The sequence below is a fragment of the Streptomyces sp. NPDC051561 genome (genome assembly GCF_044454195.1).
Classification (GTDB): domain Bacteria; phylum Actinomycetota; class Actinomycetes; order Streptomycetales; family Streptomycetaceae; genus Streptomyces.
On record NZ_JBITDM010000012.1, the window covers coordinates 207,465 to 264,952 of the forward strand.

Consider the following 57,488-nt stretch of genomic DNA (forward strand, 5'->3'; position numbering starts at 1 on the left):
GCGCTCGCCTCGCGCCGCCCGCCCGGGCGCGCGGGGGGCGGGCGGCCCCGGGGGGCGCCCCCCCCCCCCCCCCCCCCCCCCCCCCCCCCTCCCCCGTCAGTGCCCTTACTCCCCCGCCTGCGGCTCCACGAACTGCGCGTCGATCTGGATCTTCACCGCATCGCCGAGCATCGCGTCCGCCGCCCCGAAGTTCAGCCCGAAGTCGCTGCGCCGGATCTGCCCCTGCGCCTCGAACCCGGCGTGCCTGCTCCCGAACGGAGTCTCCACCAGGCCACCGAACTCCACCTCGAACGACACCTCCCGGGTGACGTCCCCGATGGTCAGTTCGCCCTCCAGGGTCCACTCCTCGCCCTCGCCGTGCGCACCGGTCGAACGGAAGGTCATGGTCGGACGCTTCTCGACGTCCAGCAGGTCGGAGGCCCGCACGTGGGCGTCGCGGGTCTCGTTGCCGGTGTCGATGGAGGCGAGGGCCACGGTTGCGTGCACGGCGCTCTCCTTCAGCGTCGTACCGACGACGAGCGCCGATTCCACCTCGGCGAAGCGGCCCCGCACCTTGGAGATGCCCAGGTGGCGGATGGTGAAGGAGACGGAGGAGTGAGCGGTGTCGAGCTCCCAGCGGCCGGTGGTCAGCGGGAGGAGCGGGGCGAGGGGCGTGGTCTGTGCATCAGTGGTCATGTCTCCAACCTGAGGGATGCGCCGCGGCGGAGGAAGACCGGCCCGAGGGTAGTAGTGGGAGGGCCACCCTCCGGTCCGGGCCTGGGGATACGATCCGGGGGTGAGCGACAACGAACTGGGCGCCTTCCTGCGCGCCCGTCGGGAAGCGGTGACCCCCTCCGAGGTCGGGCTGCCCGAGGGCCCACGGCGCCGCACGCCAGGCCTGCGCCGGTCCGAGCTGGCCACCCTCTCGGGCATCAGCATCGAGTACCTCACCCGCCTCGAACAGGGCCGGGACCGCAACCCGTCCCCGCAGGTCCTGGCCGCACTCGCCGACGCGTTGCGGCTCTCCGGCGAGACCCGCCTCCATCTGGGCCGACTGCTCAAGCACACCAACGACCACAAGCTCCTGTGCCCGGCCGCGGAGACCCCCGTGCGTCATGTCCGGCCCACCGTGCAGGCGCTCCTGGACCAGCTGGACCCCGCGCCGGCCGTCCTGGTCAACCGGCTGAGCGAGGTCATCGCCTGCACTTTTGGCTACGAGCGTCTGGCGGGCCCGGTGGGCCTGCTCGACGGGGAGCGGCCGAGCCTCCTGCGGTACGTGTTCACCGACCCCCGCGCCCGTGAGACCTACCCCGACTGGAGCCGGGTCGCCGACACGCAGTTCGCCATGGCCGGCTTCGACCTGGCGCGCGACGACCCCCATGTCTCGCACCTGGCCGACGAGTTGACGGTGACCGCCGGAACGGAGTTCACGGACCGGCTGGCCGCGTCGCCCCGACTCCCCGTCCGCAGCGGGGTCGAGCGCTTCGTCCACCCGGACTCGGGCGAGCTGCGCCTGGCGTACGAGACCCTGGACCTGCCCGACGCCGACGGTCAGCGGCTGCTGGTCCACCTGCCGGGCGACGAGACCACGGCGGCGTCCCTGGACCGGCTCACCGGGCGCAGGCCGGGTGCGCTGCGCGCGGTGAACGGCTGACTCTGCCCATCAGGGCCAATAGGCCTGCCTGAGTGCCGACTTGGCCAGTTTCCCGGTCGGAGTGCGCGGCAGTGCCTCCGTGAAGTCGACGGTGCGCGGCGCTTTGTAGCGCGCGATCCGCGCCCGTACGAACTCCAGTATCTCGGCGGCGAGTTCGGGGCCCGACCGCACCCCCTCCTCCACCTGGACGATCGCCTTGACCGCCTCGCCCATCTCGGCGTCAGGCACCCCGATCACGGCCGCGTCCGCGACCTTCGGGTGGAGGACGAGGCAGTCCTCGGCCTCCTGCGGGTAGACGTTCACCCCACCCGAGATGATCATGAATGCCCTGCGGTCGGTGAGGAAGAGGTAGCCGTCCTCGTCGACGTGCCCGATGTCCCCCGTGGTGGTCCAGTTCGGGTGATCGGGGTGCTGGGCCTCGCGGGTGCGGCCGTCGTCGTTGTGGTAGCGGAAGGGGAGTTCCTCGCGCTCGAAGTAGATCGTCCCGGTCTCGCCGGCGGGCAGCAGCCCGCCGTCCGGGCCGCAGACGCGCAGTTCACCGAGGAGTCCGGCGCGGCCGACGGAGCCGGGTTTGGCGAGCCATTCCTCGGGGCCGATGAAGGTGATGCCGTTGCCTTCGGTCGAGCTGTAGTACTCGTACAGGACAGGCCCCCACCACTCCATCATCCGCCGCTTGACCTCGACGGGACACGGTGCGGCGGCGTGCACGGCGACCTTCAGGGACGACAGGTCGTAGCGCTCCCGCACCTCGGGCGGGAGCTTCAGCAGCCGTACGAACATGGTCGGCACCCACTGTGCGTGCGTCACCCGGTGCTTCTCGATCGCGGCGAGCGCGCCCTCGGCGTCAAAGGCGTCCATCAGCACGACGGTGCCGCCGGTGGCGGTGACCACGCCGCAGAAGCGGAGCGGGGCCGCATGGTAGAGGGGCGCGGGGCAGAGGTAGACGGAATCGGCGGCGAAGCCGTACATGGCGGTGAACAGCGGGACGTAGAGGGCGGGCGACCGGCGTACGTCGCCGTCGGAGAGATCGCCCTGGATGCCCTTGGGGCGGCCGGTGGTTCCGGAGGAGTAGAGCATGTCGGCGCCGATGGGCTGGTGGGCCGGAGGCTCGGGCGACGCCCCGGCGAGGGCCTTCTCGTAGGAGCCGAGTTCCTGCCCGTACTCCAGCCGAAGCGTGGCACGTGTCACCAGTCTGTTGACGTCGACGGCGAGCTGCCCGAGCTCCGTCGAGGTGATGAGAGCGGTCGCCCCGCAGTCCTCGACGATGTACGCGGCTTCCTCGGCGGTGAGGTGGTGGTTGACGGCGGTGAGGTAGAGCCCCGAGCGCATGGCCGCCCAGTAGACCTCCAGCATGCGCGGGTCGTTGCCGGAGAGGAGGGCGAGGTGGTCGCCCCGGCGCAGCCCGGCGGCGTGCAGGTGGTTCGCCAGCCGCAGTGAGCGCTCTTCGAGTTGTCCGTACGTGAGGGTCCGGCCGCCGTCTGCCGTGACGACGGCCGGATGCGCTGGGTCGTACGCTCCCGGATACATGAAGGGGAAAATACCCGGGTTTTGACGGTACGTCAGGAGGCTTGCGCGGACTCCCTGTTCAGCGCCCGGACTTCCGGCTGGCCCGCAGCCATTCCTTGTTCATGGCCGCGATGGACGGCAGCGGGATCCCCTTCGGGCAGGCGGTGGCGCACTCCCCCGCCAGGGTGCAGCCGCCGAAGCCCTCGTCGTCCATCTGCGCGACCATGTCCAGGACGCGGGTCTCGCGTTCGGGAGCCCCCTGCGGCAGGACGTTGAGATGGTTGATCTTCGCCGAGGTGAACAGCATCGCCGAGCCGTTGGGGCAGGCGGCGACGCAGGCCCCGCAGCCGATGCACTCGGCGTGCTCGAAGGCGAAGTCGGCGTCGGCCTTGGGCACGGGCGTGGCGTGGGCCTCGGGTGCGGCGCCGGTCGGCACGCTGACGTATCCGCCGGCCTGGATGATCCGGTCGAACGCGGACCGATCCACCACGAGGTCCTTGACGACGGGGAAGGCGGAGGCCCGCCACGGCTCGACGTCGATGGTGTCGCCGTCGGAGAAGGACCGCATGTGGAGCTGACAGGTGGTGGTGCGTTCGGGGCCGTGGGCGTCGCCGTTGATGACCAGGGAGCAGGCTCCGCAGATGCCTTCGCGGCAGTCGTGGTCGAAGGCGACGGGGTCGTCGCCCTTCAGGATCAGCTCCTCGTTGAGGGTGTCGAGCATTTCGAGGAACGACATGTCCTCGGAGATGCCGTCGACGTCGTAACGCGCCATCTCCCCGGGGGTGTCGGGGTTCTTCTGGCGCCAGACGCGCAGGGTGAGCCTCATGCGTAGCTCCGCTGGGTGGGGTGGACGTACTCGAAGACGAGGTCTTCCTTGTGCAGGACCGGAGCGCTTCCGGTGGCGGTGTGCTCCCAGGCGGCGGCGTACGAGAAGCGTTCGTCGTCGCGGGCGGCCTCGCCGTCCGGGGTCTGGGACTCCTCGCGGAAGTGGCCGCCGCAGGACTCCTCGCGGTGCAGGGCGTCGAGGCACATCAGCTCGGCGAGTTCCAGGTAGTCGACGATGCGGTTCGCCTTCTCCAGGGACTGGTTGAACTCCTCCCCCGCACCGGGGACCTTGATCCGCCGCCAGAACTCCTCGCGGATCTCCGGAATCCGGTCGAGGGCCTTGCGCAGACCCTCCTCGGTGCGGGCCATGCCGCAGAACTCCCACATCAGCTCACCGAGTTCGCGGTGGAAGGAGTCGGGAGTGCGGTCGCCGTCGACGGCCAGCAGCCGCTCGATGCGCTGCTCCGTCTCCCGTACGACCTCGATCGCCGCCGGGTGGGAGGCGTCGACCGGGTCCTGTGCGGCGTGCCGGGCCAGGTAGTCGTTGATGGTGGCCGGGAGGACGAAGTACCCGTCGGCCAGACCCTGCATCAGCGCGGAGGCGCCGAGTCGGTTCGCCCCGTGGTCGGAGAAGTTGGCCTCGCCGACGGCGAACAGGCCCGGGACCGTGGTCTGGAGGTCGTAGTCGACCCACAGTCCGCCCATCGTGTAGTGCACGGCGGGGTAGATCCGCATGGGCGTCTCGTACGGGTCCTCGGCGGTGATCCGCGCGTACATGTCGAAGAGGTTGCCGTACTTCTCCTCGACGGCGCCCCGGCCCATCCGGGCGATGGCGTCCGCGAAGTCCAGGTAGACCCCCTGCCCGCCGGGGCCCACTCCCCTGCCCTCGTCGCAGACGTTCTTGGCGGCGCGCGAGGCGATGTCACGGGGGACGAGGTTGCCGAAGGAGGGGTAGATGCGCTCCAGGTAGTAGTCGCGCTCCGCCTCGGGGATCTCGCGGGCGGGCCGGGTGTCGCCCTGGGCCCTGGGTACCCAGATGCGGCCGTCGTTGCGCAGCGACTCGCTCATCAGGGTCAGCTTGGACTGGTGGTCGCCGGTGCGCGGGATGCAGGTGGGGTGGATCTGGGTGAAGCAGGGGTTGGCGAAGTACGCGCCGCGCCGGTGGGCGCGCCAGATCGCGGTGGCGTTGGAGTTCATGGCGTTCGTCGACAGGTAGAAGACGTTGCCGTACCCGCCCGAGGCGAGGACGACGGCGTCCGCGAAGTACGTGTCGATCTTCCCGGTGATCAGGTCGCGGGCCACGATGCCGCGCGCCTTCCCGTCCACCACGACGAGATCCAGCATCTCGGTGCGCGGATGCATCTCCACGTTCCCGGCGGCGATCTGCCGCGACAGCGCCTGGTAGGCCCCGAGCAGGAGCTGCTGCCCGGTCTGGCCGCGTGCGTAGAAGGTCCGCGACACCTGTACGCCGCCGAAGGAGCGGGTGTCGAGCAGGCCGCCGTACTCCCGCGCGAAGGGCACTCCCTGCGCCACGCACTGGTCGATGATCTCCACCGAGATCTGCGCGAGCCGGTGCACGTTCGACTCCCGTGCCCGGAAGTCGCCGCCCTTGACCGTGTCGTAGAAGAGGCGGTGGATGGAGTCGCCGTCGTTGCGGTAGTTCTTGGCGGCGTTGATGCCGCCCTGGGCGGCGATGGAATGCGCACGGCGCGGCGAGTCCTGGTAGCAGAACTGGACGACGTGATAGCCCTGTTCGGCGAGCGTGGCACCCGCAGCGCCGCCCGCCAGGCCGGTGCCGACGACGATGACGGTGTGCTTGCGGCGGTTGGCCGGGTTGACGAGTTTGGCCTCGAAGCGGCGGGTGTCCCAGCGTTCGGCGACCGGGCCCGACGGGGCCTTGGTGTCGGCGAGCGGGTCGCCGACCGCGTAATCCACGTACGAACTCATCACTCAGCCCACCAATCCGGTCATGACCGCGACCGGTACGGAGAGGAAGCCCACGGTCAGCGCCAGGGCGAGGAGGTTGGCCAGCGCCTTCAGCAGGCGCTCGCGGGTGGCGTTGCCGACGCCGAGGGTCTGTGCGGCGCTCCAGAAGCCGTGCCGTACGTGCAGGCCGACGGCGAGCATCGCCACGATGTAGATGGTGTTGCCGTACCAGTTGGAGAAGGTCGCGACGACGTTCTCGTACGGCTTCCCGGTCTGCGCGTTGTCGTTGACCGTGAGCAGGGTCAGGTCCAGCAGGTGCCAGACGATGAACAGCAGCAGGATGACGCCGCCCCAGCGCATGGTGCGCGTCGCATAGCCGGCGCGCTTGCGCTTGTGGACGTACGCCGTCGGCCTGGCCCGGATGTCGCGGCGGCTGAGCTGGTACGCGGAGACCGCGTGCAGTACGACGGCGGCGACCAGCACCACGCGCACGATCCACAGCGCCCACTCGTAGTGCAGCACCGGTTCGCCCATGGTGCGCAGCCAGTGCGCGTAGCCGTTGAACTCGTCCGTCCCGAAGAAGATCTTCAGGTTCCCGATCATGTGGGCCACCAGGTAGCCGAGCATGATCAGCCCGCTGACGGCCATCACCGTCTTCTTGCCGACGGTCGATCCCCAGAAGCTGTGCCGGGGCCGCCGTGCACGCCCCACGGGCGGTTTTCGATCGCTGTCCTGCCGCGTTGCCAGAGCCATGAATCAAGACGCTAGGGCCGAAAGACCCCAGAGGTCCAAGACATGGTGCGGCTCAAGTCCATAGGTGTTTCCTATCGACCCCGCTTATCCTGGGATCATGCAGTTCCAACAGCTCCGCTATTTCGTCGCCGTCGCCGAGTCCCGGCACTTCACCCGCGCCGCCGAGGAGCTGCATGTGGCGCAGCCCTCGCTCTCCCAGCAGATTCGCGCGCTCGAACGGGAACTGGGTGCCGACCTCTTCACCCGCGCCCGCGGCAACATCGCCCTGACCGACGCCGGCGAGGCCCTCCTTCCCCTCGCCCGCCGCATCCTCGCCGACACCGACACCGCCCGCCACGAGGTCCAGGAGCTCGCCCAGCTCCGCCGCGGCCGGGTCCGGCTGGGCGCCACCCCCAGCCTCTGCACCGGCCTGCTGCCCGAGGTGCTGCGCACCTTCCACGACGCCCATCCCGGCATCCATCTCCTGATCGAGGAGAGCGGTTCCCACGACCTGGTACGCGAGCTGGCCCGCGGCGCACTCGACCTCGCCCTGGTGGTCCTCCCGCTCCCCACCCCCTCCCCGGCCCTCACCACCGTCGAACTCCTCCACGAGGACCTGGTCGTGGTCTCCTCCCCGGCCGCCCGCGCCCCGCGCCACCCGGTCCGCGTCACCGACCTGCGCGACACCCCGATGGTGATGTTCCGCCACGGCTACGACCTGCGCGAACTGACCGTCGCCGCCTGCCGCAACGAGGGCTTCGAGCCGACCTTCACGGTGGAGGGCGGCGAAATGGACGCGGTCCTGGGATTCGTCCGGGCCGGGCTCGGGGTGGCGGTGGTGCCGCGCATGGTGGCCGAGCGCACCGGGACGGGACTGCGGGTGACCCCGCTGGCCAGGCCGGGGCTGCGCCGGACCATCGCACTGGCCCACCGGAGCGATGTGGCGCCGCCCCGGGCCGCGCGGGAGCTGCAGCGGGTGCTGGTGGAGGCGCACGCCTGAGAGTGCCCGGCCGACAGGACCGGACAGGCTCGGAGGGACCGGGACCGTGTGGCCCCGGCCCCTCCGTGGCCGTACCTCTCAGATCGCGTCCGTCAGCGCCAGCGCGTGGATCCGGTCCGGGGCGCCCGGCCTGGCGTAGTACCAGCCCTGTGCGGTGTCGCAGCCCAGCTCGCGGAGCTGGTCGGCCTGGGCGGCGGTTTCGACGCCCTCGACGGTGACCGCGAGTTCCAGGCTGTGGGCGAGGGAGACGATCCCTTCGACGATCTTGACGTCGACCGGGTCGGCGGGCAGTCGCTGCATGCCGAGGGTGAAGGACCGGTCGAGCTTGAGGACGCTCACCGGGAGGCGGCGCAGGTTGGCGAGGTTGGAGTAGCCGGTGCCGAAGTCGTCGAGGGCGATGTCGACGCCCATCTCGGCGAGCTGGCGCAGTGGCTTGAGGAGGTCCTCGTCGGCTCCTATCAGAGCGGACTCGGTGACTTCGAGGCACAGCGCGCCGGGTGCGAGGCCGGCTCGTTCCAGGACCTCCACCGTGTCGGCGACGAGGCCGGGGTGGTGGAGCTGGGTGGGCGAGAGGTTGACGTTGATGCGCAGCGGGCCGCCGTCGGCGTGCTTCTGCTGCCAGAAGCGGGCCTGGCGTACGGACTCCTCAAGGACCCACTTGCCGAGCGGCACGATCAGGCCGGTGTGCTCGGCGAGCGGGATGAAGCGGTCCGGGCCCAGGACACCGTGCTGGGGGTGGCTCCAGCGGACCAGGGCCTCGGCGCCGTGGACGCTGCCGTCGCCGAGGTGGACCAGTGGCTGGTACTCGATGAAGAACTCGCCGCGCTCCAGGGCGGCGGGCAGGGCGTGGGTGAGGCCGTGGCGGGTGATGGCCCGCTGATCGGCCTCGGCGTCGGCGAACTCGAAACGGTTGCCGCCCGCGGACTTGGCCCGGTACATGGTGATGTCGGCGCTGCGCAGCACGTCGGCGGGGCCGCGGTCGGCGGCGGGTCCCTCGACGATGCCGATGGAGCCGCGCACGGTGATCTCGCGGCCCTCCAGGTGGATGGGGGTGGACAGCGCGGACATTATCCGGGCGGCCAGATCGTCGACCTCGGCGCGGGTGTCGGGTCCGGTGGTGAGGGCGACGAACTCGTCGCCGCCGAGCCGGGCGACCATCTCGCCGGGGGCGGTGGCGCAGGACTGGAGGCGGTCGGCGACCTCGACCAGGAGGCGGTCGCCCGCGGAGTGGCCGAGGCTGTCGTTGACCGCCTTGAAGCCGTCCAGGTCGAGGTAGCAGAGGCCGAAGCGAGTGGCCCCGCCGGCCGAGAGTGCCTTCTCCAGGCGCTCGAAGAACAGGGTGCGGTTGGGCAAGCCGGTGAGTGCGTCGTGGGTGGCCTCGTACCGCAGCCGCAGATTGAGCAGGCGGCGCTCGGTGGTGTCCTCCATGAGCGCGAGCTGGTACTCGGGGCGGCCCTCGGCGTCGCGCAGCAGCGAAACGGTGAGGTTGGTCCACAGGACGGTGCCGTCGCCCCGGTAGAAGGCCTTCTCGCAGCGGTAGTGGTCGCGCTCGCCGCGCACCAACTCCTCGTACATCCGCCAGAGTTGGGCGGTGTCCTCGGGGTGGTCCCAGTCGCTGACCTTGCGTCCGCGGACCTGCGGGTCGAGCCCGCCGAACATCCGGGTCAGGGTCTCGTTGACCTCAAGGATGGTGCCGTCGAGGGCGGCGATACCGATGCCGACGGCGGCTCCCTCGAAGACCGCGCGGAAGCGTTCCTCGGTGGCGTGCAGGGCCTGCTGGGCGGAGCTGCGGGCGCTCAGTGCGGAGTTGGCGATGGCCTCCTGCTCGCGCAGGGTGCGCTCGCGCAGCTGCCGGGCGAACCCGGCGGAGAGCTGGTGCTGGAGGCGGGCGCAGCGGGCCCGGTACTCCTCGGCGTCGTACGCCGTCGGGTCGTCGGGCGTGCAGTAGAGCACCAGGTACGACTCGACGACGCCGAGCGTACGGATCAGCGCGTCGGGGTCGGTGCAGTGCGCGTCGACCAGGGTGGCCCCCACCCCGTGCGCGGGCGCCGGATCGAAGGGCCGCGCGTTCAGGGCCGTACCCAGCCGCCGGGCCAGCGGCAGCAGGAGCTCCTCGAACTCGGGGCGGGTGAGGGAGGTGGCGGTGGCCGGGAAGATCGCCCGGCTCCAGATCCGGGCGAACCGCCGGATCCGGTCCTCGGGGCCGTCCGGCGGGCCCTCGGCCGGTTGCCGTTGCGGCGGAGTGCCGGCGGCATCGGCCTCAGGCCCGGGGCCCTTGCCCTGCTGAAGGCCCTTGCCCTGCTGGGGCCCCTTGCTCTGCTGGGGGACCGCTCCGGAGCCGAGGCCCCGTGCCGTACCCGTCAGGCCGGCCGGTCCGCTCTCGCGTTCCCCGTCCGGTGCCTGCGCCTGAGCACTCACGCCTTGCGCCCCACCCCTGCGAAGCCCGAGAACGCGTACGGGTCCTCCTGCGCCACCGGGGTCTCGGGCCGCCACTCGGCCATCGGCACCAGGCCGGGGGCGACCATCTCGTACCCCTCGAAGAACCGGGCGACCTCGGCGTGCGAGCGCATGATCAGCGGGTTCTTGATCTGTTCGTACACCTCGACGGCGCCGCCCGCCCGGTCGGCGGTGACCGGCACTCCCTCGTACGAGGCGTGAGTGACGATCAGCATGCTGCCGGGAGCAAGGGCGTCGCGCAGGGCGGCGACGGCGGCGTACGGGTCTTCGGCGTCCTCGATGAAGTGCAGCACGGCGACCAGCAGCAGCGCCACCGGCCTTTCCAGGTCGAGGAGTTGACCGACCTCGGGGCTTTCGACGATGTCCTGGGGCTTGCGCAGGTCGGCGGCGACGACGGCGCTCAGTTCGTCGCCCTCCAGCACGGCCCGGCTGTGCGCGACGGCCACCGGGTCGTGGTCGACGTACACCACTCGGGCGCCGGGTTCGCCGGTCCTGGCGATCTCGTGGACGCTGCCGAAGGTGGGGATGCCGGAGCCGATGTCGAGGAACTGCGTGATGCCCTCGGACAGGGCGTGACGCACGGCGCGGCGCATCACCGCCCGGTTGGCCTGCATGATCTTGGGAAGCCCCGGCATGAACTCCATGGCCCGGCGGGCCGCTTCCCGGTCGACCTCGAAGTTGTGCGAACCGCCCAGGTAATAGTCGTAGATGCGGGACACACTGGGCATCGAGATGTCGATGCCCGGTGGTGCCCAGGCGGGACGCTCCATCAATGTCTCCCACAACTCGCCGCGCCGAATGCGGGCACGGTCCATGACCGTGCCCGGTGTTTGTTCGAGCCGAGGCTACTGATCCGCCGCCAGCGGGGCGAGCGAAAACGGAAATTGGGCGTCCGTTCTCCGTCACACCCCGGTGGCAAGTGCGTCCACACATGCGCCCGGCCCGTCATTCCCGAAGAGGTACGGGAACGACGGGCCGAACTTTATGAGCAACTTACCCCGGGCTCCTACTCGGGGGCCGCTGCGGGGCCGCCGGCGGGCGGGCGCGGGGCCCGGGGGCGGGCCGCTGTGGGTCCGGGCCGCTACTTCGGGGCGCCCACCAGCTTTCCCTGCGGGGAGACGGCGTACCAAGTGCCTCCCACTCCCTGCCCGTTGGTGTCCCCGGCCTTGCTGTCACCGGCGAAGGTGTACACCGGCCAGCAGTCGATGGTCTGCTGCTTGATCCCGTCGGGGCGGTTGAAGACGACGAAGCCCTTCTTGAGGATGCCCCGGGTGTCGTTCTTCGCCACCGGTGCGACGGCCGGCCACTTCTTCAGGCAGGCGCCGGTGCACGCGGACCTCATGGGCCAGGCGGAGTCCTTCTTGAAGCGGTAGACGGTACGTCCCTGGGAGTCGACGACGATCTGGCCGAGCTCGGGGTCCTCGCGCACGGACATCCCTGGCAGACCGGCCGGGGCATCGGGGGCATCGGGGGCGCCGGCCTCGGGCGCCGCCGCACCGGGTGCGGCCTTCTTGCCGTACGGCGCCGAGGCGAACCAAGTGCCGCCCACTCCCTGCCCGTTGAGGTCTCCGGCCTTGGTGTCCTTGGCGAAGCGGTACATCGGCCAGCCGCCGAGGGTGAGCTGCTTGGTGCCGTCGCCGCGGGTGACCGACCCAAGGGCGGAGGCATCCGTTCCGGAGGGGGCGGTGGTCCCGTCGGCGGGTACCACCGGCCAGGCCTTCGCACAGTCGCCGTCGCAATTCGACTGCGGCGGTTTCGCGGTGTCCTTGTCGAACCGGTAGAGGGTCCTGCCCGCGCCGTCGGTGACGATCCTGCCGAGCTTCTCGGTGTCCCGTACGGCGAGTCGTCCGCCGGCCTTGGGTGCGGCGGCGTTCGGGTCGCCGTACCCGTCGCCACTGCCGTACCCACCGTCCGCGGGTTGCCCGGCGGGGGCCGCGTCGCCGACGGACCGGGAGCCGGGGGTGCCGGATCCGTTGTCCTGCCCGCATGCCGTGGTCAGTGCCAGCACTGCTGCCGCCGTCACCACGAGCGAGGCGTTCCGCCAGCTGTTCATGTCGACTCCCGTTTCCCGAAGTTCCCGAAGGACCGTGTACGACGCGGTGCGCGTCGCTCATGGCCCTAGGTACGTGCGGGGGACACCGCCGTGTTCAACACGTGCGGAAAATTCTTTCGCCGGCCCCTCCCCCTCCGGCTCCCCTCTCCGGGCCCATCAGCGAGGACATTCGATCCCATCCCGAACGCAAATTCGGGAAAGTCTCACCCATCAGGGGAATCCCATACTTCTCCCGCGTGCCGCTCGTTGAGCAGACTCATGATGCCCCTCGTGTACGGATCACGCCGGAAACCCGGTCCGCTCCTCGTGCGGCTGCTGTTCTCGGCCGCCCTGTGCTGGCTGCTGGCCGGCTCGGTGCCCGCCTCGGCCGACAGCTGTGCCTACGCCAACCTCGGCGAGGACGGCGGGACGGCGGCGGTCGCGGTGGCGGGCGGCGACAACGCCCTCTGCCGGCCCGACCCCACCCCGCCTCCCCCGCCTCCCCCTTCCCCTCCGCCCCCCTCGGACCCGAAGCCACCGGACCCCGAACCGAAACCGAAGCCCCCGCCGCCGAAACCGGCCCCGCCCGCCCCCGACCCCGTACAAGCACATCCCGCACCCCCAGCACCACCGGCGCCACAACCCCCAGCAGCTCCCTTGCCGCCCTCACCCCCGCCCCCGTCCCCGCCCCCGACTCCACCACCACCTCCGCCCCCCTCCCCCTCAACGCACTCCACTCCCCCTCCCCCGAGAGCAATCGCCCTCCCCACCTACCGCAAGCCCGCCCGCAAACCCCCCAAGGGCCGCACCTCGATGCTCACCCTCACTCTCCTGATCACAGCACCCGCGGTCTTCGCCGTCGCGGTACTGCGTCCCCGTTCCTCCCGCTGATGCGGTCCCACCGACGGAGGTTCCCATGTCGGAATGGCTAGTTCTGAGCATCGCGATGGCCGCTGCCTGCGCGATCGTCCTCACCATCGTCGTCATCAACAACCGCAGAGTCGGAGAGGACGACGACCCCACCGAAACGCCTGACGTCCTCGAATACATGACGATGATGATCGGCGTGATCTACGCCATCGTCCTCGGCCTCGCCATCGCGGGCGTCTGGGAAGGACGCGGCGCCGCCCAGGAATCCGTACGCCAGGAAGCCCAGGCGCTCCACGAGGTCAGCGCCCGCGCCGAGGTCTACCCGGCCGACGTCCGCACGCGCATCCGCTCCGACATCGACGCCTACGTCACCTATGTCGTCGACACCGAGTGGCAGTACATGGCCGACCACGGCGCCGTCTCCGACCGCGGCGACGAACTCCTCGACCGCGTCCGCCACGACGTCACCCTCTACGCCCCCAGGACCGACCTCGAAGGCCAGGCGTACCAGCCACTCGTCGACCAGGTGGCCGCCGCCGACGACGCCCGCAACACCCGCGCCGAGAACACCGAAGCCACCATGCCGCTGATCGTCTGGTTCGGTCTCATCACCGGCGCCCTCATCACCATCGGCCTGATCTTCACCCTCCAAATCCGCCGCACCCCGAGAGAGTTGCTCCTCGCCGGGCTCTTCAGCGTCATGATCGCCTTCCTCCTCTTCCTCATCTGGGACCTCGACGCCCCCTTCGGACACGGCATCGCCGCCACCCCGGACCCCCTGGCCGACCTCCTCCCGGACACCGGCGACTGAGCCACCGGCACCTGAGACACCGGCCGAGGAGCGCTGCCGATTCCCCGCACCATCCGCCGGGAATCGGCAGCGCTCCTCCGCGACGTGCCTCTGATTCCAGCTTTTGCCGAACGGTCGACCACGGGCTGTTTCCGGCCGGGTAGCTTTCGGGGCATCCATTGATCTGTGTGCGGGGCCCGTTCAGGCAAGACCGACCGGGTCCCGGAGGAGGGGTGTGCCATGACTGCGGTCAACTTGACGGAAACGGCGGCCAATCTGCCGGCGGCATGGAGTTCCCGGGGGCTGGGCACGGTGGGGGCGGCCTGCGTGAAGGTACTGCGCATGGACGAGCTGCCGGTGGCGGAAGAGAGACACGGGGCTGCCGAAGCTCTCCTGGTCCTCGAAGGACGACTGGAGCTGGAGGTGGACGGCATGCCGGTGTCGGTTCGGGCGGGCGAGCTGTTCATGGTGGCGGCGGGAACTCCGCACGCGGTTCGCCCCGGAAGCCGGGGCGCGCTGGTGATCGTGGAACTGCCGGAGGAGTGACCGCCGTAGTGGTGAACGACCTGCTCGGCGGTGAACTGCTCCGGGAGAGGTTCATGCCGGCGGCACGCGGGTGGGCCACCACTGGTGGAACCGTCTGGTGCCTGCGTGCCGAGATCGACCTCGCCCGTGAGCAGTTCGGGCCGGAGGAGATCGTCACCGGAGGCACGGTCGTTCCCGGCCCGCCGGTGGCCGAGTGGCGCCGGCTCCGCGACGCGTAGGAGCTGCTCCGCGAGCTGGTCCTGGCGACGCTCCACCGGCCGGCTTTCGTGGAGGGCCAACCGAGGGACATCGGTACCCCGTTCGCGCGACTGTGATCGCGGGGCTCACCCGGCGCTCCTAGCGTTTCGGGTATCGAGGTGCATTTTTCCGATATGTGGGGAAATTCGTTCCGCCGCTGTGCTCCTCGGGGACCCGAAGGAGCATCATGAGCGCGATACGGCTGGCGGCCACCGCCGCGACAGTGGCCACTCTGGGATTCACCACCCTCACCGGCACATCGGCCTGGGCTGCGGACGGTGACAGCGGCCGCGCGGGGGCGGGGGCGGGCACCTCGTACGGATTCACCGTGACGCCCTCCACCACTGCCGCCGGTGGTCAGGTCACCCTTGCGGCCACCGGATGTCCGGGAGCCGCCACGGTCTCCTCGGCCGCCTTCGGCACCATGGTCGTGCAGCCGGGGCAGTCCGCCAGGGCGACGGTTAACCGGCAGGCCAGTCCGGGTGCGCTGTACGACGTGGCGTTCAGCTGCAACGGCACCAAGGGGTCGGTCGCGCTGACGGTCGCGGGCGGCAGCCTCCCGACGACCAGTTCGACCTCGCTTCCCTCCCGGACGACATCCGCCTCCCCCGTCACATCCGCCTCTCCCGTCACTTCCGCCTCACCGGTGCGAGGGGTGCGGGGTGGCCTCGGCGGGAGCATCGGCGAGGCGGACGGCACCCGGGTGGCCGGTGGAGCGGCGCTGGTGGCGATCGCCGCGGGCGGTGCGTTCTATGCGGTACGCCGCAGGGCGGCGAGCAGCCGCCGCCACTGAGAACCGTGTCCGAGCGGACACCACGCACGCCGGTGGGCCCGAGTCCTGTGGAGGGACTCGGGCCCACCGGCGTTGCACCCCGCGGTGTGTGAGGGGGGACGGGTCAGCTACGGCCGCTCGCCGCGTGGCGGCGGCGGGCGACGAAGAGGGCGCCGCCGAGTGCCGCTGAGGCGACCAGGCCGGCGCCGACCGCCACGTCCGTGTCACTGGGGCCGAGCGAGCCGCCGAGGCCGCCGTGCGCGCCGCGCCCGGCGAGCACGGTGAACTGGTGGGTGGCCACCATGGCGTTGTCGTTGCACTTCACGGCCAGGTTGTAGTGGCCGGGGGTGGCGTGGTTGTTGATCCGGGCCGACGCATACCCCTTTGAGCCCGCCGACAGGCTGGCCTGGGGGAAGGCGTTGGACGTCACCGTTCCGCCGTGGCCGCAGCCGGTCGCCGCGATCGAGATCGTGCTGCCCTGGTGAACCGAGTACGGGTTGACCGTGACATTGCCGGGGCCGTTGGTGGCGAAGGCGGTGGGGGCGGTGAGTCCGACCGCGGCGCAGGCGACCGCGGTCGCCGCGTAGGCGCGTGAAGCACGCATCGTAGAACCTCCATGGGAAGACGCTCCGGGGCGGTGCTCCGGCGAAATCGACGAGTACGCCTCCCATGACGAACCCTCACTTGGCCCTGCAAATACCGCATTTCGCACTGGGCCGGACCGGTGACGCCACACACCGTTCCGGTGGCCTCGAATCTGACGGACCCGCAGGTCACGGGGCGTCAGATGGCGTGCCGAAGATTTTGCGGGGCCTTGGCGCGGATGGGTCACGGAGGGTCTCGGGCGGCCCCCGGTACGGCTTTTGAGGGGGCGTCAGAAATCGCGGACGCCACCCGTTCGCCCTCCGTGCCTCGCCGCCGCATCGTCGCGCGCTTAGCGTCCGTAACAGACGGGCCCCTCCGTGCACGACCAGCGGGCCAGGCGCGATGAAGGGATCGGCAGAATGCGGCAGGAATGGCGCGGCGCGCACCCGAGGAAACGCTCGCCCTGGGGAGCGCTGGCGCTGGCGATGCTCACCGGGCTCGCCCTCATGCGCAACGGCAGTGACGTCGGCTTCGGCCCCCCGCAGCCCGCGTCCGCGGCCGCCAGGGACACCGGTTCCGACGGCCCGGCCGCCCCCCGGCAAACCGCCCAGGTGGCCGCACTCCCCTACGCCCCCGCCGCCCGGGTGCGTATCCCCTCGGTGAAGATCGACGCCCCCATGGTGGACGTCGGTCTCGACCAGGAGGGCTGGATCGAGGCTCCTCCCCCGCAGGACGCCAACCTGGCCGGCTGGTACCAGAACGGCATCGCCCCCGGTCAGCGCGGCACCTCCGTGGTCGTCGGCCATGTCGACAACTCCACGGGCCCGGCCGTCTTCTTCGGGCTGGGCTCGGTGAAGAAGGGCCAGCGGGTGGAGGTGGAACGCTTCGACGGACGTACCGCGGTCTTCGAGGTGTACGGGGTGGAGGTGTACGCCAAGGAGGACTTCCCCGGCGCCCGGGTCTACGGCGACACCGGACGCCCCGAGCTGCGGGTGATCACCTGCGGCGGCGGCTACTCCAAGGACAGCGGGTACGAGGGGAACGTGGTGGTCTTCGGCAGGCTGGTGGCCACCCGCTGAGAGCACGTGCCCCGGCACGGGTCGCGGGCGGCCACCCGCCGTGTGCACGGGCCGGGCGGGTGGCCGGCGCGGCTCAGGCGTTCGGAACGGTGATCCGGTAGCCCTGGTCGAGGAGTTCGGGGAGGTACGTGCGCAGGGCGCGGACACTCTGGGAGCGGTTGCCGCCCGCGTCGTGCGAGAGGACGACCACCCCGGGTCCCGCGCCCGCCCGGACCCGCCTGACGATGGTGGAGGTGCCCGGTTCGGTCCAGTCGAGGGTGTCGACGGTCCAGCCGAGCGGTTCCATCCCGAGGTCGGCGCCGATCTCGAAGGAGGCCCGGTTCCAGGCTCCGTAGGGGGCCCGGTACCAGCAGGGCGGCTCGCCCACCGTCTTCTCGACGATCTCGCTGGTGGAGCCCAGCTGGGAGCGGATCCGGGAGCGGGAGAGCTTGGGGATCAGGGGGTGCGACCAGGAGTGGTTGCCGATGACATGACCGTCGTCGGCCATTTCGCGCAGCAGGTCGGGGTTGTCGACGGCCATCTCGCCGCAGACGAAGAACATGGCGCGCACCCCGTGCCGGCGCAGGGTCTTCAGGATGTCCGGGGTGTAGTTCGGGTCGGGGCCGTCGTCGAAGGTGAGGACCATGGTGCGGCCGGGGGCGGCCATGGTGAGGAACGGTTTGCGCCGCACCGGTGGCCTGGCGGGTACGGACTTCGGCGGTGCGTGGGCGGTCATCGGGCGCAGCCGGTAGGCGGACGGCTTGAGCGGCGCCGACGCCTGCGGCGGGCCGGCCGCGGGCCGGGGTTTCGCGGGGGTGGGACCGACCGGTGACTCCGCGGGGTCGGCGGTCACCAGGTGCACGGTGGCAGCTGCTCCGAGGCAGGCGGCGAGCCGCAGCATCGCCCGGCGACCCGGAATCGACTGCTTGTCTTCTTTCATGACTAATGCCTCGCACGCGGAGGCGCGCGAGGCATTGATCAACACTTGGCAGGGGCCCTATTGCACCCGATGGAACTACCGGGCCCACCCCCGTGCGCGGGGGCGGGCCCGTCCGTCAGCGGCGCACCAGCGGGAACGGCAGCGTCTCGCGGATGGTGCGGCCGGTCAGGAACATGACCGTGCGGTCCACGCCGATGCCGAGGCCTCCGGTGGGCGGCATCGCGTACTCCAGCGCGTCCAGGAAGTCCTCGTCGACCTCCATGGCCTCCGGGTCGCCCCCGGCCGCGAGCAGCGACTGGGCCATCAGCCGGCGGCGCTGCTCGACCGGGTCGGTCAACTCCGAGTAGGCGGTGCCCAGTTCGGTCCCGAACGCGACCAGGTCCCAGCGCTCGGCGAGGCGCGGGTCCTTGCGGTGCTGGCGGGTGAGGGGCGAGACGTCGGTGGGGAAGTCCTTGTAGAAGGTGGGCAGCTTGGTCTGCTCCTCGACGAGTCGTTCGTACATTTCCAGGACGAGGTCGCCGCGGGTCTTCTCCGGGGTGTGCGGGACGCCGGAGCGGTCGCAGAGCCGGCGCAGCTCGGGTTCCTCGGTGTCGGCGTCGATCTCCTCGCCGAGGGCTTCGGAGAGGGCGCCGTAGACGGTCTTGACAGGCCAGGGGCCGGAGATGTCGTGCTCGACGATCTTGCCGTCGGTGTCCTGCTTGCGGGCGATCGGCGAGCCGAAGGCGGCGGTCGCGGCGCCCTGGATCAGCTCGCGGGTGAGGTCGAGCATCACGTCGTAGTCGGCGTAGGCCTGGTAGGCCTCCAGCATGGTGAATTCGGGGTTGTGCTTGTAGGAGACGCCTTCGTTGCGGAAGGTGCGGCCCATTTCGAAGACCTTCTCCATGCCGCCGACGCAGAGCCGCTTGAGGTACAGCTCGGGGGCGATGCGCAGGTAGAGGTCGAGGTCGTAGGCATTGATGTGGGTGGTGAAGGGGCGGGCGTTGGCGCCGCCGTGGATCTGCTGGAGCATCGGGGTCTCGACCTCCAGGTAGTCCCGGCCCAGCAGGCCCTGGCGCAGCCCCTGGACGACGGCCGAGCGGGCCCGCAGCACGTCGCGGGCGTCCGGGCTGGCCACCAGGTCGACGTAACGGCGCCGCACCTTCGCCTCGGGGTCGGTGAGGCCAAGGCGCTTGTCGGGCAGCGGGCGCAGGCACTTGCCGGTGAGCTGCCAGTCGGTGACGAAGAGGGTCAGCTCGCCGAGGTCGGTGGTGCCGACCTCGCCGGTGACCGAGACCAGGTCGCCGAAGTCGACGTGGGCGGTGAACCGGCCCAGCAGGTCGCTGCCGGAGCCGTCGCGGGTGAAGGCGATCTGGAGGTCGCCCGACCAGTCGCGCAGATCGGCGAAGACGACGCCGCCGAAGTCCCGGACGACCATGACGCGGCCGTTGACGGTGGCCCGTTCGCCGCTGCGGGTGCCGGGGGCGGCCGCCGGGTGGGCGGTGCGGATCGCGGCCAGCGTGTGGGTGGCGGCCGGGACACCGACGGGGTACGGGTCGGTGCCCTCGGCGCGCAGCTTGGTGAGCTTGCGGTGGCGGATGCGGATCTGCTCGGGCAGGTGCGCGGTGGGGTCGGCGTCGGCGTCGGTCGTGGTGCCGAGCAGGCCGAGTGCTTCGAGGGAGGGGAGGCCGGCGGTGCTGGCCGGGTTGGTGAAGGTACGTCGTGGGGCGTGCCCGCGGCCCCAGAGCTTGCGCAGGCTGGGGACGGCGACGAAGCCCTCCGCGATGCCGGAGGCGAGCGAGACCCGGGCGAGCGAACCGGCGTCGCCGTAGCAGAGGAAGCGGGGGTACCAGGCGGGCTGGTACTTGACGTTGGAGCGGTAGAGCGCCTCCAGCTGCCACCACTTGGAGAAGAACAGCAGCAGCCTGCGCCACAGCCGCAGCACAGGTCCGGCGCCGATCCGCGCACCCTCCTCGAAGGCGGAGCGGAACACCGCGAAGTTGAGGGAGATCCGGCGGATGCCCAGCTTGGGGACCTGGGCGCAGATCTCGGCGACCATGAACTCCATGACGCCGTTGGGCGCACTGCGGTCGCGGCGCATCAGGTCGAGCGAGATGCCGTCCTTGCCCCAGGGGACGAAGGACAGCAGCGCGATCAGCTTGCCGTCGGCGTCGAAGGCCTCGGCGAGCAGGCAGTCGCCGTCCTCGGGGTCGCCGAGCCGGTCCAGCGCCATGGAGAAGCCGCGCTCGGTCTCGGTGCCGCGCCAGGCGTCCGCACGGTCGATGATCTGCTCCATCTCCGCGTCGGAGAGTGCGGAGTGGCGGCGGATGCGGGTGGTGGCTCCGGTACGGCGGACCCGGTTGACGGCCTGGCGGGTGACGCGCATGTCCCGGCCGTCGAGGTCAAAGGCGGCGACGTCGAGGATGGCTTCGTCACCGAGCTGGATGGCACTGAGTCCGGCGCGGGCGAACGCGGTCGCGGCCTCTTCGGAGGCGCCCATCACGGCGGGGGCCCAGGCGTACCGCTTGGCCATCTCCAGCCAGGCTTCGATGGCCTGCGGCCAGGCCTCCTTGTCGCCGACCGGGTCGCCGGAGGCGAGCGAGACACCGGCCTCGACGCGGTAGGTGACGGCTGCCTTGCCGCTGGGAGCGAAGACGACGGCCTTGTCGCGGCGGGTGGCGAAGTAGCCGAGCGAGTCCTGCGCCCCGTACGCGGCGAGCAGCGCCCGGATGCGGGGCTCCTCGTCACCGTGCAGGGAGGCTTCCATGCGCTGCGAGCGGAACAGGGTGGCGGCGGCGGCCAGCAGGGCGAGCGCGCCGAAGAGGCCGAAGAGGAAGTACAGGAAGCGGGGGCCGTGGCCGTCGAACTCGCCGTACAGCACACCGCCGAAGACCCGGACGATCACCCAGGGCAGCCGGTCGCCCGCCACCAGGGTGCCGGGGAACAGTGAGATCAGCCCCCAGCCGACGAGCACCGCGGCCGCGAGCGAGGCGACCAGCACCCCGAGCGCCTTGCGGACCGCACCGTGCCGGGAGGCCGCGTAGAACTCCTTGCGGGCGAGGACGAGCACCGCCAGCGCCGCCAGGCACACGACCGTGGAGGCCAGCGCCTCCCAGTCCTCCAGCACGATGTAGAGGACATCGCCAACCAGCAGCAGGATCAGATAGCCGACGACCAGCCACCAGGCGACCTTCTTGCGCGCGCCGACCGCAGCGGCGAGCAGGAAGAAGAACACGGCGTACGCCAGGTTCGCGCTCACCGGGACGGTGAGGAACTCCAGCACATTGGTGACGGGACGCAGCAGTCTGCGCAGCGGCATGCTGATCGCGAGCAGGGCACAGTACAGACCGAGCAGACCGAAGAAGGTCGCGAAGCCGTCGGGCACCCTTGCGAGGAAACGGTTGCGGGTGGTGGGAGTCTCCTCCACGCTGACACTCATGAAGGGAACTCTAGGGAGCACCGGGCGCGGATGCTTCCCGGGGTAACGCCTTTCACCTGCGCGAGACCGCATTCCTGGCGGGTTCCGGGCCCTCCGGGGCGCTCGTTTCGGCCTGCGCGTCGCTCGGGATAACCTCCGCTTTGTGACCGAACAGCCCGAACAGCAGCGCCCCACCTTCGAGCGAGGTACCGACGGCCCCAAGGTGATCGTCGCCGGACTGGATGGTTCCGCTTCGTCCCTGCGCGCGGCGGCGTACGCGGGAGGGCTGGCCAGGCGGCAGAACGCGCTGCTCGCCCTGGTCTACGTACAGCCGCTGATCCCGTCGGGCGCGGCGCTCGGCGCGCCGGTCACCGGGTCCTCGGAGGAGATCGCCGAGGACCTGATCGAGGAGATAAGGCGTGCGGCGGAGCGGGTCAAGGGGATCTTCGATGTGCGGTGGGAGTTCCACACCTTCCGGGGCGACCCGTACAACGGTCTGGTGACCGCGGCCGACCAGCTGACGGCGGACGCGGTCGTGGTGGGTGCTTCGGAGTCGGCCGGGCACCGGTTCGTGGGGTCGGTGGCGGTACGTCTGGTGAAGGCGGGGCGGTGGCCGGTCACGGTCGTGCCGTAACCGGCCGCCTCGGAGCCTGTCCGTGCCCGTGCCGCTCAACGCGCCATGGACTCAACGCGCCATGGTGAGGCCCGACCTGGCGGCGCCGCGGCTGAGGACCACGCGCCGGATCTGGTCGCGAATCTCCTCGTGGCCTCCGCCCTTCGCACCGAGGTTGCGCACCCGGTTGGCCCCGAGGTCGAAGAACTGCGGGATGAATTCCGCCTTGCTCACCTCCCACCGCTTGCCGGGCGCGGCGGGCGGGGCGAAGGTGAAGCGGCCGATGCTGCTCATGTTGCCGCGTTCGTCCTGGGCGCCGGAGTGGTTGAACATGGTGCCGGCGATCTGGTCGCCCATCCCGTAGACGATGTAGGTGCCGTTGACCTTCTCGTAGGGCTGGGGGACGTGGGCATGGGTGCCCAGAATGAGGTCGATATCCGGGCGCCCGGCGGTGGTCGAGCCGGTCAGCGCGCGCCCGAGGGAGAGCTGCTGGGCATCCGGCGCTTCCTCCCATTCGGTACCCCAGTGGAGGCTGACCACCACGACGTCCGCGCCTGCCTTCCTGGCGGCACGCGCGTCGGCGACGATCTTCTCGCGGTCGATGAGGTTGACCGCCCAGGGCTGTCCGTCCGGGAGCGGATAGCCGTTGGTGCCGTAGGTGTAGGCGAGTTGGGCGACCTTGGCGGTGCCCGCCTTGAGGAGGGGCGGGCGGGCGGCTTCCGCCGCGCTGCGGGCCGAGCCCGCGTGGGCGAGGCCCGCCTTGTCGAAGGCCGCGAGGGTACGCCGGATTCCGGCGCGGCCCGCGTCGAGGGTGTGGTTGGAAGCGGTGGAGCAGGAGTCGTATCCGGTGGCCTTGAGTCCGGCGGCGACCTGCGGCGGTGAGACGAAGGCCGGGTAGCCGCTGAAGGGTCCGCCCGCGGGGCCGTAGACCGTCTCCATGTGGCAGATCGCCAGGTCGGCCTTGGAGATCACCGACTTGACGCCCGCGAGCATCGGCGCGAAGTCGTACCCTTCGCCGCCCGCGTCGGCGCTGCCCTGCCGGATGATCGAGTCGTGCGGGAGTACGTCACCGGTGGCGACCAGCGTGAAACCGCGCTGCGGGGCCGCCGGGGCACCGGCCTTCGGCACGGCGGCCTTCGGCACGGCGACGGGGCCGGCAGTACGGGTGGTGGGGCCGTCCGGCCCGGCGGAGCAGGCGGAGGCGGCGGCGATCAGCAGTGCGGCGACAGCCGAAACTCCGTACCTCCGACCGTGCCCCTGGCCGGGCCTCCGCCCGTACGCCTGCCCGAACCTCTGCGGATTCACCGTGCGCTTCGTCGTCGAAGTCATCGAACCGGCTTCCCTCGTGGTGGATATGTCTCGAACATGCGCTGGATATACGCAAAGAGAATCCATCCGGGAGAGACCGTGAAGTCAAGGACCTTTACCGCCAACTCGGGACAAGCCCGCCCCAACGGCCCCGTCCGGTTCCGCGCACGCCGGACCGTCGGCCGCCGACCGTTCGTCGTGCCGCTCGTCGCACGGCTCGACCGTTCGTCGCACGCACCGCCCGCCCGCGGCTGCGTGGCGTGCCGCCTGTCAGCAGATCCCGGTACGGACGGTTATCTTCGCCCCTGAACTCGACCGGCTGTGACCGCCGTCACCCGTCCGGAGCTGCACCCTCCCGCCCGAAGGAGCGTCACCGGTGACCACCTCCCTCCCCCTCGCCCCCCGCACCGACGAACGCGCCCTGGCCGCACTCCAGCAGGAGCACGGCACGGCACTCCTCGGCTTTCTGCTCGGCCTGACCCACGGCGACCGGCAGCGCGCCGAGGACCTGGTCCAGGAGACCCTGGTGCGGGCGTGGCAGCACCCGGAGGCGCTGGACAGCGACCACGACTCGATGCGGCCCTGGCTGTTCACGGTCGGCAGGCGGCTCGCGATCGACGCGCGGCGGGCGCGCAAGGCCCGGCCCAGCGAGGTCGGCGCCGAGGTGCTGGCACAGTCAGCCACGCCGGAGGACCTCGCGGAGCGCTCGGCCACCGAGCTCGATGTGCGCCAAGCGCTGCGAGCACTGCGCAGCGAGCACCGGGAGGTGCTGGTGCAGGTGTACTTCCGGGGGCGTTCGGTCGCGGAGGCCTCGACCGCGCTGGGCATTCCGGAAGGAACCGTCAAGTCCCGCACGTATTACGCGCTTCGGGCATTGCGCGGGGTGCTCCCGGGATACGAAGAGGGCGTCGGACGCGGCGCCGCCTGAGTGATTTTCCTCTCGGCCGGAAACCGCCTGAGTCACACACGTACCGCCGGTAGCCCCTTTTCTCCCCCGGCACGGGTCTGACGCGACGATTTCGAAACCAGGGCGGCCAGTTCAGTAAAGATGGCCCGATAAACCCCTCGTAGCGTGAAAGCTCTTCGCCTGGGACCTCCGGACCGGAGTCCCGCTTACCGCATGCACGACCGGAGAAGGTGGAATGCTGTGCTGCCCGAGAGCGCCAATGGCACCGGTGGAAGCAGTCTGGCCGTACCGATGGCATGGCTGTACGCCGAGTACATCGCCGACGAGTTGCTGCGCACGGGGCAGTTGATTCCGCCCGGCACGCTGGAGTTCCGCGCCGGACGGGAGGCCCTCGCACTGACCGTGTACCTGTCGGACTCGACGGACGAGCTGTCCGGGGTCGGGGTGATCTCCCAGCTCGACGAGTGGCTGTCGCTGACCGCGTACGGACATCCGTGGGAGCAGTGGGTACGGGAGCGGTTCGCGGCCCGCGGTGACGCCGGTGGCCCGGATCTGGTTCTCGCCCGGGCGTCCTGGCAGTGGCTGGAGTCCACGGAGCTGCTGGCGACGGACCTGGGCGGGACAGGGGTGGAGGGCGACGAGGACGAGGACGAGTCCCCGGTGGCCCCCGAGGCGATGGACCGGGTGGACGAGAGCGCCCAGGTGTGGCTCCCGGCGTGGCAGCTGGGGCTGCCGCTGGGGCATCTCTCCGTGCACCTCTTCTGAGAGTGCCCCTGCCCTCAGCTGCGCCATTCCCCTCAGGTGCGCCCCGAACTGTGCACGCCCGCCCGGTACTTGGGGAGCCGCACGGTGATCTTCATACCCGCGCCGACTCCCGTCTCGATGACCAGGCCGTAGTCGTCGCCGTACACCTGGCGCAGCCGCTCGTCGACGTTGGAGAGGCCGATGCCCGTAGAGGCGGGTTCCTGTCCGGCGAGGATGCGGCGGAGCCGGTCGGGGTCCATGCCGACGCCGTCGTCCTCGATGGTGACGATCGCCTCGGCACCCGCGTCCTGGGCGGCGAGGGTGATCCGGCAGTCCTCCCTGGAGTCCTCCAGACCGTGCTTGACGGCGTTCTCGACCAGGGGTTGCAGGCAGAGGAAGGGGAGTGCGACGGGCAGCACCTCGGGGGCGATCTGGAGTGTGACCTTGAGGCGGTCACCGAACCGGGCGCCGGCGAGGGCCAAGTACTGCTCGATGCACCTCAGTTCGTCGGCCAGCTGGGTGAAGTCACCGTGCCTGCGGAAGGAGTAGCGGGTGAAGTCGGCGAATTCCAGGAGGAGTTCACGGGCTCGCTCCGGGTCGGTGCGGACGAATGAGGCGATGGCGGCGAGCGAGTTGAAGATGAAGTGCGGGGAGATCTGGGCGCGCAGGGCGCGGATCTCGGCCTCGACGATCCGGGTGCGGGAGCGGTCGAGTTCGGCGAGTTCCAGCTGTACGGAGACCCAGCGGGCGACCTCGGTGGCGGCCCGTACCAGCACCGCCGACTCGCGGGAGCCGTAGGCGACCAGCGCGCCGAGCACGCCGTCCTCGTCGGTGAGCGGCGCGATCACCGCCCAGCGCAAGGGACATGACGGATCGTCACACTCGGTGTGGACGCTCAGGCTGCGGCCCGATTCGAGTATCTCGGCGACCTTGAGCATCACCTTCTTCTGGTGATGGCCGGCGCCGGGCCCGTCCCAGGCGAGGACGGTGGTGCGGTCGGTGAGGCAGAGCGTCTCGGTACCGAGGAGGGAGCGCAGGCGGCGGGCGGCCTTGCGGGCGGTGTCCTCGGTGAGTCCGGCCCGCAGTGGGGGTGCGGCGAGTGAGGCGGTGTGCAGGGTGAGGAAGGTGGCCCGCTCCACCGGCGTACCGAGGTCGAGGTTCTTGCCGTCGCGGCGTGCGGTGAGGCGGCCGAGCGCGGTGCCCGCGGCGAGGAGCAGGGCTCCGGTGGCCGCGAGGACGGCGATCTCCAAGGTGGTCACTGGGCTCCGTCCGGGGTGGTCGTCATTCCGGGGGTGGTCGTCATTCCGGCGGTGGTCATCGCTGCTCGGCTCCGCTGGTTCCGCCGGTGGCATGGGTACCGCCGGTGGTACCGGCTCCGCCGGTCCGCTCGGTCAGTTCCTCAGGCAGGTGGAGTCGGGCGAGCAGGGCCGCCGTTCCCGCCGGTATCCGGTCCCTGGTGCCGAGCGAGACCAGCACCATCGTCAGGAAGCCGAGCGGTACGGACCACACGGCGGGCCACGCCAGCAAGGTGTGCGCCCATCCGGAGACCGGCAGTCCGGCCCGGGTCGCCATCACCGCCGTCAGCGCCGCCCCTCCCCCGACGACCAGCCCTGCCACCGCCCCCGGCGGAGTCAGCCCCCGCCACCAGATCCCCAGCACCAGCAGCGGGCAGAACGACGACGCGGACACCGCGAACGCGAGCCCGACCGCATCCGCCACCGGCACCGTCGAGACCAGTGCGCTGAAGGCGAGCGGCACCGCTATCGCGAGCAGCGTCGCCAGTCTGAAGTGCCGTACCCCGCGCGCCGGAAGCACGTCCTGGGTGAGCACCCCGGCGACCGCCATGGTCACCCCGGACGCGGTCGACAGGAACGCGGCGAACGCCCCGCCCGCGAGCAGCGCGCCCAGCAGATCGCCGCCGACCCCGCCGATCAGCCGCTCCGGCAGGACGAGTACGGCGGCGTCCGCGTGCCCGGTGAGGGCCAACTCGGGGGCGTAGATCCGGCCGAGTACCCCGTACACGGGCGGCAGCAGATAGAACGCTCCGATGAGGCCCAGCACCACCAGCGTGGTGCGGCGGGCGGCCGTGCCGTTGGGGCTGGTGTAGAAGCGGACGGCGACATGGGGCAGGCCCATGGTGCCGAGGAAGGTGGCGAGGATCAGGCCGTAGGTGGCGTAGAGCGGGTGCTCCTCGCGGCTGTCGGCGAGCGGCTCGGACCAGGTCGAGGCGCCGTTCGGGGCACCCGCCGTACCGGAACCCGGCTGCTCGGTGCCGTTCTTCTCCGGGACCGCGGCGCCGGCCGGGAAGCGGAGGGTGGTACCGCCCGTGACGCGGTGCGGGCCCTCGGTCAGGGCGAGTTCGCGGTTCTGGTACGCGCGGCCGTCGACGGTGCCGGTGACGGCCAGGGTGAGGGGCTGCTCCAGGTCGATCCGTACGCTGTCCTGGAACCGCACCGCGGTGTGCTCGCGGAAGGTCGCCGGGGCGTCGAACCGGGCGCGCGGGGCGTCGTCGGCGAACCAGGCGCCGAGCAGGAAGAGCACGGGCACCAGCAGCGCGGTCAGCTTCAGCCAGTACTGGAAGGCCTGCACGAACGTAATGCTGCGCATGCCCCCCGCGGCGACCGCCCCGGTGACCACCACCGCCACCACCAGCGCCCCCACCCACTCGGGCGCCCCGGTCAGGATCTCCAGCGTCAGCCCCGCGCCCTGCAGCTGGGGCAGCAGGTACAGCCACCCGATCCCGACCACGAAGAGGCTCGCTAGCCGCCGCACCGGTATGGATTCGAGCCGGGCCTCGGCGAAGTCGGAGAGGGTGTACGCCCCGGAACGGCGCAGCGGGGCGGCGACCAGGAGCAGCAGGACCAGATATCCGGCGGTGTACCCGACCGGGTACCAGAGCATCTCCGGGCCCTGCACCAGGACCAGCCCCGCGACGCCGAGGAAGGAGGCCGCTGAGAGGTACTCGCCGCTGATCGCGGCGGCGTTCAGGCGCGGCCCGACCGTGCGGGAGGCGACGTAGAAGTCGGAGGTGGTGCGGGATATGCGCAGCCCGAGAGCGCCAATGAGGAGGGTGACGAGGACGACGACGGTGACGGCCGCGACGGCGTACAGCTGGTTCATGGACGTGTGGTCAGCGGCCTTCCACGAGCCCGCGGAAGTCGCGCTCGTTGCGCTCGGCCCGGCACACGTACCACCGGGCGATCAGCCACATCACCGGGTACACGACCACACCGAGTGCCGCCCACACGAACGGACCGGGTGCGGGCAGCGCACCGGTGAGCACCCGCGGCAGCAGGAACAGCAGCGGAAGCGTCCCCACCAGCAGTGCGAGCGCCCCGAGTCCGAGCAGCGCGGTACGCAGCTGGCTGCGCATCAGGGACCGCACATAGGTGGCGCCGAGCGAGGTCTGCTCGCTGATCTCGGAGCGCGCGGGCGCGTACTGGGGAGCCCTCGACCCGCGCACCCCACTGCCAATGGCCCGGCGGGGCACTCCGGTCACGGTCTCGCGACGGGGGCGCGGGGCTGCGGACATCGAGGTGCGCTCCGGGGGTCGTTCGCCTGGGGGTGGTGCTCGGGCAGATCGCGTACGTCGGGGTGGAACCCGTACGCCTGACTGATCTCGTACGGAGGCTGGAGTCTACGCAGCGGCGCCGGTCGGAGGGTAGGGCCTGCCCCGCCCGGGCCTCGGCCTGATCAGCCGCGGACGGTGTCGTTGAGCGCGATCTCCAGTTCCACGTACGACTCCTCGGCCCGCCGGAAGGCCACCTCCAGGGCGGCCGCGGCGCGGGGGCTCGCGTAGGGCTGCGCGGATTCCTGGACCTCGTAGAGGACATCGGCCCAGCGGGCGGCGGCGCTCTTGAGGCGGTGCAGGAGATCGTCGAGATCGCCCGGGGCGGTGGGGCGGATCGTGGGCAGCGCACGGAGTTCCGCAAGCAGTGCTTCCACTTCGCTCATCCGGCCCGCCCTCCTCTCCCGTGGCCCTCCGGCTCCTCCGGCCCTTGCGGCCACTCCGGTTCAGGGCCAGGGTAGGGCCGGGGAGTTGCCGGTACGGCGCGGGCCGGTGACCGGTCGCCCTGCGGCGGGGTTACGTCGCCGAACGGTGGGCGGGGCGCGCCGGGCGGTCACCGTTCCCGGGCTGTCCCGGCTCCTCCGGCTCCCCCGGCGTTCGGCGCGGTCAGCTTCCCGAGGCCTGGCGCATCAGCAGGTCACGCAGTTCGCGTGCGTGGCGGCGGCTCACCACGAGTTGGGCGTCGGCGACCCGGACCGTGGTGGTACCCGCGTCGAGGCGGAGTTCCTCGATCCGGTTGAGCGCGACGAGGTGGCGGCGGTGTATCCGGACGAAACCGTGGGACGCCCAGCGCTCCTCCAGGGTGGAGAGGGGTATCCGGACGAGGTGTCCGGTGCCACCGGAGGGGCCGGGGGCGGCGGTGTGCAGACGGGCGTAGTCGCCATGGGCCTCGACGTAGGCGATGTCGGCGATGGACACGAAGCGGGTGATGCCGCCGAGCTCGACGGGGATCTGCTCCGGCGCGGGGGCCGGTACGGGGAGGGCGGTTGCGGGTCCGGTCCGGGTCTCGGAGGTGGTTTCCCGTGCCCCGGCGACGCCCTCGGCCACGCGACGGACCGCTTCGGCGAGGCGTTCGCGGCGGACCGGCTTGAGGACATAGTCGACGGCCTTGAGGTCGAACGCCTGGACAGCGAAGCCCTCGTGCGCGGTAACGAAGACGATCAACGGCGGCCGGGCGAACCCGGCGAGCAGGCGCGCGACGTCCAGACCGGTCAGACCCGCCATGTGGATGTCGAGGAAGACCACATCGATGGCCTCGTCCCCGTCGGGCCCCGCGTCGAGCGCCCGGTTGATACGGAGCAGCGCTTCGGTGGCGTCGGTGGCGCCTTCCGCGGTGCGGACACGGGAATCGGCGCGCAGGAGGTAGAGAAGTTCCTCCAGAGCGGGCTTCTCATCGTCGACGGCAAGTACACGAAGCATGGGGAGAGGTTACGGGGCGGGCAGGGGGACAGCCCCGCGCGGCGGCCCCTCAGCCCCGCGCCCCCCGGACCTCACGCACCAACTCCCCCACTTCCTCCCCCACCGCCTCCGCCAGCCCCTCCACGTCCGGCACCGCCTTCCCGTCGGCGACCAGGCCCACATTGACCTGCCCCCCGTACGTCGACAGCGCGACCGCCAGCGACTGCCCCCGTGCCAACGGAGCCATCGGATAGACCGCCCGCAACGGCCGCCCACCCAACGACAACGCCGTACGCGGCAACGGCACACTCGTCACCAGCACATCGAACAGCACCCGCGCCGCCCCACCGGCCAACGGCGCCCCCCACTTACTGGCGAACGCCGGCAACTGGTCCGCGAGCAGCGCCACCGCCCCGGCCCCCCGCGACGGCCCCGCCGCCTTGTTCCGTGCCATCGCGTCGCGCACCGCGGCCAACCGCACCAGCGGATCCTCCTCGGACACGGGCAGGTCCAGCAGATACGCCGACAGCTTGTTGCCCGGTGAGGCCCCGCCCGGCCGCCGCCGCGACACCGGCACCAGTGCCCGCGGATCCCCGTTCACCGGGTCCCCGCGCCCCTCCGTCCAGCGGCGCAGCGCCCCCGCCACCACCGCGAGCAGCACATCGTTGGCGGTACCGCCGGTCGCCCGGCGCACCAGTTGAACCTCGTCGAGCGCCAGCACCGCCGTGGCGAGCCGCCGGGTCCCGCTGGAGTCGGCACGGAGCGCGTCGGGGGTGCCGGGCAGCGGCAGCAGGGTGCGCAGCCTGCCGGCCCGTACGACCGAGGCACCGATCCCCAGGACCTGACCGACCTCCCCGAGTCGCTCCCTGGCGATCCCCACCGCACGCCCCGGCCCGGGGAACTTCGACCGGTCGGCTTCAACACGCTTGTTCCGTACGCCCGTTGGACGCGCCCCCGCGATCTGGTCGAAGATCCCGGCGCCGATCGCCACGGCGCGCATCCCGTCGGCCAGCGCATGGTGCAGTTTGACGAGCACGGCGCACTCGCCGCCGCCGTCCGCGCTCAGGACGTACATCTCCCAGGGCGGCAGCCCCCGTGCCAGCGGACGCTCCATCAGCTCCCCTGCCAACAGGGTGGCTTCGGCCGCGAAACCGTCGGCCGGGAGCAGGATGCGGCGCACATGCCGGCGTACGTCGAAGTCCTCCGCCGCGGCCCACACGCAACCGCCCACGGGAAGCCAGACGTCCCGTACCACCAGATGGAGCCGGGGTATCGCGGCGGCGCGCTCGGCGAGCAGGCCGAGGAGGTCCTCCCCGTCCGGGGAGCCCTCTCCACCGCCGAAGAAGGCCAGCGCCCCCAGATGCATGGGATGCGCGGTGGATTCGAGGTGCCAGAACGCCAGGTCAAGAGGTGCCAGAAGCTCGGTGCTCAAGGAGCCCTCACGTCGTCGGTGGCCAGCGGAGCTCGCAGTCAATCGCGCTCGGTCGGTTACGGTCAAGTACGTCCAGTGTGCGGACAGTTACCGACTTCTCACTTCAACTGCCCTGCGCTTCACGGATTTTCGGGCTCCCTGGCCGCCTTGCTCGACAACGGGACGCCGAATTCGCACCACAGCGCCTTGCCCGCCCCTCGCGGCTCCACGCCCCACACGTCCGCCAGCCTGTCCACCAGCAGCAGCCCCCGTCCGGACACCGCCGCGTCCCCCGCCTCCCGGCGGCGCGGCAGCGCACTGGAGGAGTCCGCCACCTCCACGCGCAGTCGGCGCTCGGGGGCGGTCAGCATCCGCAGGGTGAGGACCGCACCGCCGTCGGTGTGCATCAGCGCGTTCACCATCATTTCGTCGGCGACGAGTTCGATCTCGTCCGCGCGGCCCCCGGCACCCCAGGCCCGTACCGCGGCACGGATCGTCCGGCGGGCCTCGGAGAGTGCCTCGGGATCGTTCGGGGCGACGTGCTGCTGGAGGCGCCCGCCCGCGCGGGGCGCGTCGGCGGCGGCGCGGCGGCACAGGAGCAGCAGTGCCACATCGTCCGCGCCGCCCCGTTCGTCGGCCGACGCGCAGAGCCGGTCGGCCAGTTGCTGAATGTCGCGGGGCGCGTCGGTGATCAGGCCGATCAGGGTGTCGAGCCCCTCGTCGAGGTCGCAGCCCGGCTGCTCGACGAGTCCATCCGAGTAGAGCAGCAGGGTCTGGCCGGGGTCCAACTCCCCGCTGGTGACCGGGTATTCGAGCTTGGCGAACTCGGCGGACAGGCCGAGCGGCAGCCCGCCTTCGACCGGCATCCGCCGACAGCTGCCGTCCGCGAGCCGTACCAGCGGCTCCATGTGCCCGGCCCGCACCAACTGCACTGCCCCGGTGGTCAGTTCGACCTCCGCGTAGGTGCAGGTGGCGAAGCGTTCGGTGTCGAGATCGTGGAGGAAGGCGGAGGCGCGCGCCATCACCGTCGCGGGCGCGTGCCCTTCGGCGGCGTACGCGCGCAGCGCGATCCGCAGCTGGCCCATCACGGCCGCGGCATGGGTGTCGTGCCCCTGGACGTCGCCGACGACGGCGCCCACCCGGCCGCCTGGCAGCGGGATCACGTCGTACCAGTCGCCGCCGACGCTCTGCCCGTCGCGCGCCGAGCTGTAGCGGACCGCGACGTGTGCGCCGGGGATCACGGGGACCCGGCGCGGCAGCATCGCCTGCTGGAGCCCCTCGGCGAGGTCCTTCTCCTGTTCGTAGAGCATGGCCCGCTGGACACTCTGCGCGATGCTGCTGCCGAGCGCGATCAGGAGGTTGCGCTCGTCCGAACTGAAGCCGGTGCGGCCGCTGTAGAGCAGACCGAGCGCGCCGATCGCCCTGCCCTGGGCGATCAGCGGCAGATACGCGGCCGAGGTGCTGCCGAACTTGCGGACGTGGTCCCACAGCCGGGGGTACGAGGCGGCGAACTCCTGAGCCGATTCGATGAAGCGGGGCCTCAGGCTCCGCACCACATCGCTCATCGGGAACTCGGGGTCGTCGACCCGGGTGTACCGCGAGCCCGGCATGAACTCGGGTCCCTCCGCGACCAGACGGATCCGCCCGGCCTCCACCAGGCCCATCACCAGCGACGACGACTCGAAGCTGCCGAGGTCATGGGTGTCGCGGAGGACGTCGATGACATCGCGGACACTGCGGGCGTGCGCGAGCGCGGCCGTGGTCTGGGCCACCACCCCGGTTCCGCCCCGGTTGCCGGTGTCGTACCGGCTGCGGGCGGTGAAGTCCTCGATCTCCTGGGCGGCGTCGCGGACCACCCCGATGATCCGGTACGGGCGTCCGGTGGCGTCGCGCCGGATGGAGCCCTGGGTGTGGGTCCAGCGCAGTTCGCCGTCGCGCCTGCGGACCCGGAAGTAGATGCCGTACGACGACTCGCCGCTCTTCAGCGCCCGCGAGACGACGCCGTCCATCCGCGCACCCTCCGCCGGGGCGACGTTGGCGGACAGGTTGCGAGGGCTGCCGTCGTACTCGTCGGGCAGCACGTCGAACAGGTCCAGGGCGGACGCGTCGAGGTAGAGGTGCGCCTGGTCGAGGTCCCAGTCGAAGATGCCCATCCGGTTGAGCGCGAGGCCACGTTCGGGCCGGACCGGCCAGCCCTCGCCCGTCCGGTCCTCGGCGGCCCGGTGCCCGGTCGGGTGGTCGTCGGCCGGCCGGCCAGGACCGCCGTCGATCGGGTCAGCCACCGTCCGGTCCGGGTCCCGTCTCCCCGTCCGGCACCGTGTCCGGGCCGGAGGGGAGCTGGGGGTCGGGGGGACCGGGCCGGCTCGGGGTGGGCGTCGGGCAGCCGGGCGGTACGGGGCTGTTCGGGGTCAGGGTGGTGACGGGGACGCCGGGGGTGAGGGTGGGGCAGGGGGAGGTGGCCGGGGGGACGATGCCGCTGCTGTTCTCGGGGGTGGTTCCGGAGGGATTGCTGGAGGTGTCGTCGGGGCTGGTGGAGGGGGCGGTGTCCGTGTCGTCGGGTTCCGTCGCGGTGGGGTCCGTGGTGCCGGGGTCGGCCGTGTCGGGATCGGCCGTGCCGGAGTCCGTGCTGCCGGGCGTGGTGCCGTCGTCCGACGGAGTGCCTGGGGTCTCGCTGGTGCCCGTGTCGCTGCCGGGCGAGGTCTGCTCCTCGTCCCCGGGTTCCCGCTCCTGTCCGTCCCCCGGCTCCACGACCGTCGCGCGTTCGTGGAGTGCGTCGGGGGAGGGCGGGGGCGGCAGCTCGGTGCCGGGCGACGGGGTCTTGTCGCGTTCGCCCTCGGTACCGGTTTCGCGCTCGATCCAGGTGTTGTTGACGATGTTGACGATGGTCAGGTTGTTGACGACGACCGGCGCGGGGGTGACGACGATGACGTTGGCCGGGCGGTAGCCCGTCCAGGGCTGCCCCTGGTGCGTGACCGTGCCGCGGACGACGGACGGCGGCAGCAGCGGGTTGCCGCAGGCACAGCGCACCCGGGGCATTCCGTTGGAGTCGACCAGCACGGCGGTGCCCGCCTGGAGCACGGACTGGAAGGAGGTAAGCGAGCCGCCGCCGAAGCCGTGGTTGGTGACCCGGGTGTCCACCCGCAGCACCACCGGGGTGAGGCCGCGCAGGAAGCCCGGGATCGCCGCCCGGTCGATACGGCTGGCCTGCGCGAAGGCATCCGCCTTCGCGCCGTCGGCAGCACTGCCCGTGAGATAGCGGACCTGCTGCTCGACGTCACAGCTGGAGAGGGACCGCGTTCCGCCGTACAGGCCGGGAGTGCCGCCGGAGATCCGGTGGGTGGTGCGCGCCGACGCGGAGGGCGTGGAGGACGTGGAGGCCGCGGTCCGGCTCGGGGCGGGCGAGGACGTCGAAGGCAGCGGGTTGCCCGACTTCGCGGTCGACTCGGTGAACGGATCGGGCCCCTGTGCCGCGACCGGCTGCAGGAGTACGTCCTGGCTCCCGGCCGCCCCGGTCTCCTGCCCGCTCCCGCCGCTCCCGCACCCGGCGGCCAGCAGCCCCAGGGAGACGACGGAGACGGCTGCCGCCACGGTGCGGCGACGCGTGCGGGAGAACCCGTGCCGGGGTCCCGGCGGGATCGGCGAAGGTCGCACGGTGCGTGCCGGGCGGCGCTCGCCCGGCCGGGGATCAGACACAGGCTCTGGGTGCACGCGGCTCTCCCGTCCTCGTTCTCGTTCTCGCCCGGCTCGCCGATTCGTGCGGTTCTTCGCTTTTGTTCTTCATGTCTGACGCACATCCGGGCATCCCGCAACCGGAGCAGCGAAGAGCCGGGACGGCTCGGGAGAGCGTGCGGGGGTCCCCTCCGACAGGGGTCGCGAACCCGGCCCCGCCCCCTCCGCGATCGAGTGCGGGTGCCGCAACCAGGAGAGACCCCTCGACTATGCCGCCCCCGCCCGGCACAGTGGCCCGCATGACCGACACCTCCGCCATCGCCGCCGCCCCCGCGACGACCCTCGCCGCTGCCGTGCGGGGCAAGCGGCTCACGCCGCGCGAGGCGGTGGCCGCCTCACTCGCCCGTATCGACGCCCTCGATTCCCGGGTCGGCGCCTTCCGCGTCATACGGACGCAGCAGGCCCTGGCCGAGGCCGACGCCCTCGCGGAGCGGCCGGATCTCGATCAACTCCCGCTCGCAGGTGTGCCGTTGGCAGTCAAGGACAATCTTTCGGTGCGCGGCGAGTCCACCCGTATCGGTTCCGCCGCCACTTCCACCGCCCCTGCGGCGGCCGATCACGAGACGGTGGCCCGGCTGCGTGCCGCAGGGGCGATCGTCGTCGGGCTGACCCAGGTCCCCGAGCTGTGCGTCTTCGGTACGTCGGACTCGGTGCACGGCATCGCCCGCAACCCGTGGGACCTCTCCCGTACGGCGGGCGGCTCGTCCGGCGGCAGCGCGGCGGCCGTCGCCTCCGGCATGGTGCCGATCGCCCTCGGCAACGACGGCATGGGCTCGCTGCGGATACCCGCCGCGAACTGCGGCGTGCTCGGCCTGAAGCCGGGTTACGGCCGGGTGCCCGCCGGTATCGGCGACGGCGACTGGTACGGCATGTCGGAGAACGGCCCGCTCGCCACCACGGCCGACGACGCCCGCCTGATGTTCGCGATCCTCGCCGGGGAGGAGCCCCCGAGCGAATCGCCCGGCACCCACACCCTGCGCATCGCCGCCTCCAGCCGCTCCCCGCTGGCCGGCACCCCCCTCAGCCGCCCCTACGCCGACGCCGTCCGCGCGGCCGCCCGCCTTCTCGTCGACGACGGCCACACGGTCACCCACGACGACCCTCCCTATCCCCTCTCCCTCGCCACCACCTCCCTCGCCCGCTGGACCGCCGGCACCGCCAAGGACGCGGCCCCGCTGGACCCGAAGCTGCTCGCCCCGCGCACCCGCCGCCACGCCGCCGCCGGCCGCCTCTTCGCCCGTACGCCGCTGCTGCGCACCGACCACCGGGAGCTGCTGCGCCGGCGTCTCACCCCGTTCTTCGAGCGGTACGACGTCCTGCTGATGCCCGCCCTGGCCCGGCGAGGTCCGGCCGCCGCGCCCTGGCACGAGCGCGGCTGGTTGCGCAACGTGCTGGTCAACACCGCCTACGCGCCCACCACTCCACCCTGGAACCTGGCCGGCTGGCCCGCCCTCACGCTCCCCCTCGGCACCCTGCCCGGCACCTCCGCGCCCTGCGCCGTACAGCTGGTGACCCGGCCCGGCGGCGAGTACCGGTTGCTCGCCCTGGCGGCGCGCATCGAGGCACTGAAGCCGTGGGAACGAACTGCCGCCCAGCACCTGGCCAAGTAACTCTGCTTATTGTAGTTTCCGGTTCGTGAACCATGTCGCGAACCTCCGGGGGGACCCTGTCGGGGACCTCAAGCTCTCCGTCTCACTGGGGTATTGGCAGGACCGCCCGCCGCAGGAGGCCCTGACCACGGCCGTGGCCGCCGAGCGGTTGGGCTATGCGGGACTGTGGCTGGGCGAGATGGCGACGTACGACGTCTTCTCGCTCGCCACCACCGTCGCGGCCCGCACCGAACGCATCCCGCTGACGCTCGGCCCGCTCGCGGTCGGCGTGCGGGACCCGATGACGATCGCGCGCGGAGTCGCCTCGGTCGCGGACCTGAGCGGCCGTCCTATCGCGGTCGCCCTGGGAAGTTCGAGCCCGGTGGTGGTCCGCGACTGGCACGGCAGGGAGCACCGCCGGGCGGGCACGGCGCTGCGCGAGTCGGCGACCGCACTGCGCGCGCTCCTGGACGGCGAGCGGACGACCATGCAAGGGACCGTCGTACGCACCCGTGGCTACCGCCTGCGCCTGCCGGCCCCGAAGTCGGAACTGACGGTGGCGGCGTTCGGGCCGACGGCGGTCCGGACGGCGGCGGCGCACGCGGACCGGATGGTGCTCAATCTGCTGACACCGGATTCGGCGGCCTCTCTCGTACGTCAAGTGCGGTCAGCGGCAGCGGAGTTGGGACGGCCGACGCCGAAGGTGGCGGCCTGGATCACAGCGGCGGTCGATCCGTCGCCGCAGGCCGTGGAGCAGTTGCGGCGCGGCCTGGTGGGGTATCTGGCGGCGCCGGGGTACGACGCCATGTTCGAGGCGGCGGGCTTCGGTGAGGTGGTGGCGTACGCACGGACCGGGCCTCACCCGAAGGAACTCCTGGCGGCCGTACCGCCGGAGATCACCTCGGCGGTGGGCCTGGTCGGCGACCTGGCGACGGCAAGGTCCCGGCTCGCCGAGTACGCGGCGGCGGGTATCGACGAGGTGGCCCTGGTCGCGTCGAGCACGGACGCCGACCCGGGCGGGGAGCGGACCCTGTCCGCACTGCGCGAGCAGTAGCACCCCACCCACCGCGTGCGGGGGGGGCACTTCACCACTTCGCGTCACCGAAGCAGTGTTTGCGGTAACTCTTTCCAACAGCGCAAAGGGAGACGGCACATGGGGGCTGGGTCAGGCACGGGGGCGCGGCGGCTGCATCCGCCGGAGCGGGTCGCCGAGTACACGGAGGCCGGCTGGTGGGACGGTGAGACGACGGACTCACTGCTGCGGGCGCGGGTCCGGGAGCATCCTGACCGCCTCGCGCTGGTGGACCCGCTGAACAAAACGGACCTCGTCGACTCCCCGCCTCTCAGGCTGAGCTGGGCCGGGGTCGACGCGGAGGCGGACCGGCTGGCCGCCGTACTGCTGCGGCACGGGCTCGGGCAGGGCGACGTACTCGGTGTGCAGTTGCCGAACACGGCGGAGCAGGTGTGCGTCTATCTGGCGTGCTGGCGCATCGGGGTGATCGTCTCACCGCTGCCGGTGCAGTACCGGGAGCACGAAACCGTTCAGCTGGGCCAACTTGCCTCCTTCGATGCCTTTCTGACGGCCAGTAGGATCGGCACCCGGCGGGTCGCCGCCGAGGTGCTGTCCCTGCGCGACCGCATCCCCTCGCTGCGCCTGCTGTTCGCGTACGGGGAGGGCGTCCCGGAAGGCGCGGTGTCGCTCGCCGCCGAGGCGGCCCTGCCGTACGACCCGGCCGAGGTCTCCTCGTACATCGAGAAGCATTCCGCCGACCCGAACGACTGCATCACCATCTGCTGGACGTCCGGCACCGAGGCGACCCCCAAGGGCGTGCCGCGCTGTCACAACGACTGGCTGGCCATCGCCCGCACCTGCGCGGAAGCGCCCCGGATGACGGCCGACGACGTCCTCCTCAATCCCTTCCCGATGGTCAACATGGCAGGATTCGCAGGCCTGTTCCTTCCCTGGCTGCGGGTCGGCTGCGTCCTCGTCCAGCACCATCCCTTCGACCTGCCGGTCTTTCTCCGCCAGATCGCCGAGGAGCGCGCCACGTACACGGTGGCACCGCCCGCCCTGCTGACCATGCTGCTGGCCCGCGAGGACCTGCTGGCCGTCACCGACCTCTCCTCGCTCACCCGGATCGGCTCGGGTTCCGCCCCGCTGTCGGTGGCGATGGTGACCGGCTGGCAGGAGCGGCACGGCATCGGCGTCATCAACTTCTTCGGCTCCAACGAGGGCACGGGGATGCTCACCGACCCGTACGACGTCCCCGATCCGGCGGACCGTGCCCGCTTCTTCCCGCGCTACGGGGATTCCTCGGGCGTGCGGTGGTCGACGCTCGCGGCGACCTGGACGTCGCTGCGGATCGTCGATCCGTCGACGGGGGCGGACATCGAGGAGCCGGGGGTGGCGGGCGAGTTGCGCATCAAGAGTCCGCAGGTGTTCGCGGGCTATCTGAAGGGTGAGGAACTCCCCAGCCCCTTCGACGAGTTGGGGTACCTCAAAACCGGTGACCTCTTCGAGATCGCGGGTGAGCAGGGGCAGTTTCTGCGCTATGTCGACCGTGCGAAGGACCTGATCATCCGGGGCGGCATGAACATCGCTCCGGCGGAGCTGGAGCACTTGCTGTCCGGCCATCCGGCGGTGGCGGAGGTGGCTGTGGTCGGGTACCCGGACGCGGTGCTGGGCGAGCGGGTGTGTGCGGTGGTGGTGCCCCGGCCCGGAACGGAGGTGTCGCTCGGGGAGGTGGTCGCGCATCTGCAGTCGCTGCACATCGCTTCGTACAAGCTGCCGGAGCGGCTGGAGGTGCGGGGAGAGCTGCCACGGAACCCGGTGGGAAAAGTGCTGAAGCGGGAGCTGCGGGGGGAGTTGAGCTGACGCGCGGAGCGAGCAGGGCGGGGAGGCCACCGCATCGCGGCGGCCTCCCCGACCGCCCTGTCCGTCAGAGCATCTCCGGCCGCACCCACTCCTCGCCCCGCACATGCTGGTCGAAGAAGTTCAGCACCGCCGAGTACCAGACCTTCGCGTGGTTCGGCTTCAGGATCCAGTGGTTCTCGTCCGGGAAGTACAGATACTTCGCCGGTGTCTCGAACTTCTGCAGGTCCTGGAAGAGCGACATCCCCTGCCCCACCGGGACCCGGTAGTCCTTCGCCCCGTGGATGATCAGCATGGGCGTACGCACCCGGTCCACCCCCAGCGACGGCGAGTTCTCGGTGTACCGCTCCGGCTGGGTCAGCGGGTCTCCGAAGATCCGCTGGAAGAACCACGGCGCGTCGGTGTCCCGGGCGAAGGACCCCAGGTCCCACAGCCCCGCATGCGACACGATCGCCCTGAAGCGGTCGGTGCTGGTAGCCACCCGGTTGGCCATGTAGCCGCCGTAGGAGCCGCCCGCGAGGCCGGTGCGGGTCTCGTCGATGTCCGGGCGCGCCACGGTGACGTCGGTGAGGTCCATCAGGTCGCGGTACGGCTGCCCGCCCCACTGACCCCAGCCCCGCTCGTGCATCTGCTGCCCGTAGCCGGTCGACAGCGCCGGGTCCGGCAGCAGCACGGCGTATCCCCGGGCCACGAACGGCCACGGGTTCCAGCGCCAGGTCCACCCGTTCCACGAGCCCTGCGGCCCGCCGTGCACGAAGACCAGCAGCGGCGCGGGGTTGTCGGCCGACGCCCCCTCCGGCACCGCCAGCCAGGACCGAAGCTCGAACCCGTCGTCGCCGGTGGTCCGCACCTCGCTCAGCACGCCGGGCAGTGCGCCCAGGTCGTCGCCGGGCGCCCGCAGCGGCGTCGGCGTCCCGTCGGCGCCACCGGCCGCGTCGATCCGTACCGGCCGGGGCGCGGCGTCGATGGGTCCCGCGACGGCGTACAGGGTGCGCGCGTCGGGCGAGAGCACGAGGGAGCCGTACGTCCCGGTGGCCGTCAGCCGCGTCACGGTCCCGTCGGCGTCGCGGCGGAAGACCGGGCAGTGGCCCTGCTCGTCGCCGGAGAACCACAGGGTGTCGTCGCCCACGACGGGCGAGAGCACGAAGTCACCGGGCCAGTTGTCGAACTCCGGGAGCAGGTCGCTCTCCTCACCGGTGGCCGCGTCGATCCGGACGAGCGTCATGTCGTACGGGGCCTCGTAGGACTCCGTGAGCATCCGGTTGCAGACCAGGGCCGTGCCGTCGGCGGTGAAACGCGGGCTCAGGTACTGGAAGCCCGGCCGGTCGACGACCACCACTTCCTCACCGGTCGCCGCGTCCGCGATCACCACGGTGTCGCGGTTCTCGGCGGGCACCCGGCCCGCCACGGCACGGTCGAAGGCGACCCTGGAGCCGTCGGGGGACAGCGCGACGCCGCCTTCGCCGCCGAAACCCAGGCCACCGGCGACCACGCTCGCGGCGTCCTTTCCCCGGGCGCGCACGAAGATGTGCTCCTCCTCCGGCCCGAGGTCGTGGTCCCAGAAGCGGGTCGGCCCCGCCTCGTACAGGATCGCCGTGACCTTCGCCTTCTCCCGCTCCTTGCGGAGCTTCTCGTGCGCCTCCGCGTCCTGGGCCCCCGGCAGCAGTCCGCCGCTGTAGGCGAGTACGCCGGCCTCGCGGGCGATCGAGTAGCCGCCGATGCCGCCCCCGTGCCAGGCGACCTGCTCGGCCTCGCCACGCTCGGGCAGCGCCCAGAGGGTGGCGCCCCTGCCCTCGCTCTTCTCGGCGGCCGGGTCGGTGTCCTCACGGCCGGAGAGGAAGAACAGCGTGCCGTCGGGAGCGAACGCGGGCGCGGACTCGCCCTTGCCCGACCGGGTCAGACGGTGCGGTTCGGCCTCGCCCGCCGGGTCGAGCTCCCAGAGCCCGGAGACATATCCGGTGCCTTCGGCGTTGAGCTGCTGCACTGCGGCGACGAGGCGGCTTCCGTCGGGCGAGAGAGCGAGAGAGCCCAGCCGCGGCGAGGCGAAGAAGGCCGACAAGTCATGAAAAGTGGTGGATTCGCGAGGGGTTTCAACCATGCGGATCATCCTGCCCGCTGGGTGGAGGCACCAACAAGGGATTACCGATTATCGGACGTACGCCCCGGGCGAACTCCCGCCCCCACGAGCGCCTACGCCCCCCGCGCCAGGCCATCGGCCCTACTCGACCCGCTCCACCAGCACCGCGACACCCAGACCGGCCGCCCCGCTCACCGCCGCCACCCCGTACCGCCCGCCCGTGCGTTCCAGCTCCTCCACACAGTCGCCCACCATGATCGCCCCGGTGGCCCCGAAGGCGTGTCCGGTGGCGATCGTCCCGCCGCTCGGATTGAGCCGTTCCGGCCCCACGCCGAGGTCGCGCCGCAGCCGGAGGCACAGTGCGGCGAAGGCCTCCGCGAACTGGTAGACGTCGATGTCGTCAGGGGTCAGTCCGGCCTTCGACACCACGCGCTCGATCGCGATCTGACCGGCCGTCAGCATGATCACCGGGTCGGTGCTCGCGGTCGCGGACGCGACGATGCGGGCCCGGGGCCGGCGCCCCGCAAGGTCGCCCGCGCCGAGCACGAGCAGCGCCGCCCCGTCCGCCAACGCCGGTGAAGTCCCCACCGTGTGCAGGTGGTTGACCTTTCCGGCCTCGGGGTGCCCCGCGAGAGCGAGGGCATCCTGGCCCTCCGCGCCGAGGCCCGCGAAGGCAGGTTCCAGTGCGGCGAGGGATGCGGGGGTGGTGCCGGGGCGCACCAGTTCATCGTGGTCGAGCCCTGCCACGGGCACCAGACTGCCGGCGGACCGGCCCTCGGCGCGGGCGGTGACCGCCTTCTGCTGGGTCTCCAGCCCGTACGCGTCCAACTCGGCCCGGCCGAAACCCTCCAGCGTGGCATTCAGGTCGGCGGCGATCCCCATGTGTACCGAGCCCACCGCCCGTACCGTCGCCGGATCGCAGAACAGCGGCCCCCGGTCGCTGAACATCGGCACTCGCGAGGTCGACTCCACTCCCCCGGCCACCGCGAGCCGCCCGAGGTCCCCCGATCTGAGCCGGGCGGCCGTCTGCGCGACGGCGTCGATGCCGGAGGCACAGAAGCGGTTGAGGGTGCCACCGGGGACCTCGTACCCCCAGCCCGCCAGGAGGTTCGCGGTACGGGCCACATTGGCGCCCTGCTCGTCGACCTGGGAGGCGGTGCCGAGCATCACGTCCTCCACATGCGAAGGGTCCAAACCCCTCTCCACCAGAGCCCGTTGAAGAGCAACGACCAAGTTCACCGGGGAAGTGCCGTGCAGCGCGCCCCGCCGGGAGCCCCTCCCCCGGGGGGTCCGCACGTAGTCGAGCACAAGGACGTCGGCGCCTGCGTTCGTCACGGTCGCATTCCCCACGGTCGCTTCCCTTCACCGAGTAACTCTGTTAGTTGTAGCATCCAGATGGAGGTGCTTCATGAATACGTGGGTACTGGGCGGCTTCCAGACCGACTTCGCGCGCAACTTCCGCCGAGAGGGACTGGAGTTCGCGGATCTCGTACGGGAAACGGTGCACGGCACCCTGGCGGCGTCCGGAGTCGGTCCGCAGGACATCGGCGTGATCCACGTCGGCAACGCCTTCGGTCAGCTCTTCACCGGGCAGGGCCAGTTGGGCGGCATGCCCGCGACGGTCGAGGAGGGGCTGTGGGGCGTCCCCGCCTCACGGCACGAGGCGGCGTGCGCGTCGGGCTCCATCGCGGTGCTCGCCGCGATGGCCGACCTCGAATCGGGGCGCTACGACTGCGCACTGGTCCTCGGCGCCGAGCTGGAGAAGACCGTGCCGGGCGACGAGGCCGCCCGCCATCTGGGTGCGGCCGCCTGGACGGGCCACGAGGGGCAGGACGCCCGCTTCATGTGGCCGTACATGTTCTCCGCGCTGGCCGACGAGTACGACGCACGGTACGGACTCGACGACTCCCACCTGCGCGCGATCGCGGAGCTGAACTACCGCAACGCCCGTGCCAACCCCCTCGCCCAGACCCGCGACTGGAAGCTCACCGAGGCGAGCTTCACCGCCGACGACGAGGCGAATCCCCTCGTCGAGGGCCGGGTCCGCCGCCAGGAGTGCAGTCAGATGACGGACGGCGCCAGCGGCGTGGTCCTGGTCTCCGACCGCTGGCTGGAGCGACGTAGCACCACACCGGCCCGTCTCGCAAGGATCGCCGGCTGGGGCCACCGCACCGCCGGCCTTCCCCTCGCCCGCAAGACGGAGCGCAGCAAGAACGACCCGTACGTACTCCCCCATGTCCGCGAGGCCGTCCAGGACGCCTTCGGCCGTGCCGGTATCGGCGGTATCGCCGACGTCGACGGTCTTGAGACCCACGACTGCTTCGCCATGTCCGAGTACCTGGCGATCGACCACGTCGGCCTCACCGCGCCCGGCGAGAGCTGGCGGGCGGTGGAGGCCGGGGACCTCGAAATCGGCGGACGGCTGCCGGTGAATCCGTCCGGCGGTCTGATCGGCGGCGGCCATCCGGTCGGGGCGACCGGGGTACGTATGCTGCTCGACGCGAGTCGCCAGGTCACCGGCACCGCCGGGGACTTCCAGGTGGAGGGCGCCCGCAGGTTCGCCACGCTGAACATCGGCGGCAGCACGACCACCACGGTCGGCTTCGTCGTGGAGAGGGAGGACACCCATGGACGTTGAGATCGTCGGACGCGCCCTGTCCACACTCCCGGAGGACGACGACCACCCGTACCGCACCGGCCCCTGGCGCCCGCAGACCACCGAGTGGAACGCGGACGACCTGGAGGTGACCGGCGAGATCCCGGCCGACCTGGACGGCGTGTATCTCCGCAACACCGAGAACCCGGTCCACCCGGCGACCAGGCTCTACCACCCCTTCGACGGCGACGGCATGGTCCATGTCGTCGGTTTCCGCGACGGGAAGGCCTTCTACCGCAACCGCTTCGTGCGCACCGACGGTTTCCTCGCCGAGCAGGAGGCGGGCGAGTCACTGTGGGCGGGCATCGCGGAGCGCCCGACCGTCGCCAAGCGAGAGGACGGCTGGGGCGCGCGCACCCGGATGAAGGACGCCTCCAGCACCGACATCGTCGTCCACGCGGGCCGGGCCCTGTCCAGCTTCTGGCAGTGCGGCGACCTCTACCGCCTGGACCCGCTCACCCTGGACACCCTCGGCAAGTCCGCCTGGGCCCCCGACTGGGGAGTCTCCGCGCACACCAAGGTGGACGAGCGGACGGGCGAACTCCTCTTCTTCTCCTACGCCACCGAGGCCCCCTACCTCCGTTACGGCGTCGTCGGCCCCGACAACCGGCTCAAGCACCTCACCGACATCCCGCTGCCAGGACCGCGCCTGCCGCACGACATGGCGTTCACCGAGAACTACGCGATCCTCAACGACTTCCCGCTCTTCTGGGACCAGGAGCTGATCGCCCAGGGCAAGTACGCCTCCCGCTTCCACCCGGACATCCCGTCCCGCTTCGCGGTCGTCCCGCGCCTGGGCTCGGAGATCCGCTGGTTCGAGGCCGATCCGACGTACGTCCTGCACTTCACCAACGCGTACGAGGAGGGCGACGAGATCGTTCTCGACGGCTTCCGGCAGGGCTGCCCGGAACCGCCCGACCCGCGCGGCGAGGGCGTCTACCAGCGGATGTTCCGCTTTCTGGCGCTGGAACGGATGCAGACCACGCTGTGGCGGTGGCGGCTCAACCTGGTCACCGGAAAGGTGCGGGAGGAGCAGCTCAGCGGCCGTTACACGGAGTTCGGGGTGATCAGCCCGGAGGCCGCGGCCCGCCCGTACCGCTACACCTACGCGGCGACCCAGCAGCCGGGCTGGTTCCTGATGGACGGCATCGTCAAGCACGATCTGCGTACCGGCTCCGAGGAGCGCTACGCGTACGGCGACGGCGTGTTCGGCAGCGAGGCCACCTTCGCGCCGCGCGCGGGCGGGCAGGCGGAGGACGACGGCTACCTTGTTACGCTGACGTCCGACATCAACGCCGACCGCTCCGAGTGCCTGGTCTTCGACGCGGCGCGCCTGTCCGACGGACCTCTCGCCCGCATCCGGCTCCCCGAGCGGATCTCCAGCGGCACCCACGCGACCTGGGCCCCGGGCTCGGCGCTCCGGAACTGGCACGACGGGCCGCCGAACCTGTAGGAGACCGGTGCCTGCTGAACCCGTGGGACCGGTGAGCGCCGGTGAGCGGCCCGCCACCGCACTGCCCGCCGGGGGCCCCAACGCCATCGCCGCCGCCTTCGGCCTCCTCGGCGACGAGTGGGCACTGCTGATCCTGCGGTACGCCCTCCAGGGTGTGCGCCGGTACGGCGACTGGCGGGCCGCTCTGCCGATCTCGGACGCGGTCCTCACCGCCCGGCTGGCCAGGCTCGCCGATCACGGGCTGCTGGAGCGGGTCGCGTACCAGGAACGCCCGGTGCGCTACGAGTACCGGCTGACCGGTCGGGGGCGCACGGTTTGGCCGGTACTGGTCGCCATCTGGGGCTGGGAGTACCGGTGGGTGGACACCCACCGCGAGGAACTGCCGTGGATGCGTCACGCGGAGTGCGGGCGGCACATGGAGCCGCTGCTGGTGTGCGGCGGGTGCGGGGAAGCGGTCCAACCCCGCGACGTACGAAGCGAGTTGGGGCCCAGCGGTGACGCCGGCCGGTCGATTCCGTCGTCGGCGACACGCAGGCGCAGCACGGCGGGCGGGGACGGCGACGGGGGTGCGGCCGCCGGGCTGTTTCCGGAGACGATGTCGCTGCTCGGCAACCGCTGGTCGGTGGCGCTGCTGGGTGCGGCGTTCCTGGGGACGCACCGGTTCGGGGAGTTCCAGCAGCGGCTCGGTGCGCCGCCGTCGATGATCGCGGACCGGCTGCGGACGTTCACCACGCTGGGGGTGCTGGCCGCCGACTCGGGGACGTACCGCCTCACTCGCAAGGGACGTGCGTTCTTCCCCGTCGTGATGACGCTGATCGACTGGGGTCAGCGGTGGTACGAGTCCCCGGAGGGCCCGGCACTGGTCTCCGAACACCGTGACTGCGGGCGGGAGTTCACCGCCCGGCTGGTGTGCGGGGAGTGCGGCGGGGAGCTGTCGGAGCGGGGCGTGCTGGTCGCTGTCGGGAGCGGCTCGCACGAGGGAAGCACCTCGGGCGACGCGAGCGGCTCGGGCGCGGCGGGCGCCGGAGAGGCGACGAGCCGTACCCCCTAGGCGAGGGGGGCACGGCTCCCTGCGTCACGTACCAGTACCGCGAACGGCTCAGTCGATGCCGGGCAGGATGTGCGGCTCCGCCAGGTCGTCCTCGTACCCGGCGAGCCGGATCGGCGCAGACCTGGCCCACACTTCGAGATTGCCGATCTTCTTGGGCTTGCCCGCCCGGCCGTCGGTGCCGGCCTTGTAGCTCGAAGACCGCTCCGACCGTCGCTGGTCCTGGTGGGTCACCTTTGGTGTCACCGCGCACTCCTTTGTGTCGCGTAACCCGATCGGACGATGCCGAGCGACCCTCTGGCCGGGCCGCCGGACCGTCCTGACGGGCAGGAAGGAAAGGACTATTCGGTCGCGGTGGCGCCGGTGCAACTCGTTGGGGAGCGGCCGTGGTGGTGGGCCGCTTCCCGTTACGGGCCGAGGGTGTCGCTCTGTCCGTGACGAACAGAGTACCCATATGAGCGCCCCTGCGCTCGATGGATTTCGTCGACTTTCGGCCTGCCCCTGAGCAGCACTCCCGCCACCCAGGGGCCACGGTCGGCCCCACGGACCTCAACAAGCCCTGCCTGTCTACCAGTTGGCAGGCGCGTAGTCCTTGAGGAAGACTCCATAGAGGTCTTCGCCCGCTTCGCCCCTTACGACCGGGTCGTACACACGTGCGGCACCGTCCACCAGGTCGAGGGGGGCGTGGAAACCCTCCTCGGCGAGGCGCAGCTTGTCGAAGTGCGGGCGTTCGTCGGTGATCCACCCGGTGTCGACGGAGGTCATCAGGATGCCGTCGGTCTGGAACATCTCCTGGGCGCTGGTCCGGGTCACCATGTTCATCGCGGCCTTGGCGGCATTGGTGTTGGGGTGTCCGGCACCCTTGTAGCCACGGCCGAAGACGCCCTCCATGGCGGAGACGTTGACGATGTGGGCGCGCCCGCTGGCCGCCTTGCGGGCGGCGTCCGCCATCGCCGGGCGCAGCTGGCTGATCAGGATGAACGGCGAGGTGTAGTTGCACAGCTGGGTTTCGAGCAGTTCCACCGGGGAGATCTGCTCGATGGTCTGCACCCAGGTGTTGGTGTCGACGACATCGGGGACGAGCCCGCCGGCGTCGATGGCGCTGCCGTCGCGGTGCCGCTCGACGCTGGCGTTGCCCGCGACCAGTGCCAGGTCGGCGACCTGCTGGGCGTCCAGACCGCTGACGCCGAGCGGCAGTGCGGTGAGGCCGTCGACCGCTCCGGAGTTGAACGCGCCGATCACCTGGTGGGCGGGCAGCTCACCGGGGGGCAGCGGGGCGTTCTCACCGTCGACCAGGGCGGCGTAGGCGGAGGGCAGTCGGCGCACGGTCTGGGTGGCGTTGTTGATCAGGATGTCCAGCGGGCCGGCCTCGGTCATCCGCCCGGCCAGCTCCACCGCCTGCGCGGGGTCGCGCAGGTCGATGCCGACGACCTCCAGCCGGTGCATCCAGTCAGCGGAGTCCTCCATCGCCTTGAAGCGGCGGATGGCGTCCTTGGGGAAGCGGGTGGTGATGGTGGTGTGCGCGCCGTCGCGCAGCAGCCTGAGCGCGATGTACATGCCGATCTTGGCGCGGCCGCCGGTGAGCAGGGCGCGCTTGCCGGTGAGGTCGGCGCGAGCGTCGCGCTTGGACCGGTTCTGCGCGGCACAGGGCTGGCAGAGCTGGTGGTAGAAGTAGTCGACCTCGACGTACCTGGTCTTGCAGATGTAGCAGGAGCGGGGCCGCTGGAGTATCCCGGCGATCCGGCCCTCCGCCGTCTCCGAGGTAGGCAGCAGGCCTTCGGTCTCGTCGTCGATGCGCACGGCGGAACCAGTGGCGGTGGCCTCGGTGACGGCCTTGTCGTTGGCGGTCTTGGCGGCCCGGCGCTCCTGGCGACGGCGCTGCTTCACCGTGCGGTAGATGCCCGCGGTCGCCCGGCGGACCGTGATGGCGTCGGGGTGGTCGACATCGAGTTCGTCCAGCTCGGCGAGGACGTCGAGCACCAGCTTCATGCGCTCGGGGTCGATGCCCGGGCCGAACTCCACGGGGGTGTCCTGCGTCGGGGCGTCCTGCCCGGTGGGCCCGTCGCCGCCGTGCACCGGGCTGTCCTCTGATGTCGCCGTCATCGCCGCTGCCGTCTCTCGTTCACACCCCGCCGACCGGAAGAGCCCGCGGGTGCCTGCTGGAAGTCCTCAAAAGCGGAATCGTACGGAGGCAGGGGCGAGTGCGACAAACCGCGAGGTGGACGACCACGGAGCGTGACGGACCGGTGCGGGCGCCCGGCCGGGGTTGAGACCCAGGCTCTCAGGTCACCTGCTGCCCCTTGCCCAGGGCGATCACCCCGTTCTTCGACATCGTGTACAGCTCGGCGTCACGCTCCGGATTGACGCCGATGGTCGCTCCGGGAGGTACGTCCACGTTCTTGTCGAGAATCGCGCCGCGCACCACCGCCCCGCGCCCTATCCGCACGTTGTCGTGCAGCACGGAGCCCTGGACCACGGCGCCCGGCTCGACGACCACACCGGGCGAGAGCACCGACCCGGTGACCTGCCCACTGATCACGCAGCCGGGCCCGACGATGGATTCGCTGGCGATGCCCGCCGAGCAGAAGCGGGCGGGCGGCAGCTGCCCGAAGTGGGTGTAGATCGGCCAGCGCCGGTTGAAGAGGTTGAACTCGGGCTGCTCGGCGACCAGGTCCATGTGGGACTCGTAGTACGTGTCGAGGGTGCCGACGTCCCGCCAGTAGCCGTGGTCACGGGCGGTCTCGCCGGGCACGTGGTTGTCGTCGAAGTCGTAGACCTGGGCGGTGCCGCGCTCGGTGAGCTGGGGGACGATGCTGCCGCCCATGTCGTGCACCGAGTCCTCGTCCTCGGCGTCCCTGATCAGGGCGTCGATGAGCACTTTGGTGGTGAAGATGTAGTTGCCCATGGAGGCGAAGACGCGCTGCGGGTCGCCGGGCAGCCCCGGCGGGTTCTTCGGCTTCTCCAGGAACGCCTCGATGCGGGTGCCGTCGGACGACGGGGTGATCACCCCGAACTGCGGTGCCTCACGCTTGGGCACCCTAATCCCCGCCACCGTGACGCCCGCCCCGCTGTCGATGTGCTGCTGGAGCATCTGCCGCGGGTCCATCCGGTACACGTGGTCGGCGCCGAACACCGCGATGAAGTCCGGCTGCTCGTCGTGCACCAGGTTGAGCGACTGGAAGATGGCGTCGGCACTGCCCTGGTACCAGCGCGGCCCGAGCCGCTGCTGGGCGGGTACCGGGGTGACGTAGTTCCCGAGCAGGCTGGACATCCGCCAGGTGGTGGTGATGTGCCGGTCGAGGGAGTGCGACTTGTACTGGGTGAGCACGCAGTTGCGCAGGATGTCACCGTTGACGAGGTTCGACAGAACGAAGTCCACCAAGCGGTAGGTGCCTCCGAACACCACCGCCGGTTTGGCCCGGTCGGCGGTCAGCGGCATCAGCCGCTTGCCCTCCCCGCCTGCCAGCACGATCCCGAGCACCGAAGGTCCACCGCGCATCGCCGCCCCCAAGGGTCAACCAGCAAAGGTCACTTGACCAACTCCGCGTACACCTCGGCGGTCCGCCGTGCCACGGCGTCCCACCCGAACTCATCGACTACCCGCTGACGCCCGGCCACACCCATCCGCCGTGCTTCTTCCGGTTCGTCGAGCACCCGGTTCAGCGCTTCGGTGAGGCCGTCCTCGAATTCCTCCGGGTGCCGCTGCGCGCGCTTCTTCTCGTACGGTACGAGCAGTCCGGTGCGTCCGTCGTCGACGACCTCCGGGATTCCGCCGACCGAGGAGGCGACCACGGCGGTGCCGCACGCCATGGCCTCCAGATTGACGATGCCCAGCGGCTCGTACACCGAAGGGCACGCGAACACCGTCGCATGGGTGAGGAGTTGCACCACGTCAGGGCGCGGCAGCATCTCCGGAATCCAGAACACCCCGTCCCGCGCTCGCTCCAACTCCTGGAACAGCTCCCGGAATTCACGCCCGATCTCCGGGGTGTCCGGCGCGCCGGCGCACAGCACGAGCTGGGCGTCGGGGTCGAGGGCGCGGGCGGCCCGCAGCAGGTGCGGGACGCCCTTCTGGCGGGTGATGCGTCCGACGAACAGTACGTACGGGCGCTCGGGATCGATGCCGATGCGCTCCAGCACGTCGGTCTGTTCGTCGGGTCGGTAGAGGGAGGTGTCGATGCCGTTGTGCACGACGCGGACCCTCGCGGGGTCGAGCGCCGGGTAGCAGTCGAGGATGTCGGTGCGCATTCCCCGGGAGACGGCGATGACCGCGTCGGCGGATTCCACGGCGGTGCGCTCGGCCCAGGAGGAGAGCGCGTAGCCGCCGCCGAGCTGCTCGGCCTTCCACGGGCGCAGCGGCTCCAGTGAGTGACAGGTCATCACATGGGGGATGCCGTACAGGAGTTTGGCGAAGTGGCCGGCCAGGTTGGCGTACCAGGTGTGCGAGTGGACGAGGTCGCGGCCCTGGAGGGCAGCGGCCATGGAGAGGTCGATGGAGAAGGCGCGCAGGGCGTCGTTGGCGCTGCCGAGAGTGGCGTCGAAGGCGTGCCGGGTGACCCCGGCTTCAGTACCGGTGCCAACCCCGCCGGTGCCCCAGCAGTGCACCTCGACCTCGGCCAGGGCCCGTAACTCCCGGGCCAGGAACTCCACATGGACGCCGGCGCCTCCGTAGACGTCCGGCGGATACTCGCGAGTGATCAGCCCCACCTTCACCCCTTGATGGTCACTCAGATACGGGCTGTGGGGAAGAGTGCCGCGAGCTTCGTCAGGACGGAGTGCCGGCCGGGGCTCTCGGTGAGGTCCGTGGCGGGGTGTCGAAGACGCAGTCGCCGCACAGTCCGCCGGCCGGGCAGCGGTAGTAGAGGCAGCAGCTGTTGCGGCGGAACGCTCCGGCCTTGAGGGCGCCGGTGGAGTTCAGGTCCGGGTGGCTGAAGAGTCCGTGGGCGATCACCGCGGCCCGCTTGCCGACCTCCGGCCGCTCCATGTCGCGCGCCCAGAGACGGAGTTGGGTAACGGCGGCGGCGAGTGCGGACCCGGCGTTCCCCCACAGCAGCTGCGCGGAGATACTGCCGTCCCGCTGGAAGGCCTCGGCGAGGGGGACGAGGTGGCCTTCCTGGACGCTCTCGCGCAGGCTCTCGGCCGACGCGGGCAACGTACGGCCGCCGGGGGCGAGCAGCAGGTCGTCGGGGCTGCTGCCGTCCGGGTCCCAGGACAGGCCCTCGGGGGCCAGGTCGGGCACCTCGCCGTACAGCGCGGCCGATCCCAGCGCCACCGACCAGAGCCGGGCCACCATTCCGAGGTGGGCGATGGAGGCGGCGACCCGCCGCTCGGGCGCCTTCAGCCGGGCGGCGACCTTGTCGATACGGAACGCCAGGGGGCCCTGCTCGCCCGCGTACACACGCGACAGCGGAACATGGCCGCTGGCCCCCGGCGACTCCCCCGCCCGGAGCGCGAAGAACCCGTTCACCGTACCGAGCTCCTCGAAATCCACCATTCCGCCTTCCACCCACAGGGACCAGTTCTTCCGCGGATGCGGCGTGCCCGTTTCCTGATCACCGTATCCATGACGGGGTTGATACGAAAAGCGATTACCCGCAGGGTGCTCCCGCCCCAGCGCGTGCAGGGCGTACCGCACGCGCTGCGCTCACGTACTGCACCCGCAGTAGCGTCCCATGCCTGCTTGCGGACGATGACGTGAACGCTCCTGCGGTTCATCGTGGAGTCCATGAGTCCTCTTGCGCTTTCCGTGCTGCTCGCCCTGGTGTCGGCGGTGGCCTATGCGGTGGGTGCGGTACTCCAGGAAGGTGTCGCGGCCGCCGGCCGCACCGGCAGCCAGTACCTCCCGGTGCGACAGCCCGCCTGGTGGGCCGCCGCCGGGCTGAACGGCGTCGGGGCGCTGCTGCACGTCGGGGCCCTGGCCTGGGGCCCGTTGAGCCTGGTACAGCCGCTGGGTGCGCTGACCATAGTGTTCGCGCTGCCGATCGCGGCGGTGTTCGTACGGCGCAGGGCGGGCGCCATGGCCTGGCGCGGTGCGCTGATGGCGACGGTCGGTCTGGCAGGGCTGCTGTCGCTCACGGAGACGGCTCATGCCCAGGCGCTGGCGGGCGGCGAGCAGTTGGTGGTGGCGGGTTCGGCGGCGGGCGCCATGGCCGTGCTGTTCGCGGGGGCACGCGGGGCGGGGCGGCGCGTGCTGCGCAGTGTGCTGCTGGCCGGGGCGGCCGGGGTCTCCTTCGGCATCGCCTCGGTGTTCATCAAGTCACTGGCTGTGGGCTGGAGTTCGGGTGGTCCGGCCGGTCACTGGCAGACGGTTCCGACGGTCGCGGCCTTCGCGGCGACGGGGCTGCTGCTGTCGCAGGCGGCGTACCGGGGCGCGGGCCTGACCGCACCCCTGGCCACGGTGACCGTGACCAACCCGGTGGTCGCCTCCGCTGTCGGCCTCACCCTCTTCGACGAGTCCTTCCGGTACGGGACGACCGGCGTCCTCCTCGCCTGCGGCTCGGCACTGGTCGCGGGCACGGGGCTGGCCCTGCTCACGGCGGGGCACGCGCGGCAGGATGCCGGGGAGGAGTCCACGGCGGGTCTCCTCCCCGGCGTACCGGCGCAGGCTTCCGGCGTACCGGCTCAGGTTCCGGGCATGCCGCCTCAAGAGCCCGGTGTACCAGGGCAGGTTTCCGGCCTGCCCGGTCAGGTGGACCGGGCGGCCGGTCCGGTCCGTTGCCCGCCGGGGTCGGATCAGACGGTCACTCCGCCTGCCCTCAAGTAGGCGACCGGGTCGACGTCCGACCCGAAGCCCGGGCCGGTCCGCACCTCGAAGTGCAGGTGGGGACCGGTGCTGTTGCCGGTGGATCCGGAGCGTCCGATGCGCTGTCCGGAGGTGACCTGCTGGCCTTCGCGGACGGTGAGCGCGGACAGGTGCGCGTACTGGGTGTATTTGCCGTCCGTGTGCCGGAGCACCACCTGGTAGCCGTACGAGCCGGCGTACCCGGCGGAGACGACGCTGCCCGCACCGACGGCCTTCACGGTGGTGCCGGTGGGCACCGGGAAGTCGACCCCCGTGTGGTACCCCTTCGACCAGGATGAACCGGCCGCGCGGTAGGGGGTGCTGGGGCCCGCGTCCACGGGAGCGCTGAGACCGCTGCGGCGGGTGGAGCGGGAGGAAACGGTGTCGGTACGGGACTTCTTCTGCTCGGCCGCGCGCTTCTGCTCCGCCTCGCGCTTCTTGCCCTGCTCGGCCTTGCGGGCCTGTTCGGCCTTCCGGGCCTGCTCCGCCTTGCGGGCCTCATCGGCCTTCTTCGCCCGCTCGGTGGCGGCCTTGGCCCGGTCGGCTCCGGTCGGCTGCCGGGTTTCCTGTCCCGCCTTGCCGGTATCCGCCTTGTCCGTGCCCGCCTTTTCCGTGCCGCCGGTCCGCTCGGGCTGGGTCGGTACGCCGATGCGCACCAACAGTCGTTGTCCCGGCTTGATGACGTCCGGGTCGTTGCCGATGACCTGCCGGTTGCGCTCGTACATCCGCTGCCAACCGCCGCTTACCCGCTCGGTCTGGGCGATGCCGGAGAGGGTGTCCCCGCTGACGACGGTGTAGGTGTCCTTGGTGCCGACGGCGTCGGGCGCGGGCCGGGTCGGTGCCGGGTCGGTCCGCGGCGGGGGCGTCTTCCGGGTGGGCGGCGCGGGATCCTTGCGCTCGGGCGGCGGGGTCGCCTTGCGCGCCTGGTCCGTGCCCTGCCCCTTGTTCTGGGTGGTGATGGTGATGTCCGGCGCGTCTCCACCCCGTACCAGTCCCGCCTTGACCGAGCAGACCGGCCAGGCGGTGGGCCCCTGCCCCTTCAACACTCTTTCGGCCACGGCTATTTGCTGGTCCTTGGTTGCCAGGTCGGCGCGCTGGGCGTAGTCCTTGCCTCCGAAGGCGTTCCAGGTGGACTGGCGGAACTGGAGGCCGCCGTAGTAACCGTTGCCGGTATTGATCTTCCAGTTGTTCGTGGACTCGCAGGCGGCGACCTTCTCCCAGACATCCACCGGGGCCGCCCCGGCCGATCCTGCGGCGACGAGCGGAAGCGCCATGCCGACGCCGCCCGCCGCGGCCGTCAACGAGACGTTGTTGATACGGCTGGGCTGGTACCGACGGTGACGACCGGTTGAGGCCATGTCGCTTCCTCCACTCGCACTTCACGACACATAGCAATCGGCAAAGCTACGGTGACGGCACAGTCCATGACAAGAGCATCAACTCACTTGTCCTGTGCGCCGGTTGAAACGGAACCCACTCGCTCCCGCCACACCCGCCGTCCCATGCCCGCCGTGACGAGCGCAATCGCCACCAGCCCCGCACTCACCACGGGCGGGGAACGGAACCCCAGCCCGGCTCCGATCGCCACCCCACCCGCCCAGGGCCCGAGCGCGGCCCCGACGTTGAAGGCCGCGGTGGCGAATCCCCCGGCAAGGGCCGGCGCTCCGGGCGCCGCGTACAGCGCCTGCGAAATCAGCGTCGATCCCACCCCGAACGACAGCGCCCCCTGTACGAGGACGAGCACCAGCGCCACCGCCGGCTCCCCGGCGGCCAACGCGAACAGCACCCACCCCGCACACAGCGCCACCCCACCACCGACCAGCAGCGGAACAGGCCGTACGTCCGCGATCCGCCCTCCCATCGCGACACCCACGAACGACCCCACCCCGAACAGCGCCAGCACGACGGGCACCCCTCCCGTCCCCAGCCCGGCCACCTCGGTGGCCAACGGCGCCAGGTAGGTGAAGGTGCAGAACGTCGCCCCGTTGACCAGCGCGCCCCACAGCAGAGTCAGCCGCAGCCGCCCACTGCGCAGCGCCGCCAGTTCGCCCCGCACCCCGGGCCCACCGGCCGCTCCCTTGGGAACGGAGTGCAGGATCCCGGCGAACGCGGGCAGCGACAGCAGCGCCACCGCCCAGAACGCCGCACGCCACCCCCAGAGCTGACCGATCACCGCTCCGGCAGGCACCCCCACGATGCAGGCGAGCGTGACCCCGCCGAGCAGGGCCGAGGTGGCCCGCCCCTTCGCGTCCGACGCGACCATCCCGGTGGCCGTCGCGAGCGCCACGGCCAGGAATCCGGCATTCGCCAGCGCCCCGACCGCCCGGCTCACCAGCAGCACCGTGAAACTTCCGGTGACCGCACCCACCACATGCACGGCCAGGAAAACCCCGAGGAACCCCAACAGGGCCCCCCGCCGCGACCAGCGCAGACTCAGCGCCGCCATCAGCGGCGCTCCCACCACCATCCCCACCGCGAACGCCGAGGTCAGCGCCCCGGCCGCGGCCAGCGACACTCCCATCTCGGCGGCGATCTCCGGACCGAGTCCGGACAGCATGAATTCCGAAGTGCCCTGGGCGAAGACGGCAAGCCCGAGCAGATACAGAGCAAATGGCACAGCAGGACCCCACAACGACGTCATGATCGAACAACAGCCTGACGACGCCGGCGGTCCGGTGGCGGGCAGCGGTCATCGGCGTACGCGGGAACTTGTCTCCGTACATACGCACTCGCACGACCACGCGAAAAAGCCACCGGACGGCCGGTGGCTAGAGTCTTGACGCCTCGGGACTGGACACGGGACGCACCCTACGAAGCAGTGCGTCCCGCGTCCATCCCTTTTCCCGCTTGCCCACCAGTGGACCTGGTCCATCACTGGGCTCCCACGGGTTTCCCTGTCAGCTGTCCCGGTCCGAACCGATGGTCCGCACCGATGTCACCGCGCGGGCCCGGGTGCCGGCTCCGGGGCCGGATCGGGGTCGGGCCCCGGCGGCACGGGATCCGGCAGTGGCCCCGGCGGAACCGGGTCCGGCGCCGGCATCGGCGGCACCGGGGACGGCCCGGGAAGCGGTCCCGGCAGCGGGCCGGGGTCGGGCCCGGTGGGTCCCGGCGGCGGTGTGGGCGCGGGCGGAACGGGGTCGGGGTACGGCTGGGTCATGCCTGATCGACCTCCAGGTTGCGGAGTCTGGTCGAGTACGGGAAGCCGCGACCGGTGGTGCGGCTCACCCCACTCTCTCCCGGTGCGGCTGCCCACGCCTGCTCAGTCCACACGCCCGGCGGAAGCCGCGCTACCGCTCACCGCCATCGGATTCCGCACCTGGCCGCCCTCCCCTTCGCCCCCGGGCACCGGCTCGGCCAGGTCACCGCCCGTTCCCACGATCCGGTTCCCCTCCCCCACATGCACGATGCGCGGCTTCAACGCCCGCGCCTCCGCGTCCTCCACTTGCGCGTAACTGATCAGAATCACCAGATCGCCGGGGTGTACGAGATGGGCGGCGGCCCCGTTGATCCCGATGACCCCGGACCCCCGCTCGCCCTCGATGACGTACGTCTCCAGCCTGGCACCGTTGGTGATGTCCACGATGTGCACCAGCTCGCCGGGCAACAGATCGGCGGCCTCCATCAGCTCCACGTCGACAGTCACCGACCCCACGTAGTGCAGATCGGCCTGAGTGACGGTGGCCCGATGAATCTTCGACTTGAACATGGTGCGCTGCACTGAGGTACTCCTGAATCTCGGCTCCCTGCCCGCATCCACGGGTCAAGGGCTGTGTCCATGACGTACTGCGCGCACAGTCTACGAAACACGCGAGTGGGCCGGTGGCCTGGACCTAGGGTCCATCCCGACTACGACGTCTACGTGATGACCACCGATGACGCCGACGCGGGCTCCGCGCTCTCCACCCTGCCGGCCGGTATGCGCACGGCCGAGCTCAATGCCGTGAACGCAGAAAAGCCCCGCACCAGTTTCCTGGTGCGGGGCTTTCCCACAATAATTGTTCGGCGGCGTCCTACTCTCCCACAGGGTCCCC

Annotated in this window: 46 protein-coding genes and 1 pseudogene; 17 read left to right on the forward strand and 30 right to left on the reverse strand. The window is 71.3% G+C overall.

Features of this window, described 5'->3' with window-relative positions:
• Positions 1 to 105 precede the first annotated feature (105 nt).
• The gene (locus ACIA73_RS25635; protein WP_399441030.1) at positions 106 to 675 is read right to left on the reverse strand and encodes a YceI family protein; all 570 of its coding nucleotides are present in this window, start codon (positions 673 to 675) and stop codon (positions 106 to 108) included.
• Between the two features lie 100 nt (positions 676 to 775).
• Here ACIA73_RS25635 and ACIA73_RS25640 point away from each other — a divergent pair, with 100 nt between their 5' ends.
• Positions 776 to 1,633, forward strand: coding sequence for a helix-turn-helix transcriptional regulator (locus ACIA73_RS25640; RefSeq protein WP_399441031.1), 858 nt, complete (start codon positions 776 to 778; stop codon positions 1,631 to 1,633).
• A 9-nt stretch (positions 1,634 to 1,642) separates the two neighbouring features.
• On the opposite strand, the gene ACIA73_RS25645 is transcribed toward ACIA73_RS25640, so the two are convergent.
• From ACIA73_RS25645 to ACIA73_RS25660, 4 genes are read right to left on the reverse strand one after another with little or no spacing between them, the layout of a single operon-like run.
• The gene (locus ACIA73_RS25645) at positions 1,643 to 3,160 is read right to left on the reverse strand and encodes an acyl-CoA synthetase (RefSeq protein ID WP_399441032.1); all 1,518 of its coding nucleotides are present in this window, start codon (positions 3,158 to 3,160) and stop codon (positions 1,643 to 1,645) included.
• A 58-nt stretch (positions 3,161 to 3,218) separates the two neighbouring features.
• Positions 3,219 to 3,965, reverse strand: coding sequence for a succinate dehydrogenase/fumarate reductase iron-sulfur subunit (locus ACIA73_RS25650; protein ID WP_399441033.1), 747 nt, complete (start codon positions 3,963 to 3,965; stop codon positions 3,219 to 3,221).
• Positions 3,962 to 5,911, reverse strand: a complete 1,950-nt coding sequence (locus ACIA73_RS25655) for a fumarate reductase/succinate dehydrogenase flavoprotein subunit (RefSeq protein WP_399441034.1) — start codon at positions 5,909 to 5,911, stop codon at positions 3,962 to 3,964. Before ACIA73_RS25655 ends, ACIA73_RS25650 begins: the two co-directional genes overlap by 4 nt.
• Positions 5,912 to 5,914: 3 nt before the next feature.
• A complete protein-coding gene (locus ACIA73_RS25660) occupies positions 5,915 to 6,643 on the reverse strand; it encodes a succinate dehydrogenase cytochrome b subunit (protein ID WP_399441036.1) in 729 nt (242 codons plus the stop codon).
• A 97-nt stretch (positions 6,644 to 6,740) separates the two neighbouring features.
• Here ACIA73_RS25660 and ACIA73_RS25665 point away from each other — a divergent pair, with 97 nt between their 5' ends.
• Positions 6,741 to 7,622, forward strand: coding sequence for a LysR family transcriptional regulator (locus ACIA73_RS25665; RefSeq protein WP_399441039.1), 882 nt, complete (start codon positions 6,741 to 6,743; stop codon positions 7,620 to 7,622).
• Positions 7,623 to 7,700: 78 nt separating this feature from the next.
• On the opposite strand, the gene ACIA73_RS25670 is transcribed toward ACIA73_RS25665, so the two are convergent.
• From ACIA73_RS25670 to ACIA73_RS25680, 3 genes are all read right to left on the reverse strand, one after another.
• Positions 7,701 to 9,812 (reverse strand): putative bifunctional diguanylate cyclase/phosphodiesterase, encoded by a 2,112-nt coding sequence (locus tag ACIA73_RS25670; RefSeq protein ID WP_399441096.1) that lies wholly within the window; start codon positions 9,810 to 9,812, stop codon positions 7,701 to 7,703.
• A gap of 224 nt (positions 9,813 to 10,036) precedes the next feature.
• Entirely contained in the window at positions 10,037 to 10,849 is an 813-nt protein-coding gene (locus ACIA73_RS25675; protein WP_399441040.1) for an SAM-dependent methyltransferase, read from the reverse strand.
• 311 nt (positions 10,850 to 11,160) lie between these two features.
• On the reverse strand, positions 11,161 to 12,132 hold the full coding sequence (locus ACIA73_RS25680) for an SCO0930 family lipoprotein (RefSeq protein WP_399441043.1): 972 nt from the start codon (positions 12,130 to 12,132) through the stop codon (positions 11,161 to 11,163).
• Positions 12,133 to 13,027: 895 nt separating this feature from the next.
• Here ACIA73_RS25680 and ACIA73_RS25685 point away from each other — a divergent pair.
• The 4 genes and pseudogenes from ACIA73_RS25685 (at position 13,028) to ACIA73_RS25700 (ending at position 15,347) form a co-directional block, all read left to right on the forward strand.
• Positions 13,028 to 13,792: a hypothetical protein gene (locus tag ACIA73_RS25685; protein ID WP_399441045.1), complete on the forward strand. Its 765-nt coding sequence runs from the start codon at positions 13,028 to 13,030 to the stop codon at positions 13,790 to 13,792.
• Positions 13,793 to 14,011: 219 nt separating this feature from the next.
• Positions 14,012 to 14,317: a cupin domain-containing protein gene (locus tag ACIA73_RS25690; protein WP_399441046.1), complete on the forward strand. Its 306-nt coding sequence runs from the start codon at positions 14,012 to 14,014 to the stop codon at positions 14,315 to 14,317.
• Positions 14,311 to 14,631: pseudogene (locus ACIA73_RS25695) on the forward strand (hypothetical protein); the annotation flags it as partial. The gene ACIA73_RS25690 and the pseudogene ACIA73_RS25695, both read left to right, overlap by 7 nt.
• A 110-nt stretch (positions 14,632 to 14,741) precedes the next feature.
• On the forward strand, positions 14,742 to 15,347 hold the full coding sequence (locus ACIA73_RS25700) for a hypothetical protein (RefSeq protein WP_399441047.1): 606 nt from the start codon (positions 14,742 to 14,744) through the stop codon (positions 15,345 to 15,347).
• Between the two features lie 103 nt (positions 15,348 to 15,450).
• Here the strand turns inward: ACIA73_RS25700 and ACIA73_RS25705 are convergent, their stop codons facing one another.
• Positions 15,451 to 15,930, reverse strand: a complete 480-nt coding sequence (locus tag ACIA73_RS25705) for a hypothetical protein (protein WP_399441048.1) — start codon at positions 15,928 to 15,930, stop codon at positions 15,451 to 15,453.
• Between the two features lie 400 nt (positions 15,931 to 16,330).
• Between ACIA73_RS25705 and ACIA73_RS25710 the strand changes: the two genes are divergently transcribed.
• Positions 16,331 to 16,990, forward strand: a complete 660-nt coding sequence (locus tag ACIA73_RS25710) for a class F sortase (protein ID WP_399441049.1) — start codon at positions 16,331 to 16,333, stop codon at positions 16,988 to 16,990.
• A 73-nt stretch (positions 16,991 to 17,063) separates the two neighbouring features.
• Here ACIA73_RS25710 and ACIA73_RS25715 read toward each other — a convergent pair whose 3' ends face one another.
• Together ACIA73_RS25715 and lysX are read right to left on the reverse strand one after the other, a co-directional pair.
• Positions 17,064 to 17,909: a polysaccharide deacetylase family protein gene (locus tag ACIA73_RS25715; protein ID WP_399441050.1), complete on the reverse strand. Its 846-nt coding sequence runs from the start codon at positions 17,907 to 17,909 to the stop codon at positions 17,064 to 17,066.
• Between the two features lie 115 nt (positions 17,910 to 18,024).
• Positions 18,025 to 21,324, reverse strand: a complete 3,300-nt coding sequence (gene lysX, locus ACIA73_RS25720) for a bifunctional lysylphosphatidylglycerol synthetase/lysine--tRNA ligase LysX (RefSeq protein ID WP_399441051.1) — start codon at positions 21,322 to 21,324, stop codon at positions 18,025 to 18,027.
• Between the two features lie 142 nt (positions 21,325 to 21,466).
• Between lysX and ACIA73_RS25725 the strand changes: the two genes are divergently transcribed.
• Positions 21,467 to 21,937, forward strand: a complete 471-nt coding sequence (locus ACIA73_RS25725; protein ID WP_399441052.1) for a universal stress protein — start codon at positions 21,467 to 21,469, stop codon at positions 21,935 to 21,937.
• Between the two features lie 51 nt (positions 21,938 to 21,988).
• On the opposite strand, the gene ACIA73_RS25730 is transcribed toward ACIA73_RS25725, so the two are convergent.
• Positions 21,989 to 23,245, reverse strand: coding sequence for a CapA family protein (locus ACIA73_RS25730; RefSeq protein ID WP_399441053.1), 1,257 nt, complete (start codon positions 23,243 to 23,245; stop codon positions 21,989 to 21,991).
• Between the two features lie 355 nt (positions 23,246 to 23,600).
• On the opposite strand from ACIA73_RS25730, the gene ACIA73_RS25735 reads away from it, so the two are divergent.
• Positions 23,601 to 24,152: a sigma-70 family RNA polymerase sigma factor gene (locus ACIA73_RS25735; RefSeq protein ID WP_399441054.1), complete on the forward strand. Its 552-nt coding sequence runs from the start codon at positions 23,601 to 23,603 to the stop codon at positions 24,150 to 24,152.
• A gap of 192 nt (positions 24,153 to 24,344) precedes the next feature.
• Positions 24,345 to 24,896 (forward strand): hypothetical protein, encoded by a 552-nt coding sequence (locus ACIA73_RS25740; protein ID WP_399441055.1) that lies wholly within the window; start codon positions 24,345 to 24,347, stop codon positions 24,894 to 24,896.
• 32 nt (positions 24,897 to 24,928) lie between these two features.
• Here the strand turns inward: ACIA73_RS25740 and ACIA73_RS25745 are convergent, their stop codons facing one another.
• The 8 genes from ACIA73_RS25745 to ACIA73_RS25780 all read right to left on the reverse strand — a co-directional run bounded on the left by ACIA73_RS25745 (position 24,929) and on the right by ACIA73_RS25780 (position 34,945).
• The gene (locus tag ACIA73_RS25745; protein WP_399441056.1) at positions 24,929 to 26,134 is read right to left on the reverse strand and encodes a sensor histidine kinase; all 1,206 of its coding nucleotides are present in this window, start codon (positions 26,132 to 26,134) and stop codon (positions 24,929 to 24,931) included.
• Positions 26,135 to 26,189: 55 nt separating this feature from the next.
• Positions 26,190 to 27,995 (reverse strand): cation acetate symporter, encoded by a 1,806-nt coding sequence (locus tag ACIA73_RS25750; protein WP_399441057.1) that lies wholly within the window; start codon positions 27,993 to 27,995, stop codon positions 26,190 to 26,192.
• Between the two features lie 10 nt (positions 27,996 to 28,005).
• Positions 28,006 to 28,407, reverse strand: coding sequence for a hypothetical protein (locus ACIA73_RS25755; RefSeq protein ID WP_399441058.1), 402 nt, complete (start codon positions 28,405 to 28,407; stop codon positions 28,006 to 28,008).
• Between the two features lie 161 nt (positions 28,408 to 28,568).
• Positions 28,569 to 28,829, reverse strand: a complete 261-nt coding sequence (locus ACIA73_RS25760) for a hypothetical protein (RefSeq protein ID WP_399441059.1) — start codon at positions 28,827 to 28,829, stop codon at positions 28,569 to 28,571.
• A gap of 220 nt (positions 28,830 to 29,049) precedes the next feature.
• Entirely contained in the window at positions 29,050 to 29,862 is an 813-nt protein-coding gene (locus tag ACIA73_RS25765) for a LytR/AlgR family response regulator transcription factor (protein WP_399441060.1), read from the reverse strand.
• Positions 29,863 to 29,911: 49 nt separating this feature from the next.
• Positions 29,912 to 31,273 (reverse strand): wax ester/triacylglycerol synthase family O-acyltransferase, encoded by a 1,362-nt coding sequence (locus ACIA73_RS25770; protein ID WP_399441061.1) that lies wholly within the window; start codon positions 31,271 to 31,273, stop codon positions 29,912 to 29,914.
• A gap of 119 nt (positions 31,274 to 31,392) precedes the next feature.
• Entirely contained in the window at positions 31,393 to 33,534 is a 2,142-nt protein-coding gene (locus tag ACIA73_RS25775; protein ID WP_399441062.1) for a SpoIIE family protein phosphatase, read from the reverse strand.
• The gene (locus ACIA73_RS25780) at positions 33,527 to 34,945 is read right to left on the reverse strand and encodes a DUF6777 domain-containing protein (RefSeq protein ID WP_399441063.1); all 1,419 of its coding nucleotides are present in this window, start codon (positions 34,943 to 34,945) and stop codon (positions 33,527 to 33,529) included. Before ACIA73_RS25780 ends, ACIA73_RS25775 begins: the two co-directional genes overlap by 8 nt.
• Before the next feature lie 275 nt (positions 34,946 to 35,220).
• On the opposite strand from ACIA73_RS25780, the gene ACIA73_RS25785 reads away from it, so the two are divergent.
• The 3 genes from ACIA73_RS25785 (at position 35,221) to ACIA73_RS25795 (ending at position 39,445) form a co-directional block, all read left to right on the forward strand.
• Positions 35,221 to 36,591: an amidase gene (locus ACIA73_RS25785; RefSeq protein ID WP_399441064.1), complete on the forward strand. Its 1,371-nt coding sequence runs from the start codon at positions 35,221 to 35,223 to the stop codon at positions 36,589 to 36,591.
• Positions 36,592 to 36,616: 25 nt separating this feature from the next.
• Entirely contained in the window at positions 36,617 to 37,624 is a 1,008-nt protein-coding gene (locus ACIA73_RS25790) for an LLM class F420-dependent oxidoreductase (RefSeq protein WP_399441066.1), read from the forward strand.
• Between the two features lie 99 nt (positions 37,625 to 37,723).
• Positions 37,724 to 39,445, forward strand: coding sequence for a class I adenylate-forming enzyme family protein (locus ACIA73_RS25795; protein ID WP_399441067.1), 1,722 nt, complete (start codon positions 37,724 to 37,726; stop codon positions 39,443 to 39,445).
• 64 nt (positions 39,446 to 39,509) lie between these two features.
• On the opposite strand, the gene ACIA73_RS25800 is transcribed toward ACIA73_RS25795, so the two are convergent.
• Positions 39,510 to 41,540 (reverse strand): alpha/beta fold hydrolase, encoded by a 2,031-nt coding sequence (locus tag ACIA73_RS25800; protein ID WP_399441068.1) that lies wholly within the window; start codon positions 41,538 to 41,540, stop codon positions 39,510 to 39,512.
• 120 nt (positions 41,541 to 41,660) lie between these two features.
• Positions 41,661 to 42,869, reverse strand: a complete 1,209-nt coding sequence (locus ACIA73_RS25805) for an acetyl-CoA C-acyltransferase (RefSeq protein ID WP_399441069.1) — start codon at positions 42,867 to 42,869, stop codon at positions 41,661 to 41,663.
• A 58-nt stretch (positions 42,870 to 42,927) separates the two neighbouring features.
• Here ACIA73_RS25805 and ACIA73_RS25810 point away from each other — a divergent pair, with 58 nt between their 5' ends.
• From ACIA73_RS25810 to ACIA73_RS25820, 3 genes are read left to right on the forward strand one after another with little or no spacing between them, the layout of a single operon-like run.
• Entirely contained in the window at positions 42,928 to 44,157 is a 1,230-nt protein-coding gene (locus tag ACIA73_RS25810; protein WP_399441070.1) for an acetyl-CoA acetyltransferase, read from the forward strand.
• Positions 44,147 to 45,628, forward strand: a complete 1,482-nt coding sequence (locus ACIA73_RS25815; RefSeq protein WP_399441072.1) for a carotenoid oxygenase family protein — start codon at positions 44,147 to 44,149, stop codon at positions 45,626 to 45,628. The genes ACIA73_RS25810 and ACIA73_RS25815 overlap by 11 nt, the downstream gene beginning before the upstream one ends.
• Before the next feature lie 7 nt (positions 45,629 to 45,635).
• Positions 45,636 to 46,679 carry a winged helix-turn-helix transcriptional regulator gene (locus ACIA73_RS25820; protein WP_399441073.1) on the forward strand — a complete coding sequence of 348 codons (1,044 nt, stop codon included), beginning with the start codon at positions 45,636 to 45,638 and terminating at the stop codon, positions 46,677 to 46,679.
• A 48-nt stretch (positions 46,680 to 46,727) separates the two neighbouring features.
• On the opposite strand, the gene ACIA73_RS25825 is transcribed toward ACIA73_RS25820, so the two are convergent.
• The 5 genes from ACIA73_RS25825 to ACIA73_RS25845 form a co-directional block, all read right to left on the reverse strand.
• Positions 46,728 to 46,922: a hypothetical protein gene (locus tag ACIA73_RS25825; RefSeq protein ID WP_399441074.1), complete on the reverse strand. Its 195-nt coding sequence runs from the start codon at positions 46,920 to 46,922 to the stop codon at positions 46,728 to 46,730.
• Between the two features lie 321 nt (positions 46,923 to 47,243).
• Positions 47,244 to 48,665, reverse strand: a complete 1,422-nt coding sequence (locus ACIA73_RS25830) for an SDR family NAD(P)-dependent oxidoreductase (RefSeq protein WP_399441097.1) — start codon at positions 48,663 to 48,665, stop codon at positions 47,244 to 47,246.
• Between the two features lie 292 nt (positions 48,666 to 48,957).
• Positions 48,958 to 50,175 carry a glucose-1-phosphate adenylyltransferase gene (gene glgC, locus ACIA73_RS25835; protein WP_399441075.1) on the reverse strand — a complete coding sequence of 406 codons (1,218 nt, stop codon included), beginning with the start codon at positions 50,173 to 50,175 and terminating at the stop codon, positions 48,958 to 48,960.
• 29 nt (positions 50,176 to 50,204) lie between these two features.
• Positions 50,205 to 51,389 carry a glycogen synthase gene (glgA, locus tag ACIA73_RS25840; RefSeq protein WP_399441076.1) on the reverse strand — a complete coding sequence of 395 codons (1,185 nt, stop codon included), beginning with the start codon at positions 51,387 to 51,389 and terminating at the stop codon, positions 50,205 to 50,207.
• Between the two features lie 52 nt (positions 51,390 to 51,441).
• Positions 51,442 to 52,167, reverse strand: a complete 726-nt coding sequence (locus ACIA73_RS25845; protein ID WP_399441098.1) for a (2Fe-2S)-binding protein — start codon at positions 52,165 to 52,167, stop codon at positions 51,442 to 51,444.
• A 234-nt stretch (positions 52,168 to 52,401) separates the two neighbouring features.
• On the opposite strand from ACIA73_RS25845, the gene ACIA73_RS25850 reads away from it, so the two are divergent.
• Positions 52,402 to 53,439 (forward strand): DMT family transporter, encoded by a 1,038-nt coding sequence (locus ACIA73_RS25850; protein WP_399441077.1) that lies wholly within the window; start codon positions 52,402 to 52,404, stop codon positions 53,437 to 53,439.
• On the opposite strand, the gene ACIA73_RS25855 is transcribed toward ACIA73_RS25850, so the two are convergent.
• The 3 genes from ACIA73_RS25855 to panD form a co-directional block, all read right to left on the reverse strand.
• Complete coding sequence (locus tag ACIA73_RS25855; protein ID WP_399441078.1) at positions 53,409 to 54,815, reverse strand: transglycosylase family protein; 1,407 nt, start codon at positions 54,813 to 54,815, stop codon at positions 53,409 to 53,411. The two genes, ACIA73_RS25850 and ACIA73_RS25855, sit on opposite strands and share 31 nt — an antisense overlap.
• A gap of 83 nt (positions 54,816 to 54,898) precedes the next feature.
• Positions 54,899 to 56,074 carry a Cmx/CmrA family chloramphenicol efflux MFS transporter gene (locus ACIA73_RS25860; RefSeq protein WP_399441079.1) on the reverse strand — a complete coding sequence of 392 codons (1,176 nt, stop codon included), beginning with the start codon at positions 56,072 to 56,074 and terminating at the stop codon, positions 54,899 to 54,901.
• 642 nt (positions 56,075 to 56,716) lie between these two features.
• Complete coding sequence (gene panD / locus ACIA73_RS25865; RefSeq protein ID WP_399441081.1) at positions 56,717 to 57,175, reverse strand: aspartate 1-decarboxylase; 459 nt, start codon at positions 57,173 to 57,175, stop codon at positions 56,717 to 56,719.
• Positions 57,176 to 57,488 lie beyond the last annotated feature (313 nt).

Excerpts from the sequence above, each read along its gene's own strand:
- ACIA73_RS25635 (WP_399441030.1), bottom strand. The coding sequence starts at position 675 with ATGACCACTGATGCACAGACCACGCCCCTCGCCCCGCTCCTCCCGCTG.
- ACIA73_RS25645 (WP_399441032.1), bottom strand. The coding sequence starts at position 3,160 with ATGTATCCGGGAGCGTACGACCCAGCGCATCCGGCCGTCGTCACGGCA.
- ACIA73_RS25650 (WP_399441033.1), bottom strand. The coding sequence starts at position 3,965 with ATGAGGCTCACCCTGCGCGTCTGGCGCCAGAAGAACCCCGACACCCCC.
- ACIA73_RS25655 (WP_399441034.1), bottom strand. The coding sequence starts at position 5,911 with ATGAGTTCGTACGTGGATTACGCGGTCGGCGACCCGCTCGCCGACACC.
- ACIA73_RS25660 (WP_399441036.1), bottom strand. The coding sequence starts at position 6,643 with ATGGCTCTGGCAACGCGGCAGGACAGCGATCGAAAACCGCCCGTGGGG.
- ACIA73_RS25665 (WP_399441039.1), top strand. The coding sequence starts at position 6,741 with ATGCAGTTCCAACAGCTCCGCTATTTCGTCGCCGTCGCCGAGTCCCGG.
- ACIA73_RS25675 (WP_399441040.1), bottom strand. The coding sequence starts at position 10,849 with ATGGAGCGTCCCGCCTGGGCACCACCGGGCATCGACATCTCGATGCCC.
- ACIA73_RS25680 (WP_399441043.1), bottom strand. The coding sequence starts at position 12,132 with ATGAACAGCTGGCGGAACGCCTCGCTCGTGGTGACGGCGGCAGCAGTG.
- ACIA73_RS25685 (WP_399441045.1), top strand. The coding sequence starts at position 13,028 with ATGTCGGAATGGCTAGTTCTGAGCATCGCGATGGCCGCTGCCTGCGCG.
- ACIA73_RS25690 (WP_399441046.1), top strand. The coding sequence starts at position 14,012 with ATGACTGCGGTCAACTTGACGGAAACGGCGGCCAATCTGCCGGCGGCA.
- ACIA73_RS25700 (WP_399441047.1), top strand. The coding sequence starts at position 14,742 with ATGAGCGCGATACGGCTGGCGGCCACCGCCGCGACAGTGGCCACTCTG.
- ACIA73_RS25705 (WP_399441048.1), bottom strand. The coding sequence starts at position 15,930 with ATGCGTGCTTCACGCGCCTACGCGGCGACCGCGGTCGCCTGCGCCGCG.
- ACIA73_RS25710 (WP_399441049.1), top strand. The coding sequence starts at position 16,331 with ATGCGGCAGGAATGGCGCGGCGCGCACCCGAGGAAACGCTCGCCCTGG.
- ACIA73_RS25715 (WP_399441050.1), bottom strand. The coding sequence starts at position 17,909 with ATGAAAGAAGACAAGCAGTCGATTCCGGGTCGCCGGGCGATGCTGCGG.
- lysX (WP_399441051.1), bottom strand. The coding sequence starts at position 21,324 with ATGAGTGTCAGCGTGGAGGAGACTCCCACCACCCGCAACCGTTTCCTC.
- ACIA73_RS25730 (WP_399441053.1), bottom strand. The coding sequence starts at position 23,245 with ATGACTTCGACGACGAAGCGCACGGTGAATCCGCAGAGGTTCGGGCAG.
- ACIA73_RS25740 (WP_399441055.1), top strand. The coding sequence starts at position 24,345 with ATGCACGACCGGAGAAGGTGGAATGCTGTGCTGCCCGAGAGCGCCAAT.
- ACIA73_RS25750 (WP_399441057.1), bottom strand. The coding sequence starts at position 27,995 with ATGAACCAGCTGTACGCCGTCGCGGCCGTCACCGTCGTCGTCCTCGTC.
- ACIA73_RS25755 (WP_399441058.1), bottom strand. The coding sequence starts at position 28,407 with ATGTCCGCAGCCCCGCGCCCCCGTCGCGAGACCGTGACCGGAGTGCCC.
- ACIA73_RS25760 (WP_399441059.1), bottom strand. The coding sequence starts at position 28,829 with ATGAGCGAAGTGGAAGCACTGCTTGCGGAACTCCGTGCGCTGCCCACG.
- ACIA73_RS25765 (WP_399441060.1), bottom strand. The coding sequence starts at position 29,862 with ATGCTTCGTGTACTTGCCGTCGACGATGAGAAGCCCGCTCTGGAGGAA.
- ACIA73_RS25785 (WP_399441064.1), top strand. The coding sequence starts at position 35,221 with ATGACCGACACCTCCGCCATCGCCGCCGCCCCCGCGACGACCCTCGCC.
- ACIA73_RS25795 (WP_399441067.1), top strand. The coding sequence starts at position 37,724 with ATGGGGGCTGGGTCAGGCACGGGGGCGCGGCGGCTGCATCCGCCGGAG.
- ACIA73_RS25800 (WP_399441068.1), bottom strand. The coding sequence starts at position 41,540 with ATGGTTGAAACCCCTCGCGAATCCACCACTTTTCATGACTTGTCGGCC.
- ACIA73_RS25810 (WP_399441070.1), top strand. The coding sequence starts at position 42,928 with ATGAATACGTGGGTACTGGGCGGCTTCCAGACCGACTTCGCGCGCAAC.
- ACIA73_RS25815 (WP_399441072.1), top strand. The coding sequence starts at position 44,147 with ATGGACGTTGAGATCGTCGGACGCGCCCTGTCCACACTCCCGGAGGAC.
- ACIA73_RS25830 (WP_399441097.1), bottom strand. The coding sequence starts at position 48,665 with ATGAAGCTGGTGCTCGACGTCCTCGCCGAGCTGGACGAACTCGATGTC.
- glgC (WP_399441075.1), bottom strand. The coding sequence starts at position 50,175 with ATGCGCGGTGGACCTTCGGTGCTCGGGATCGTGCTGGCAGGCGGGGAG.
- ACIA73_RS25850 (WP_399441077.1), top strand. The coding sequence starts at position 52,402 with ATGAGTCCTCTTGCGCTTTCCGTGCTGCTCGCCCTGGTGTCGGCGGTG.
- ACIA73_RS25855 (WP_399441078.1), bottom strand. The coding sequence starts at position 54,815 with ATGGCCTCAACCGGTCGTCACCGTCGGTACCAGCCCAGCCGTATCAAC.